Here is a 57671-nt window from a genome sequence, read left to right as displayed (position 1 = left end):
TCCCGGACAAGTCACCACATAGACCGAGAGATCGCGGCACATCGGTCGTTCCTGTCCTCGTCCACCGTTGCGGTACCGCGTCTCGTACACGCCGACGTGGAGGAGAAAATCCTCGTCGCCACCTATCTACCGGGCGAGCTCGTCGCAGGTACTGCGGCGGAATGGGCTCCGACGACTTACCGCAAGGCCGGACAGGTACTCGATACCCTGCTGGTTCCGGGAGAGGTATCACCGGATTACGTCGACAGGCTGCGGGATCGAGGGCTTCGGTCGGTCGCCGATGCCGCCGGACTGGTTCCCGCCGGGCATCTCGACGAGCTCCGGAAACGACTGACGAGCACAGTTTCTCGGCCGGTGCGACTGTCGTTCACCCACGGTGACTACCATCCGCGTAATTGGTTACTCCACAACGACGAGTTCGCGGTGATCGACTTCGGCCGCGCGGAGCAGCGGCATTGGACCAGTGACCTGGTGCGGTTACAGTCCCAGCAGTTCGCCGCAAGACCGGATCTGGCCGCAGCGTTCACCGCCGGACTCGGACGCGAGTTCGGCGAGGAAGATATCGAGGTTCTCGCACTCGAGTGGACGTATCAGGCGATCACAACGGTGGTCTGGGCCCATGAGATAGGCGACAGTCCCTTCGAGGAGCACGGTCGTCGGATGATTGCCAGAATGATGAGCTGGTCCACGGTCGCCGGTTCCGGGCGGTAGCGGCGCCGCGCGAGGCCGTGGGGTCGTCCAGTCGAAGGGAGCGGATATGCCGGATATGCGCCGGGCGCATCTGTCGGACCATCACACGATCGTCGAATGTGTGCAGCGGTGGTGGGGCGACTCACGCACACCCGAACAAGCCCGGGAACTCTCCCTGCTACTACCCAAACTGTTCCTGCAGTTCTTCTCCCACACCAGTCTCGTGCAGGAGGACGACACCGGGATCACGGCGTTTCTCGTCGGCTTCTATGCCGCCGACAACCAGGAAGAGGCATATATCCATTTCGTCGGAGTCGACCCGCGGCTACGCGGGCAGGGTGTCGCGCGCAGTTTGTACGAGGAATTCTTCCGGCGCGCCGCCGGGGCCGGCCGCCGCGAAGTGCGTGCGATCACCGCGCCCACGAATACCGGATCCATCGCATTCCACCGCGCCATGGGTTTCGAGCTGGAGACAGGTGATCTCGAGATCGGAGGGCTACCGGTCCACCGCGACTACGACGGACCCGGGCAAGACCGTGTGTGCTTCCACCGGAAGATCACCTCCGACCCGGCGTGATCCCGTGCGATCAGACCGGCCCCCTGCACCGCCCGTCGCCGGGCACGGTGGCGCCCGGCGACGGAATGCTCACCAAGTGACGAATAGCTTCTCCGGGCCTCGCACCAACAGTCCCGACTTCCATGGGATCTCGTCCACCGGCACCGCCAGACGCAACCCCGGGAACCGTTGCAGCAAAGCCTCCATCGCGACCTGGAGTTCGATCCGCGCCAGCTGTGCGCCGAGGCAATGATGCGCACCGTACCCGAACGCGATATGCGGATTGCGCTGCCGGGTGAGATCGAGCGTTTCGGGATCCTCGAATACGGCCTCGTCCCGGTTGGCGGACTGGGTGTGCACGAATACCGCCTCCCCCGCCCGCACCGTGACCCCGCTGAGCACCACGTCCTCGGTCGCCACCCGCGGCTGCCCGCCTCCGGCGCCGAGCTGGGTGTGCCGCAGCAGTTCCTCGATCGCGCCCGGGATCAGTCCGGGGTCGGCGCGCAGCTGATCCCAGTATTCGCGCTGGGTGAGCAGGACGTAGGTGAAGTTGGCGATCTGGTTGGCGGTGGTTTCGTGGCCCGCGATGAGGATCCCGACCCCTAGGTTGACCAGTTCCTTCTCGCTCAGCCGGTCTTCGTCGTCGCGGGCCGCGACCAGGGCGCCGAGCAGATCGTCGGTGGGGTGTTCGCGGCGCTGGGCGACCTGTTCGGCGAGGTAGCCTTCGAGCGAGCCGCGCGCGGCTTCGATCTGTTCGCGGGTGTAGGCGGTGGTGGACAGGATCGCGTCGGAGAAGTCACGGAAACGGTGCTGTTCGGAGGCCGGTACGCCGAGCATTTCGCAGATCACGGTGACCGGTAGCGGCAGGGCCAGGCCCTGCACCAGGTCGGCGGGGGAACCGGCGCGTTCCATTTCGCCGAGTTTCTCGTCGACGATCTGCCGGGTGCGCGGACGCAGTTCGGCGACCCGGCGGCCGGTGAATGCCTTGGCGACCAGTTTGCGCAGCCGGCTGTGCTCGGGCGGGTCGAGACTCAGCAGCGAATCGGCTTGCGCAGGAGCCGGAGTGGCGCGCGGGACATCTTCGCGGCCGACGGTGGCCGCGCGGCTGAACCGCGGATCGCCGAGCACCGTGCGCACGTCGTCGTAGCGGGTGACCAGCCAGCCCTGGCCGCCGTAGGGCAGCTCGACCCGGCTGACCGGCTCCTCGCGGCGCAGTCTCGCGTAGAGCGGGTCCATATCGAGACGTGTCGGCGCACCGAAGGGGTAGTGGCGCACCTCGGTGTTCACGGTCATGCGATCTCCCTTCCGCGGCGCCCGGGGACCGGACACCCAGCGATGTAAGCGGCTGCTTACTTAGCTAGGGTAAGGGCGTGTGGGATCCCGCGTCAACGATGCGATCCCCTTACTCCGGCGGGAATCCCGGATCGTTGCGTTCCAGCAGCACACCCGCCGCACGCAGCACATATCCCGCAATCTCGGCCGGATCTGCACCGGCCAGCGGCTCCCGGCGCAGCACCGAACGCACCATCCCGATACCGAGCAACCAGGCCAGCAGCAGATCGGCCCGTAACTCCGCGCCTTCCCCCTCGGTCAGCGACGCCAGCGCCCGGATGTACTCCTCCCCCAACTCCCGGCGAATCACCGACGCACTCGCCTCGTGCCCACTCGACCGCAACGCCGCCTGCAACCAATTTCCATGCGCGGCCACAGCACTCGGCTCCAGCGATTTCTCCAGCAATCTGGACAGCAATGTCTCCGCAGACCCGGACTCGAGCAGCGACCGGCCCCGATCGGTCATGGTCGCGCGGAACAGTTCGTCCTTGTTCCCGAAATAACGGAACAGCAACGCCTGATTCACACCCGCCCGGGTCGCGATATCACGCACCGTCGTGCGCTCATATCCCCGTTCGGCGAACAATTCCTGTGCCGCTCCCAGAATCGCGGCCCGGGTAGCCGCGGAATCCCGCCGCCGGCCACCCGTCTCGTTTTCGCCGGCCATCTGTCCTCCGATCCACCGATATCCGGACAAGCAGCGTAAACACATCCCCGATCAGGACAAAGCAGGCGGCCCGCACACTGGACATCGCACAATGCCGGATCTAAGCTCGGCGCACCATGCCGGATCTTTTCGGAATAAATCATCTGACCTTGGCGACAACAGATCTCGACCGCCTCACCGCGTTCTATACCGGGCTCCTCGGCGCCCGGCTCGCTTTCGAACGCCCCGCCACGCCGGATGCCCCGCGCATCGCGATACTCGACGTCGGCGGCGCCGACCACCTGATGCTCGTGGAAACAAGTGATCCCGCACCGCCCGGTCCGGACCCACTCGGCCGAGCCGGCTGGGGTCTACGCCTGGCGACCTATGACCAGCTGTGCACCGTGCGCGAGGTCATGCTCTCCGCCGGAGTGGAGGCCGCCCCGATCGAAACCCTCCCCACCCAGTGGACCATGACGACGCATGATCCCGACGGCCGTCCGGTGGACCTGCGGGTGCACCGCCCGACCACGCCCCGCGACCAGGTCTGACGGTCGCGCCGGGCCACCTGGCCGAGAGCGACCCGGCGGCCGTCAGCCCCGCAACTTCTCCCGGGTCTCCATCAGCGCGAAGCCGAGAAGGTTCAGCCCCTGCCAATCGGCAGGGTTTTCGATCCGAGGATCGTCGGCGGTCATCCCGACACCCCATATCCGGTCCACCGGACTGGCTTCCACCAAAACCCGGCTCCCGGTGTTCAACAGAAACCGGCACAATTGCTCGTGCTGACCGAATTTCGCCAGGTTTCCACTCACCACGATGCCGAACCGGTGTTCCGCCCAGGTCTCGTCGGCAAACCCCCGGATACTCCGGCCGAGCTTCTTGGCCGCACCCGGATGGGCGGCTGCCACGATCTTTTCCGCGATATCGTAATCGTCGAAAAGCAGCGCTTTCCGCCACATCATGTAGTGCTCGGCGGTCGCGAAAACCACACCGTCCACCGTGAACTGCACCGGCCACCATTGACTCAGGTAACTCGCACCGATTTCGCCATCCGGGCGCGGCTGATGACCCCAGAAGGGCAAATACTTCACCGGTCCACTCTCGGATGCGGCGATCAATTCGCCGATACTACGAGCCTGCATGCACAAGAGTTTGCCCCCAGATCCCGCTGGATGCCACCGCATTTTCACCCCCGGCCCCGCGGGCGGGCCACGGCCGGACCGCCCCTGACAACACTCCCGCGATGCCCAATCGAGCGATCAGCGCCAGTGCAGGTCACCGACTGCCGCAGCCTCGCCACCACCATCGGCGAAAACGATCTGCCCCGTGACGAAACGGTTGTCCGCCCCGGCCAACCAGCAGATCAGCTCACCTACCCAAACCGGTCGACCCGGAAATCCGCCGAACGGTTGCGGCGCGGCGGATTCCACCGCCTCCCGGGTGGCCTCGTCGGCGAAAATCCACGCGGCTGCCGGAGTGTCCACGACACCCGGCGCAACAATATTGAGCGCGATCCCCGCTCCGGCCCATTCCGGTGTCGGCGCGGCCCTGCGCACCCATCTGTTCAATGCGCGCTTCGCGACCCCGTAGGCACCGGCCGGCCCGGCGAGCGACGGATCGGCTTCGAGGTAGGAGACCGCGGCGGCCTCGTCACCGTCGAGACATGCCTGCACCGCTCGTTCGTCCATCGGCGACAGCGCGGAGGTCGACGATATGGCCACGGCTCGCGGCGCCGGACTCTGCACCAGCAAGGGCCGGAGCCCTTCCAGGGTCGCGACCGCACCGAAGAAATTGGTTTCGAGCAGGCCGGTCCGACCGCCTCCGGCGATGGCGAGCACAGCGTCGATCGGGCCGCGCGCGGCGACCTCCTCCACCAGCGATCGCCGGCCCGCGGGTGTGGACAGGTCGGCCCGGATATCCGCGTCGTCGAGATCGCAGCCGATCACGTACGCACCACGTTCGCGCAGTAGAGCGGCGGTCGCGGCCCCGATACCCGAAGCCGAACCCGTAACCACATAGGTCCGTCCCGTGGTTCCTGGATACAACGCCTCGGCCCTCACGATTTGCGGGCCAACCCGGCCGATATGAGCTGATCCCATACCGTCGGTTCCCGGTCCGCCGAACCGATACTGCTCATCGGTGTATCGGATTCGTCGGCCGTATCCGGCCGCCACAGCACCGCGGGCACGATTTTCGGCTCCAGTATTTCGAAATCACCGAACAGCTCCCGGATTTCGTCGTCGTTGCGCCAGCGGCCGCGCCCGAACGTCGACTGCAATTTCTGTTCCGCCGCCTCGGTCTCCGCATTGCCGCCGGACCGGAAATGCGAAATGAACACTTGACTTCCGGACGAAATCTGATCGCACCAGTAGGAAACGACACCGCGCGGGTCTTCGTCGTCGTCGAGGTGGTGCAGGATCGCGCTGAACATCATCGCCACCGGCTGGTCGAAATCGATGAGCCGGCGCACCTCCTGGCTGTTGCGGATCTGTTCCGGCTCGCGCACATCTGCCTGGACCGCGGTGGTGCTGTCGTCGGTGGCCAGCAGCGATCGGCCGTGCGCCAGGACAATGGGATCGTTGTCGATATAGACGACCTTCGCCCCGTCGGTGTACCGCGCCGCGACCTGGTGCACGTTATCGGCCGTCGGCAGACCACTGCCCAGGTCGATGAACTGTTTCACCCCACTACGGGCGATATCGCGCACCCCCCGCACCAGCGCCTGCCAGTTCCCGAAGGCGATGGCCACCGAGCCTGGCAGATCGACCTTGAAATGATCGCCGATCTTCTGATCGACCGGGTAGTTGTCCTTCCCCCCGAGCAGATAGTCGTACACCCGCGCGATGCTCGGTGTATTCGGATCCACAACGCCCGCACAGTCGTTCATCACGCTCTCCCGTCGCCGGAGCCTCCCGTGCCCTCATGGTATGCAGTCGGGCGGACCTCTGTACCCACAACCACGGTGGTCCCGTCCCCTCGACGCAGCCGCCGGGCCGGTCAGATCGGATCACCTCGCAGCAACTGGAAAGCTGATACAGGCTCACCGGTCCGCAGGCTTTCGGACAACGCCTGACGCCGGTGGTTCTGCACCGCGTGCGCCGAGCCGGTACCGACTCCGACGGCGGCGGTCTCTGCCAGTTGCCCCGCACCGGCCATCGTCATGCGCAGAGGGCCGATATCACGCCCCGCCGGATTCGGCGGCCATAGCGGCAACCGACGCGTACAGCGCCGTCATATCGCCCCAACGATTGTTGCGCGAACGGCAAGAACCGTGCCGGGCCCAGCCCGATAACGTTCACCGGACCGGCTGCTCACCGAACAAGCCATGCCCTACGTAGTACCCTATATCTTATGAAGACCAAGACCAGCGTTTATTTGGAGGCGGAGCAAGCCACACGCCTCAAGGCCGCTGCGGAAGAATCCGGGCGGTCGGAGGCCGACCTGATCCGGGAGGGGATCGCCCTGGTCTTGCTGCGATCCCGTACCGTCCGGCGAACTCGGCCTTGGCCGAGCTTCGATTCCGGAGACCCCGGTTTTGCCGCCGAGAGCGAGACCGCGCTCGGCGAAGCATACGAACGGTGAGCTTCTTCGTCGCCGACACCTCAGCGATCATCGCGGCCTACGATCGCGCCGCCGAACTACACGAGCGCGCTCGCGACCTTCTGGCCACCTCGGTCGCGGTCATATCGCCGCTGGTACTCGACGAGATCGACCATTTGCTGATCGCCCGCTTCGGCAAGGATCGCAGAATCGCGGACGTCGTCCTGGACGATATTTTGACCTCGGCGGAAGAGGGCTCGGTGCTCATCCCGGCGGTGGACCGTTCCGATATCCGGGTCGCGCAGCAGGTCATCGGACAGTATCGAGGGCTTCGCCTCGACCTAGCCGATGCCGTCAATGTGGTACTTGCCGAGCGCTACCTCACCAATGACGTCTTGACGCTCGACGAGAAGGATTTCCGCGCCGTCCGCCCGCTCACTCCTGGCCACCGCGCGTTCCGACTGCTGCTCCAGGACGGGTAACTGTTCCAAGCAGCGATTCGGCCTACGACTCTGCACTGACGTTTGGTCGGCGAACATATCGCGCCCGGAGGATCAGGTCAGGCGTAAAGCGGTCAGCTTCCAGCCGGTGGCCGTGTGTTCGGCTCGGCCGGCGAGGGCGAGCCGGCGGGGGCCGCGCTGGTACATGGCTATCAGTTCGTAGGCGTGGTCGTCGGCGGGGAACAAGCGGAACTTGGTGAGTACTGCGGCGCCCAGTGTGCGGCTGGGGGCGTGGTCACCGGCAACCAGGGCACCGACCGTGTGTACCAAGGCGGGCGCGCACAGGGTGTTCAGTTGCGCGACCGGGCGACGGCGGTCCAGGACCTCCAGCAGGATGCGTATGGCCCTGCCGGCGAATTCTCGGGCTTCGGCCGGTTCGGCGCAGGCGTCGGCGGTATGCCCGGCGCGGTGTGCCCGGCGGATCCCCGCCGGTGCGCTGCGGTTGGCGCGCAGGGAATTACGGTCGAGACGGGGACGGCAACCAGCGGGTGTTTCCACGGGTACACAAGTAGATGCCGGTGTAGCGGAGACTGCACCGGACGATTCGCTCGGCTCCGGTTTCGTCGCGCGGCCGCTGCCGCTCCTCCGTGCGCCGGCCCGCAGCGACGGCGCGCCCGGCGCCGACAGCTGGGTCCAGGACGATGCCGTTCGGCCCGATGGAGCTCCGGCCGAGAGCGTTCCGGCCGGCTGCTCTCCGGGCCGCAACGCTCCGGCCGACGACTCAGGCGATAGCACTCCGCCCGACGGCACTCCGGGCAGCAGTGTTCCCGACGACAGAGACACAGTAGGCGGCTCGACCCCGCCGGGACGCTCCTGCGGTAACCCCTCACACGGTTCCGTCGACGGTTCGAAATCGGGCACCCGATACAGAATCGGCCGGCCATCACGCATTCGACACCCCCTGGCGAGAACGGATCGCTCCACCGGCGCTCCGGTCGCGCCAGCATTGCATCGATGACTTGCGGGGTACAGAGGTAACCAGGGGTTTTTCGCCGAAACCGCCGTCGCCGCGGCGTGTCTCGTGGTCGCGGGCTTCCGGCGCGTCGTGCGCCGGTCCGAGGTGTCGGCATCGATTGCTAACTTTGATCGCTACGTCCGATCGCACCTTGATACCGGGAGATGTTTTGCTCGGCCATTCCCATGCCACCAGCGGCGCATTGGCATTCGCCACTGCCGCTACCGTCGTACCCGTCCCGGTGATGGAATTCGTGCGCGGCCCTGTCGATGTCAGCGCACTCGAATTGATCCTGGGGGCGCTGATCACGGCCGGCGCGGCGCTGCTGCCCGATATCGATCATCCGGGCGGCACGATCGGGGATTCGCTGGGCCCGTTGAGCAATGCGGTCGCAAAGGGGGTCGCGACCATCTCCGGAGGTCATCGCAAGGGCACGCACGGATTGTTGTTCGTGCTGCTGGCCGGCTGGGCGACCTGGGCGGGTGTGAACTATCTGGGCAGATACTTCACTCTCGGCGTCATCTTCGTCATGCTCGCCTTCGGTATCCGGGCCCTGCATCTGACACCGCGAGGTGATTCCTTCCGCGCCTGGGGCCTGTGCGTATTGCTGGCCGGCGGCGGCACGGTATTGATGGACCGCTGGCTCCCGGACTCCCCGTATTGGCTCCCGTTCGCCATCGGCCTCGGCGCCCTCATCCATATCGTCGGTGACTGCCTCACCGACCGCGGCTGCCCCCTGCTGTGGCCGCTGAAGCCCCGCCTGGCCGTCCCGATCATCTCCCGCACCGGAAACAAGGTGGAGACCTGGGTCCTCACCCCAGCAATGGGCCTGGTGACGATCGCCCTGTTCTACCTCTATGCCGTTCCGCAGTAACCCGGAGCAGTCCGAAGGGGCACAAGGAGCTCGATAGGATTGCCCGGGTGCATGGACGCAGCGCCACCGCCCTGGACCGAGCGATTCGCCGGGCGCTCCTGACCGCGGATATCCGGCGGTACGAGGCGGAGTACGGCGGTTTCACCGAGGAAGAGTTGGGCGCGGCGCAAGCCCAACTCGAGCGCAGTCCGCCCACCGGGAAGGATATCCTCAACCGACGCTTTTGCCATAGCCTTCAGGCATGACCGAGGCAGCGGAGGACCGGTATCTCCCGCAGACGGGGTTCGCGGCCAAGCTCAATTGGCTGCGGGCCGGGGTGCTGGGCGCCAACGACGGGATCGTATCGACCGCGGGTTTGGTAGTGGGTGTCGCGGCGGCCGCGTCCAGTACCAGCACGATTCTCACCGCCGGCATCGCGGGGATCAGCGCGGGCGCTATTTCCATGGCCGTCGGCGAGTACGTATCGGTGAGCACCCAGCGTGACGCGGAAGCGGCGCTGCTCGCTCAGGAGCGCCGGGAGCTGAAGGAGGATCCGGCGGACGAACTGGCCGAGCTCACCGCGATCTATCATTCGAAAGGCCTGTCAGCCGAGACCGCCCGGCAGGTGGCCGAGGAGCTGACCGCCTACGATGCGTTCGCCGCCCACGCCGAGGCCGAACTCGGTTTGAATCCCGACGAACTGACCAATCCGTGGCATGCGGCGTTCTCGTCGGCGGTGGCCTTCACCGTGGGTGCGCTGCTGCCGCTGCTGGCGATCCTCCTGCCGCCGACCGCGGCGCGGATCCCGGTCACCATGGTCGCGGTGCTGCTCGCGCTCGCGGTGACGGGTTCGGTCAGCGCCTGGCTGGGCGGCAGCAACCGGGTGCGGGCGGTGGCCCGCGTCGTGCTCGGCGGGGCGCTGGCCATGGCGGTCACCTACGGTATCGGACAGCTGGCGGATGTGGCCGGTATTTGACACGATTGCGAGATCCGTTGCCCCGGTGTGGGTTTTATTTGAAGTGAACCAGCGACAATTCGCATATTTTGCTGTACTTGGCGGGTGAGTTCTCTATTCGCCGTACTGCCGGCGGCCGCGCTCGATTCGGCCGAGCAGGCATACGAGCGGTATCTGTCCCTGGTAGAAGCACCCGAGCCCAGTCCACCGGTGCGAGCGGTGGGTGTGGTGTGCACCCTGATCCACCGCTCCGGGACCGGTTTGCGGGTCCACCGCCGCCCCGAGGCCCGCGGCGCCCTCCTGGAAGCCACCGTTCGCGACCGGTTCGATTGCCTGCGCGCCCTACTGGCGCTCACCGCCGACCGTGACCTGGCCGTCCTGGATGTCGCGACGCGGCGCCTCTACAACCCGCGCGGCGCCACCCGGATCCAGGTCACCACGGGCAATATCACCCTCCCGTATCTCACCGAGAGCATTCTCGACGAGATCCTGGAAACGCCTCCCGATCCCCGCGCCCCCGCCCTTCAGGTGACCCGCGCCCCGATGTGCTATATCCGGGCCCGCCGCCTGCCCGATGAGATCTTCGAACTCGAACACCGCGATCTCGATGCGTTCTTCCAGCTCTACACCGATAACGTGCCGTTGGTCCGCAAGACGATCTGGGCGTGGGCCATCCGCGATCCGTGGTGGCAGCAGGCCATTGCCTGGCAACCTGTCGATACTCCCGTCGCGCCGCGTAGGCGGCCGGTGCCGGAGGACGATATCGACGCGGTGCTGGCCGAGTTACGCCGGATGGCCGACGAACCACCCCCGGAACTCGGTGCGCTGGAACTACTGTCCACCTTCGGAGATCTGGACAACCGAACGCAGGCCATCCTCGATCGGCCGGAACCGGATGCCCCGGAGCGAGGGTGATTCGCCGTGAAGCCACCGTGCGACCGGGTCGCACGGTGCGCACTCGGGCCACGGCTCGGAAAACGAACCTGCCGTCACGGCACACGGCGTCGAGAGCGGGCGCTGTAGTAACTACGCGGTCGGGTGATGCCGGGGCGTCGAGCCGGCGAAAACTACTTCAGCCCGACCCGGACCTGCACGGAGTCCTCGTCGGTACTCGCCAGCGCCTGCTCGATCAAGCTGCTGATGTTCACCTGCGGCACGGTGTTGCCCAGGCTCTCCGTGAGGGGAGCCAAACCGGGTTGCAGGGCGGCGAGTTCGGGGCCGATTTCGTCGAGGACGGTGCGCAGGCGCTCCAGTAACGGCACGACCCCGCCGTCCGCCAGGTACTTCTCCGGCGACCCCTCGGCTCCGGTGACCCTGCCGACCGATTCCACGAAATCGTCGAGGACTTCGGCAAAGCGGGTGAATTCGGTGGCGGCCGCGGAGGTGGCGGGTCCCGCCCATTCAGCGTCGGCGGCGGCGGTTTCGAAGTTATTGAGCAATTCGGCGATTCTGGGTTCGCGGGACATGATGGCCGCGGCGAGCAGGTCGGCGGCGCGGGTGAGTTCCGGGAGTACCGCGTCGGTGCCGTGCAGGGCCTCGCTCATGGTGCGCACCAGCGAATCCATGGTGGCGGGGTCGAGCTGGTTCATGGTCCGGGTCACCATGCGGGCGGCCTCGGGGATGGACAGCGGGCTGTGAATATCTTCCGATTCCAGCCGCTGCCCGTCGGATATATAAGGCCCGGCACCGGTTTTCGGCGCGAACTGCACATAGGGTTCGCCGAGCGCGGACAGATGCTCGATGGTGACGACACTGTCGGCGGGCAGCCGGTGCGAATCTTGCACCCGGAAACCGACTTCCACACCATCGGCGATACGGTCGACGGAGGTCACGCGGCCGACTTCGATACCGGTGAGCAGAACCGGTGAACCCACACCGAGACCGCCGGAATCCTCGAGCACCAGGGAGGCGTTCAGATATTCGCGGAACGGATCGGCGCGCACCACCCCGAAGGTCAGATAGCCGGCGCCGAGCACCGTGATGGCCGCGATACCGCCCAGCGACGCCAGTGAACCCAGTTTCATCGCACCGCTCCGATCATGCGCAAGGTTTCGATGATCCGGTTCACCTGGTCGTCGGTGGACAGTCCCGGTGTGTGGACGGCACTGATATCCACCTTCGGGCCGTTCTCCACGAACGGGATGATCTTGTCTCGTAGCAGCGCGACCAGCATGTTCAGATTCGAGGGTTGCCGCAGATCCAGCGGCCCCCCGGTGGCCAGTGGGACGAACGCCGCCGCGGCCGCTCCTCCGGACTGTGCCAGCGGAGCGAGCCAGCTCAACGACTCTCCCACCGGGCCCAGGCCGCCGAAGATTTCGGTCACCGCAGCGATGGACGCGGTGGCGTCGTTCATCTGCTGCACCGATTCGGGGCGCAGAATATTGTCCAGCTCGTCCTGTATTCCGTGCATGACCTCCGCGTTCTCGGCCACACCGTGCAACAGCAGGTCCACCTGATCCAGATGTGCGGCCAGGTCCACCGCGTCCGTGGCCAGCACCTGCGCGATCTGCTGGGTTTTCGCCGGGTCCTGTGGCAGTACCGAATTGAGCCGGTTGACGATGTCCTGCAGATCCCCGACCGCTCCGCTGTTGACGAACAGGGCGATCGCCGCCATCGTGTCCTCGAGCTGGACCGGTGGTTTCGTGCGGTCGCGGGTGATGGTGTCGCCTGGGTGCAGCAGGGTGTCGTAGCCGTCGGGCGGGGTGGTCAGCGCGACGTGGATATCGCCGAGCACAGTGTTCTGCCGCAGCTCGGCGATGGTGGTGGCCGGTAGTTCGACCTCGTCGTCGACCTCGATATCCACCACGACGTAGCCGGTGGAGGTCGCGTCGCCGGGCACGACGTCGACATCTTCCACGTTGCCGATCTCCGCACCGTTGGCGATGACCTTCGCCCGCGCGGGCAGGTTCAGGACATTGGCGAATTCGATCCGCAGCGGATAACTCCCGCCGGTGACCGTGGCGCCGGGGACAGGGATATCGGAGGGATCGAACGCGCATCCGGAAACGGCCAGGGCCGCGGCGAGCCCGCAGGCCGCCAACCCGCGCCGCAGCCGGATGCGGTCGACGGTGATCCGCATCGTCGTATCGACGGAAATTCGCCGTGTCATCGCGCACCCGCCGATCCCAGCACCAGCCGCACCAGATCCAGATCCACCATGCCGTTCGCGGCACCGGCGCAGCGCCCGGGTGAGAGCGCGTTCACCGCGGCACAGACCTGCTCCGCGTGCTCCTGCGGTATCGCGACCCGCGGCGGTGCGTAGGTGAGACCGGGCGCACCGGTCGCCGGGTCGGTGACCGTGCGCAACGCCGAGGTCAGCACGGGGGTGGTGGCGACGATTTCGCTCAGGGATCCCACGTTGGCGCGCAGCAGTTTCACCAGCGGCACCAGATTGTCCAGGGTGGACATCAGCGGGTCCGCCAGGATCACCGACAGATCGTTGAGCATCGGCAGGATTTCGCGCAGCCCGTCGAACAGCTCGATTCCCGGTGTGAGCAGTTCGGCATGCGACATCTGCAACGTCGGCCCCAACCGGGTGAGCATCAGCTTCAGATCCCCCCAGTGTTCGGCGACCTTGTTCGATACCGAGGCGTAGGCGTCGAAAATACCGGCCAGATGGGCGATATCGGCGTCCGGTGATTCCATGACCCGGCCCAGCTGGTTGATGAGGTCGTTGATCTGCGGGCCGGTACCGGCCGACGCCGAATCCAGTGCGTTCAGGCCACCCGCCAGCGCGTTCGGCCGGTTCTCGGTACCGCCGATCTCTTCGGACAGCTCGGCCAGCGCGGTCACCGTCTGGGTGAGACTCTTCGGCGTCAGGGTGTTGGTGAGGCACTGCCCCGGATCGTGCTCGTCGGCGGTGTTCACCCCCGGAAGCACCGCCAGCTCCCGGTCGGCGACCACGGTGTCGGACACGGTGGTGGCACCGGCGCCGGTGTATACCGGATGGTCCGCGTCGACCTCGAAATCGACGCGCACCTTCGCACCGGCGGGAGCGATCCGGGTCACCGAACCGACGGTGACACCCCGCATCGATACCTGATTACCCTGGTAGAGGCCGATACTGTCGGGCATGATCGCGCAGTAGGCGCGGGTCTGCTTGAAGGGTTCGAACGCGATCACATAACCGGCGGATACCAGCAGCACCAGTACCACCGCTCCAGCGATCGACATCAGGGCCGGTGAGGCGAGCGCCCGTTTCAGCATCAGCACACCTTCCCGGGAAGCGGGACACAGACAACGGCACCGGGATCCAGGCCGGGCGCGGTCACCGTGGTCCCCGACTGATCGACCTGCACACCACCCTCGGGACCGGCCAGTTCGCGCAGTTTCGCACTCAGGCTCTGCGCCGAGGCGATCATCGGTTCCAGCTGGTCGCCGTACTCCTGCAACCGCGGCAGAGCGTCGGCGAGCTGCTGCACCTTCGGCTTCAGTGTCTGGTCCCAGCTCGGTGCCAGAGCCGTGACCCGCTGCACCACCGAGCTGAGCAGGCCCAGCGCCTGACGCAGTTCGGCGCGTTTGTCCAGCAGCACCGTCTCCATCAGATTGACGTTGTCCATCAACCGGCCCAGATCGGTTTTCGCGCCGTCGTACATGGTCACGTATTCGTCGGCGGTGGCGATGGCGTCGGACACCTGGGTGCGCTGGCGTTCGATGGCGTCGAGATAGCTGCCGACGGTGTCCAGCACGCTGCGCAGTGTTTCCGGTGCGCCCTCGATGGAGGTGTCGAGTGCGGCGAGGTTGTTGCGCAGGGTGTCGCCGTCGGTTTCCCGCAGCGGCGCCGTCGCATCCTGGAAGGTTTCCATCAGGCTGTAGGGCAGGCGGACGCGGTCGGCCGGAATCGGATTGTCGCCCAGTGGTTTGTCCCCCGCCGGGAACAGCGCGACATAATGGCCGCCGACCAGCGTGAGCATGCGGATATCCAGCGAACTCCGGTCGCCGACGAAAACATCGCGGTCCACGGTGAACCGCATCAGCACCCGATCCGGTTCCAGTTCGAGGGATTCGACCTCCCCCACCGGCACGCCGGCCAGCCGGATATCGTCACCGGCCTTTACCGACTGCGCCTCGCTGAGTTCGGCGGTGTAGGTCTGCTTACCCAGCGGGATCACATACAGCGCGCCGACCGCCACTCCGAGCACGGCCACCGCGCAGAGCCCGGCAATGCCCAGCCGCAGTTGTCTACGCAGGTTCGTGGGTTCGTCGGTGATCGGCCGGTCCCGATCGAACCAGCGGCCCGCGGCCGATTTCAGCCGGGAGAGGTTCATCCGTTGCATATCGCCACCTGCTGCCCGCCGATCAAGATCCGCACCGGGGCCGGTACCTCGGCTTCGCCCTTACTGCAGTCCGGCCGGAAACCGGACGGGGTCCGCGGGAACGCGGTATCCACCGCGGCCAGTAACCCGGGCATCCGGCCGAACGTGTCGAGAGCCTGCTGCGGATCCGGGAACAGGTTGCGGATCATCGCATCGATATCGGGGCCCATCTCCGGGCTCAGGCCCACCGCGGCCAGCAGGCGATCCACCGGTTCCAGGACCGACGGCGCGCTCATCGCGAAATCCGCGAGCCCACCGACATTGCGCTGGAGCGCCTCGAAGATATCGGTGAGCCGGGCCAGCAGCGGCACCAGGTGGTATAGCCTGCCGCCCACCCGTTCGGCGAGGTCGGACATATTGCGCACCAGGGTTCCGATGAGATGCTGGCGGTCTTCGACGTATTCGCTGAGTGTGCCGATGGCGTCGAGCGCCGGGCCGATTCCGGCGCCGTCGCCCTCGATCACCGCGAGCATGCTCTCGGTGAACTGGTTGATCGCCTCGGGCGACAGGGTCGCCAGTACCGGTTGCAGACCGTTGAACAGGCTGGTCACATCGAACGACGGAATGGTCTGCTGCGGCCCGATATCCGTACCGTCGGCGAGCCGGACCCCCGGGTTCGGCTGCTGCTGCAGATCGATATAGCGCTGGCCGGTGAGATTCTGGTAGCGGATGGCCAGGATGCTGTTGTCGTAGACCGGGGTGTCGGTGGTGACGGTGAGCCGGACCTTCGCCCGGTCGCCGTCGAGGGTGACGGCCTCGACCTTGCCGACCTGCACACCGAACATCCGCACATCGTCACCGGTTTTCACACCGTTGGCATCGGTGAACAGTGCATGATGGGTGTCGGTTTCGCCGTCCACCGGCCGTTTGATGGCCCCGATCACCAGGGCCAGCACCAGCGCCATCACACCGGCGAACAGGGCCAGCCGCCAGGCGGCGCGCCGCGCGGTCATCGCTGGCCTCCCCCGGCTCCGTTCACTTCGACCTCGAGATCGAGCACCGGCCCGTCGGGCCCCTCCTTGAACGCGACCCCCAGCCGGGTGAGCAGGGTGCGCAGATCGGCGGCCGACTGCTGCGGGTCCGGCACGGCCAAGGCCAGCAGGTTCAGGGTGGGCGCGAGCATATCGGTGTATCCGGACAGTTGGCTCGCGCTGTTCATCGTGCCGGTCAGGGCGGGCAGGAGATCGCCGGTCAGCGCCTTCACTCCGGCGTCGAAATCGGGACGGTTCGTGCGCAGCACATCGATATCCACGATCTGGTCCAGTACCTCGATGGTGGCGCCGGCGAACTGCCCGCCGCCCTGGAACGCCGGCCCCAACTGCCCCACCAGCTCGTTCGCCGGCATCGACTGGTGTTCGGCGATCACCCGCCCGGCCGTGATCAGCGCCTCGGCCAGCGGCGTGAACGCCTTGACGTCCGCGGCGGCCTGGGAGATCACCCGGGCCATATCGGCGGTGAACACGGTGGCGCTGGTCTGCGACATACTGCGCAGCAGCGCGCCCATGGTGGCGTCGTATACATCGGCGGCTCGCGGGCCCGTCAGATCCACCACCGCACCGGAACGCAGCGGCACGCCGCCGGACCCGGGCCTCAGCTCGATCTCGCTGATTCCGAAGAGGTTGGCCGGTGCGTAATCCACCGTCATGCTGTCGTCGATCCCGTGCAACCGGTTCTCGTCGAGGGACAGACTGATCTGCTGGGTGCCGCGACCCGCCGGCGCGATATCGGTAACCTCCCCGACCTGCACGCCGTCCACCCGCACCAGCGTTCCGGCGACCACACCGTCACCGATCTGCTCGGTGCGCAACGCCACCCGCAGCCCGTCGTCCGAGGTGATCGACCGGTAGCCGTACCCCGCGAGGGTGACCACCGTGAGCACTGCGACGACCAGTACGCCGACCCGCCGCGCACTACGCGGACCGGCGGCGACCCCGGGCATTCCGTACTTCGGCATCTGTCCCTATCCCGTGAAGCTGATCGCCGAGTTGAATCCCCACAGCACGATCGTCAGGACCATGTCGAGGGCGATGATGGCGACGAAACTGGCACGTACCGCCCGGCCCGAGGCGATACCGACACCTTCGGGTCCGCCGGTGGCGAAGAATCCGTAATAGCTGTGCACGCAGATCACCACGATGCCGAATACCGCGACCTTCACCGTGGCCGCGATGATGTCGAACCCCGCGATGAACTGGAAGAAGTAGTGGTCGTAGACGCCGGCGGACTGTCCGTGAACCAGCGTGATCAGGCCGCGGCAGGCGAAGTAGGAGCCGATCAGCGCGATCAGGAAGGTGGGCACGATGGCGATGGCGCCGGCGATCACCCGGGTGGTCACCACGAACGGCACCGACCGCAGGCCCAGCGCCTCGATCGCATCGATCTCTTCGGAGATCCGCATCGACCCGATCTCCGCGGTGATCCGGCAGCCGGCCTGCGCGGCGAAACCCACCGCGGCCGCGATCGGCGCCAGTTCACGGGTGGTCGCGAAGGCGGACACGATCCCGGTGACCGGTCCCATCCCGAGCATGTCCAGCGTGGCGAACGATTCGACTCCGATGGACGCGCCGATCACCAGTCCCAGCACGATCATCATGGGTACGGTGCCGCCGCCGACGATGACCGAACCACGCCCCCACGTCATATTCGTGATGATCCGCAGGGTTTCGCCGCGGTAGCGACGCAGTGCCAGCGGAATCGAGGACAGCACCTGCCAGCAGAACACGACGGCGAATCCCAGCGAATCCACCGCGCCCAGGATCCGGCTGCCGCGGCGGAAGTAGCGCGCGAGGAATCCGAGTCCCTTCGGGGCGTACGAGGTCGCCGCCATCACGCCAGCCTGGTGGGCAGGAACATGGTGGTCACCTGGGTCATGACCAGATTGACGATCACGATCGCGACAATGGAGAGCACCACTGCGGCGTTGACCGCGTCGGCGACCCCGCGCGGCCCGCCCTTGGCCTCCAGACCGCGCTGGCAGGCGATAACCACCACGAGGAAACCGAAGATCACCGCCTTGAGCAGTGACACCCATACATCGGCGGCGGTGGTGAACGATCCGAACGCGGCCCAGTACGAGCCGGGCGTCACCCCCTGCCCACCGATCGCCACCAGATAGCCGGCGACGATGCCGACGAAGATCACCAGAATGTTCAGCAGCGGCGCGACCAGCAACATCGCGACCATGCGCGGGATCACCAGCCGGTGCACGGGGCTGATCCCCATGGTGTTCAGTGCGTCGATCTCCTCGCGGATCGTGCGGGCGCCGAGATCGGCCGCGATCGCCGCGGCCCCGGCACCGCCGAGGAGGAAGCCGGTGGCCAGGGGCGCGCCCTGTTTGATCACCCCGAGTCCACCCGTGGCACCGATCAGCGAATCGGCACCGAGATTGTGGATCAGATTGCCGACCTGGACCGAAACGATCACGCCGAACGGCACCGCCATCAGGATGGCCGGGAATGCGGTGACCGTCACCAGTCGCCACGCCTGTACCAGCATTTCCTGCCACTGGAAGCGGCCCCGGGCCAGATCCGAAACAGCGCCGCCGACCGATTCCCGGGCCATTCCGACGCCGCGGCCGAAGGTCCGTACCGAGGAGACGATCGTGCCCGAGAAATTTTTGCCGACGATTTCGCGCGCACTGTCGGTGCGGCGGGTGGTTTGCGGCCCGGTGGAGCCGGAGGGACGGCCCGTATCGGTCGCCGCGGGATGGCTCTCGGGAGTCATCGCCGAGATCCGTCTACCGCCACGGGGGCACGCAATGTTGCGAAGTTCATGCGTTCAATCTCTCCGGTCCGGCATCGATGCCAATGGAGAGCAAGCTAATCGTTACTGGAGGTGACAAACAAATTTGCGGCAGTGTGACAGTGGCCACGGAAAAAGATCGCCCTGCATTGCGGGTAACCGATTGTGCGACACACCACTCGGTGTAGCTAAGTAAATGAGAACAGGTTCTACCAAATTTACACCCTGCAAACTCGGGCGATCACGGACATGAACCGTTTGCTGCGCAAGCACCGCCGGGCCAGCCCGGAGCACAGATTGAGCGGAACATTCGACCGATACGCACACAATGGGCGACAATTCCCCCGTGCGAACTCAGTTCACCAACGAGCTCGTCGCGTTGACCGCGGATCTGACACAGATGTGCCGCATCACCCACGAGGCGGCCGAACGTATGACCGACGCTCTCGCCGGGGCCGATCTCACCGCGACCTACGAGGTCTTCGCCCTCGACGAACGACTACAGGCCATGTACGGCGCCTGCGAAGCCCGCACCGTCGTCCTACTGGCACTCCAGGCACCGGTGGCGCGCGATCTACGCCACGTCGTCACCGCCATCCAGATCGCCGGTGAACTGTCGCGAATCGGCCACCTCTTCAGCGGAGTCGCCGATCAGGTATACCGGAGCCATCCCGAACCTGTCGCCGCCACACCGATTCTCGACCCGCTCGGTGCCATGGCCGAACTCGCCGCCGCGGCCACCGAACGCGCCGAGCGCGCGGTGACCACCGGCCGGCGCAGCGCCACCGACGAGGACGCGCCGGCGACCATGCGGGCACTGAACCAGAAACTGCACACCGCACTGTCGGACAGCGGCGATTCGACCGATACCGCCATCGCACTCGCGCTGGTCGGGCATCGGCTCGCGGGCAGCCTCGAGCACACCGATCGGATAGCGCGATTGATCCATTTCCTCGATACCGGTATCCCGCCGACCGCCCAGATCGTCGCCGACGAGGAAGAGGAGGCGAGCTGAACCGAGCGGTAACCCACCCCGGTGCACTCCCAAACTTGGGAATTCCCTATGCTTTTCACGAACCGTCGGCCGGTACCCGCCAGCCTTCGGTGAATTGTTCACCACACCACCGAACAGCCGGAAACATTCCGGCCCACAGACGTCACGACGAGTGCATCCGGTGCACCGGCGACCACGGGGCTCCCCCTCATCAAGCCCCGCGGCGGCGGCGCGGTACCCGGTCCGGACAATCGGGCCGCGAATCGCACCGGAACGCAAGCCCTCGTTCGTGGCAGGTCCCACCCCCGAGTCGGCGCCGGCACGGCGACTCGGGGGTGGTTCCGTGGGCGCACTATGCCGAATCTCACACCGGAGAGTAGCTTCGGGTTAACTGGGCGAGGCGGTAGCTTGACGCTCGGCACATCCCGGCACCTCGGCAAGGAATTTCGTTGAAGCCCACAAGATATGAGCAATCGGGCGTTTCGCCCATCGGCGACCGATTCGCGGAGGTGGCGCGGTGAATTCGCTGCTGTCCGCACTACCCGCCCCGGTACGCAAATTCGCGGCCGTCGCGGTACCGATCCTGATCGTGATTGTTTTGGCCGGCGGCTACTTCCTCGAAGGACGCAGCAGCACAACCGATCCGTCCGCCGATGCGGCGGACGCCCCGAGCGCCGCGGCCGCCGACGTACAGTCCGCATTGGACCGCCTCCCGGTCGCGACCGAGGCCGCCATGACCGGCTACAGCCGGGAAAAGTTCCCACACTGGGACGACAACGCCGCCGAACACGGTTTCGGCCCCGAATTCGCCCAGTACAGCAAATGCACCACCCGCGAGGTGATGATGCTGCGCGACGCCACCGGCGAGGTAACCCTCGATCCCAAGACCTGCGATCTGAAAATCGGCAAGGGCGGCGGCTGGCAGGACACCTACGGCGTCATGGACGCCAAGACCGGAAAACTGAAGCCGTACAAGTTCATCACCGAATCCTCCGGTGTCGACGCCGAACATATCGTCCCGCTCGCCGAAGCCTGGCGCTCCGGCGCCAAGAGCATGGACACCGATACCCGGCGCCGCATCGCCAACGACGCACAGAATCTCATCGCCTCCGACCCCTCCGCGAACCGCTCCAAGGGCGATCAGGATCCGGCCGACTATCTGCCGCCGGGAAGTTTCCGGTGCGGATATATCTCGCACTACGTGCAGGTCAAGCTAAAGTACGGACTGAGCGTCGATAAGGACGAGCAGACCGCACTGCGTACCGCCGTGGACGACTGCATAAAACGAGGTGAGTTCAAATAGCCGAAGTCATCGAGTTGCCGAGTAAGACATCGGTCATGACCCGGGAAGCCGGGACGATATCCGGTGCCCTGGATATCACCCTCGATCCCGGCGGATACGGCCTGGTCCGCTACCGGGAAACCGAACAGTGGTACACGATCGGCAATCTCGATGACACCACCCCGCGCACCTGGAAGTCCTGCGCCGAACTGGCGGACGCGATCGCGCAGGTGACCGGAACCCGCGACGCCGCGGGCAACACCGTCCCCTTCGAGTCATGAGATCCCGGTGGCGGAGGTCATTCGCCTCCGCCACCGCCGCCACCGCCGCCACCACCTCCGCCTCCGCCACAGCCGCTACCGCCTCCGCCACAGCCGCTGCCCCCGCCGCCACAGTTGCTGCCCCCGTCTGCGTCGGAGCCATCGCCGGCACCGAAATCGCCGAGGAACCAGGCACCTGTACCGGCGCCACCCGCGGCCATCGACCGCTTCCCGGCACGCCGAGACGCACGACCGCGTGGTAACCGGCTTGCAATCGTCACCACCACCAGCATCGCGGAGATCCAGAAAAGCGGCAGGCTCCAGGTCAGCCCGAAGTTGTCCAGGACAACGCACCCCAGCCAGGCAGTGCCGCCGGCGATTATCAGCAACAGCACGATATCTCCCGAATCCGCAGCGTATTGCGGACGATATTACGTGCCGCTGCGATCTGCGGGGCACGGACAATTTCCTGCGGTGTACGTGATCACAACACCTTTTCTGCCCAATCGATGCGGTACCGCTGCTCGGTGCCGGCCAGTTTCTCCGGGTTCATCGTCCGGGCCATGATCGGCATGATCAGCTGCATCAACGTGCGCGCCACAGGTCCTGGAGTCTTGCTGTGGTTGATTTTGGCGGCGCGCGCCGCCACGCCTTCGACCCGGGAGCGACGTAACCGCTCATAGGTGGCGAAGGCGGTTTCTAGATCGGGTAGGTCGCGCAGGCAGCGAGCCAGCTGGATCGCGCTCTCGATCGCCAGCGAAGCACCCTGTCCGGAACTGTTGGACGGAGCGTGCACGGCATCGCCGATCAACACCATGCGGTCCCGGTACCAGTGCGGCACCGACGGCATGATGTGCAGTGCGCCGGTGACCTCCAGTTGTTCCGGAGTGGTTGCCCGGGCGAGCGGGCCGCCCGGATGATCCTCGCCGTAGGTGTCGCGCAGGATCTCCAGCCAGCGCTCCGGCGCGGTAGCGCGGGCCTCGGTCAACGAAAGATATTCCGCGCTCGGCAGATTCGCGCCCCAGCCGATGCGGCCGTCACCGAGGGGCCAGTACAGGTAGTAGGCACGTTTTCCATAGGCGAAAACGATCGTTTCGTCCGGGGTCGCGATATCGCATTCGATCGTGGCCCCGAAACCCAGCATCCCGGTGAAGTCCGGGCCCGGAGCGGCAGGGTCGATCAGGCGGCGCACGGTGGACCGGATTCCGTCGGCACCGACGAGCACATCGGCGGTGGCGGTGCTGCCGTCGGCGAATCGTGCGGTGACGCCGGCAGCGGTGTGGTCGGCCGCTACCAGGCGTTTTCCGTATTCGACCGGAACACCGGCCGCCACTGCCCGTTCGTGCAATACCCGGTGCAGCTCACCACGATCGACCAACTGCAGCGGCGGCTGGTCCGGGAGGCTGGGCGCGGGCAGCAGTTTGCCGCCGACCGACAGGCACATACGGGGGACCGGCACGGCGATATCGCGGACCGCGTCGCCCGCGCCGATCACATCCAGCGCGGCCACACCGTTCGGCGCCAAGGCCAGGCCGCTGCCGATCGTGAATGCCGGCCCGGGATAAGCCTCGTAGACGCGGGCATCGATCCCCGCTTTCCGTAATGCGGTGGCCGCGACCGGCCCCGCGATTCCACCGCCGATAACCAGCGCTGTTTCTGTTCTGGACACAGGACTACTCCTCGAGAGATGCAGAGTCGGTGACGTCGCCACAGCGGCGGCGTCCTACGGGCCGCCCCTCCGCGCCGTTGTGCGTCGGACCGGGCGTGCCCGGGGTACTCGTCCGGCGAACCGCCCTGCGCCTCGCCCGCCCGGTTATCCTGTGTTCTGCCAAACTCGCGGCCGGGTGTGCGCCTGCGCGGGCACGGTCCGAGACGGTGATCCGGTTCCGATGGTGGTGTTGGCGCACCACCATCGGGGCCGGTGTGATTCACCGTTCGTCGTTCACTGATCTACGGCTGTTCGGCTCCCTCCACATATTTCCGGGCACGCGCGGTGTCCACGGCACCGCGGCCGTGCCATGACTTCCATTCCTCCTGGCCGGGGAAGGTGCCGTCGAGAAGTTCGGCGCGCAGGGCGCGAGTCCATTCGGCTTCGGCCTCCAGCACGGCGAGCCCGTACTCGGTTTCGATGAGAAACAGTCGCGGCAGCTTCGCGCCGAGATCGGACAAGTCCTTCTTCACCTGCGTGATCTGCTCTCGCAGAACCGCCAGCCGACGGCCCAGCAACTCCGCCACCTCGTCGGGCGGCAGCACGGCAAGGATCGACAGGCCGGCGATGAAGCGGCCGCGTTCGGGCTCCGGTTCAGCGAGGAGTTCCCGCGTCCAGTCCACCAGTTCGGCGCGTCCGGTTTCGGTGATTCGATAGATCACCCGTTCGGGCCGGGCACCGTCGCGTTCGCTGCCCACCACCTCGAGGAATCCGGCTTTCGCCAGGTTCTGCACGACCGTGTACAGCGACCCCCATTTGATGTCCATGTCCTGGTCTTTGCCGTACTCACGCAGCCGTGCGGCGATCTGGTACCGGTGCATGGATTCGTCCTGCATCACCGCGAGGACGGCCAGCGCCAGCAGATTGCCGACCTTGCGTTTCTTCGCCACACAGCCTCCTTACTCGTCTACGAATATACGTGCACGAGCATAAGGGCGCAAAGGTCCTCCTCGGCAGCCGTCTCTTGCGCTCGATGTATCGATGAGCTGCTCGCCTGACGGGCACGGACCGACACGACACCGGTACGCGGCGCGCCGCGGCGCATTACGGGTGGATCTGCACCACCGAACCGTTCTCCAACGCTGGAATGTACGGTTTGACATCGGGGTAATGAATCTCGCCGAATTGGCCGAACACGGCGTAACCCTCGTCCACTTTTTGTTGAAACAGCTCCGCGTAGTAGGTATCCCGCCGCTGATTGCATTCGAAAGAGACGTTCTGCACCGGGCTGTCCCGTGCCCCCAACACGACGGGATCGTTCGTTTCCTGCATCAGCCAGCGCTCATCCTTCTTATGGAACTCCCCGGTGAAGTCGGTCCGGCCGTACTCTCGGACCATCAAATCGGTGAATGCCTGCCGGGCATCGATCCCCTCGGGCATATGCGGGGCAAACCGGTCGATGGTCTCGTTCAGATACGCCGCCATATCGATTCCGCTCTTCTCCTGCGCCGCGAGCGCCTGCGGCATCTGGCGCAGCACGTAGTATCCGAGGACATGCTCCGGTCGATTGTTGCGCAGTAGCTCGGCGAACTGGCGGGCCTCGTTCTCCTCCCCCGATATGGGATCGATGCCCGCTGCTTTCCCTTTGAGGGCAATCGCCGCACACTCACCCCGGTCGGTCGCGAAGGTCCTCCGGAGAAGGTCGTGGTCGATCGCCATCCCGGCGTCCGCCTGCACGGGGGGCACCCGCCCTTCGACGATGATGATGCGCCTCTTCCCTTCGGTCGCTGCGAGCCAATCGTCCAGGCACCCGATCAATTTCTTCGATTGGTCGAGGTCCCAATTCTTGTTGTGCACCGTCGCCGCAAACACATTGTCACCGGCGGTCACCACCCAATGCGGTCGCTTCTCACCTTCCGTGAGCCGAGCCTGTGGCCGGCGAACATACCCGTCGACCTCGACAGGCCGTTGCCGGTCGGCAGCCTCGACGGTATCGGCTGTCGCACGTAGCCCTTTTCCGACTTCCTCGGGGGTCTGGCCCGGACCCGGCCGATACCGGACCCGATTTTCAACAGGAGTTCCTGAACCCGTGTGACCGCCTTGTTGATGCCCGACATGGACGCCATTCTGCTGCCGGACCCCTACCGATGCCGCCTGAACTCCCCGCAGCCGCACACACAACGACGAGAGGCCGAACCAGAAGCCGGTGTGCGCTACCGTCCGACGGCGCAGTTCATACGCCGCCGGCGAGATGGGGAGGGGCGGCCTGGCACCACGAGTCGCGAATGATCGCCCGCAACTCGTCCTGGTCATCGAGTGCCGCGAGGCGTACCCGGACCCAGGGGTTTCCGGCTTCGTGCCCCGCTATCCAGAACTTGCCGGGTTCGGCGACCACGAGCTCGTCGCGGTCGATGATCGGGCAACGCACAGCCATCGAGGTCTCGTCTTCGGGGAGCGTGAGGAACAACCGGCGCTCGACCCGGAAGATCGGCATACCCCAGGCGAATTCCTCGCTGGTCCCCGGCAGCGAAAGCGCGTAGGCGCGTGCATCATCCCCGGAAGCAGTCATGGACGGATTGTGCACCGGCGGACCGACAGACGTGATCGCACCGCGGATTCAGCCGCCGGCCACCGTGCCGGCGAGCTCGACCCCGGCCCGGTCGAGTTGCTCCAGCGCTGATTCGACGGTGGCCGATGCGACGCCCGCGGTCATTCCGAGCAGGACACGGGTGCCGAAACCGGCCGCGGCCGCGTCCAGGGCGGTTGCCCGGACACAGTGGTCGGTGGCGATACCGACGATATCCACCGACGTGATACCCCGGGCGCGTAACCACACGGCGAGGGGCGTTCCGTCGGAGGCGGCGCCTTCGAATCCCGAGTACGCGGCCGAGTACTCACCCTTCGAAAAGATCTCCTGCACCGCGGCGGTATCGAATTGCGGATGGAACTCCGCGCCGGGAGTACCGACCCGGCAATGGGGCGGCCAGCTGTCGACGTAGTCCGGGGTCTCGGAGAAATGAGCCCCGGGATCGATATGGAAATCCCGGGTCGCCACCACCGCGTCGTACTCGGCGTCGCGCAGATATTCGCTGATCAGCCCGGCCACCCGGGCGCCACCGGTGACGGCCAGCGAACCGCCCTCACAGAAATCGTTCTGCACATCCACCACGATCAGCGCGCGTTCCATACCGCCATTTTCCCCCGCACCGACCGGTCAGGCCACAAAAGTGGTAGGCACCGCCGGGTCACCACCGGACAGTTTGAGCCCCTCCCAGGGCAGACTCACCAGGCCGCGCGCCATGAGCTCACGGGATTGGTCGAGCGGCGGACGGTCGAGCAGCTCACCGCCGCGGACCAGGGGCACCGGCAACTCGCGTACTTCGAGGCCGCCCGGGTCCGGGGACTGACCGGCCGCCGGATACACGATCTCCTCGACAATCGTCCCGGTGGGCCGGGCCAGGCGCACCGCCCGTTTCGCCCCGCCCCGCGACTCCTTGTGACTGGACCGCTTGGCCACCGGTAAACCCTCGACCTCGACCAGCTTGTACACCATGCCCGCGGTCGGGGCGCCCGAACCGATGACCAGCTGCGTCCCCACCCCATAGGCATCGACAGGTTCGGCACGCAGGGCCGCGATCGCGTACTCGTCCAGATCGCCCGAGACCACGATGCGGGTGTTCACCGCACCCAGTCCGTCCAGTTGTTGCCGGACCTGCCGGGCCAGCACGCCCAAATCACCGGAATCGATGCGCACCGCCCCCAGCTCCGGCCCGGCCACCTGTACCGCAAGGTCGACACCGCGGGTGATATCGAAGGTATCGACCAGCAGCGTCGTTCCCGGGCCGAACGCCGCCACCTGACTACGGAACGCCTCCACCTCGTGCTCCCCATCGGGCCCGCTGTGCACGAGGGTGAACGCGTGCGCGCTGGTCCCGGCGCCCGGCACTCCGTAACGGCGTACCGCTTCCAGATTCGAGGTTGCGTGGAAACCGGCCAGGTAAGCCGCCCGCGCGCTGGCCGGTGCGGCCAGTTCGTGCGTGCGGCGCGACCCCATCTCGATCAGGCGCCGGCCGGCCGCGGCGCTCACCATCCGGGCAGCCGCGGACGCGATCGCGCTGTCGTGGTTGAGGACCGACAACACGAGCGTCTCCAGTACCACGCATTCGGCGAAGGTCCCGGTCACCGACAGGATCGGCGAACCCGGAAAATACAGTTCGCCCTCGGGATAGCCGTCGATATCGCCGGTGAAGCGGTAAGCCCGCAACCAGTCGACGGTCGCGGTATCCAGGAACTCGGCGGCGATCTCCAGCTCCGCTTCGCCGAACCGGAACCGGGTCAGGCCGTCGAGGAGACGGCCGGTCCCGGCCACCACGCCGTAGCGGCGGCCGTGCGGCAAACGCCGGGCGAACACCTCGAAGGTGCAGCGCCGCGCCGCGGAACCATCGGCCAGCGCGGCCGCCAGCATCGTGAGCTCGTATTGGTCGGTCAGCAGAGCAGTGCTGCCGGCGGTATCGCGCGGGTCCACAGTCGTTCACTGTAAACAGACCGGGTCACCGATCGGGACAACCACCCGCCACGCCCGGGCCGACGGGCAATCCGGCACACCCTGTCCCGGCCGTACCGCCCCGGCTGCGTACGGACCCTCGCCGGCCCGGAGGCAGCCGTATTGTTCCTGCTCCGGGTGTTGTGAATTACACCGCGAGTCGTACCCTTGGGTTTATGGCCTTGTGCAACACAGCACCCCGCTCCCGGACGATCGAGGTCCGAGTAGGCGCCGCCGGCGCCACGTTGTCGGCGGCACAGGCGACCCCCGAAGCCGTGGAAGCCACCGAGATCCTGGAGGCCGAGGACCGCCCGTGGGTCACCGTGGTGTGGGACGATCCGGTCAACCTGATGCACTACGTCGCCTACATCTTCCAGAAGCTGTTCGGCTACAGCAAAGCCAAGGCGACCGAGCTGATGCTCAAAGTGCACAACGAGGGCAAAGCCGTCGTATCGTCCGGTTCGCGGGACAAAATGGAACAGGATGTCCGCCGGCTGCACGCGGCCGGACTGTGGGCGACCATGCAACGAGACGACTGATCGGACGGTTACCGTAGCGACGTGCGTAAATGGAGCCGGAAGAACTCATTGAGCGGTCTCAAGCTGCGGTCGGAGCTGGACGCGCGCGAGGCGAGCGTGCTGCGCTCGCTGGTCGGCGCGGTCTCCGGCCTGCTGGGTGAGCGCGCGTCGTCCGCCCCCGAAGACGAGCTCGCCGCACTCACCGGTCTGCGCAGCGGTAACACCCTGCCGCCGGAGGATCCCCGGCTGGCCCGGTTGCTCCCCGATTTCCATCGCGCCGAACCCGGCTCCCCGGACGCCGACCGCGCCGATCTCAACAGCGCGCTGCGCGGACTGCACGAACCGGAGATCATCGACGAGAAACTGGCGGCCGCCGGAGTAGTCCTGCGCACCGTGCCCGAGGACGGCGGCAAGATCGCACTGACCCCGGAGGAAGCGGACGCCTGGCTCGCCGCCCTCACCGATATCCGGCTGGCCCTGGGCGTAGTCCTGGAAATCGACGCCGACACCCCCGAACAGTTCCCGCCCGACGACCCCCGCGCCCCACATCTGGACGTCTACCACTGGCTCACCTGGATGCAGGACTCCCTGTTGCAGGCGATGGCACCGTGACCGGCGCACCCGGGCCGCGTAACGCGCTCACCGATATCGCCGGCCTGCTGGTCGGCCACCACCACGTCCTCGACCCCGACGCCACCCGCGGTTCCGGCGCGGCCACCGGCAGCACGGTGGTCCGCGCGCCGGGCGGCGCGGTCGCCGCGGTGGATGTGCGCGGCGGCGGCCCCGGCACCCGGGAAACCGATCTGCTCGACCCCGCCAATACGGTGCGGCAGGCGCACGCGATCCTGCTCACCGGCGGCAGCGCCTACGGTCTGGCGGCAGCGGACGGCGTGATGAGCTGGCTGGAGGAACACGGCGAGGGCATCCCGATGGACCCGGCCGACCCCACCCGTGTGGTGCCGATCGTGCCCGGCGCGGTGATCTTCGATCTGCCGGTCGGCGATTGGTCCACCCGCCCCACCGCGGCGTTCGGTTACCACGCCGCGGACTCGGCCGGACCCGATTTCCTGCGCGGTTGTGTCGGTGCGGGTGTGGGCGCGCAGGCGGGGGCGCTCAAGGGCGGTATCGGCAGCGCGAGTATTCGTTTCAGCGACGGTATCGCCGCCGGCGTCACCGTCGCAGCGCTGGTGGTGGCGAATCCGGTCGGGTCGGTTTTCGACCCGCGCACCGGGCTGCCGTGGGGTGTCGGCACCGACGGGCCCGAGTTCGCCGGGTTGCGACCGGCCACACCGGAACAACTTGCCGTGGCCAATGCGCTCCCGGTCAAGAGCACCGTGCTGAACACCACGATCGGCGTGGTCGCCACCGACGCGCCGCTCGACACCCTCGGCTGCCGCCGTCTCGCCACCACCGCGCACGACGGGTTGGCCCGGGCCGTGCGCCCGGCGCATTCCCCCCTCGACGGCGATACCTTCTTCGCACTGGCCACCGGCACGGCAACACCACCCGACCTCCCCGCACTTCCGGCGACCTTCCCCGGCGACCTCCCCTTGGTCGACGAGTTGTGCACCGCCGCCGCGGTCTGCGTGGAGCGGGCGGTGGTCGACGCGATCCGCTCAGCGGTATCGGTCGCCGGTATCCCGTCCTACAGTGAGCTGTTCGGCGGTTGATTCCGTCGCCTGTGTTCGGCGCGCTCACGGTGCTCACGCGACCCACCGGGCGGCAGCACCGAGGTGCTTACGAGCCCCTGAAAGATTCTCGTTCACCCGAACCACACCGCCGGTAGCTCCGCCGGGCTACCCGACGCCAGCAGCGGCGCTGCCGAGTTCAGCGAGGCCCCGGTGGGCCCACTCCGAACCGGGCGTAACCAGCACGGTGCCGAGTCCAGCGAGGCCCTGCAAGGTTTTGACCCGTCCCCGCTGTCAGTGCCCGATGCGGCGCAGCCGCGAGTGTCGAGTGCCGACAGCAGGGACCGAGGGGGGCCAAAACCCGCGGCGCCGCAGGCGCCGCAAAATAGACAGGGAATACCCGAATATCCTCGACGGTTGTCGGCTGTGATGGGTCGGCGAGAGCCGAGACGACGTGTGGAGAGGTTCGATTGTGCTCGTGATCAGGGCCGACCTGGTGGATTCCATGGTGGCGCACGCCCGCGCCGACCATCCCGACGAGGCCTGCGGCATCATCGCGGGACCCGAGGGGTCCGACCGTCCCGAACGGTTCGTGGCAATGATCAACGCCGAGCGCTCCCCGACGTTCTACCGGTTCGATTCCGGTGAGCAGCTGAAGGTGTGGCGGGCGATGGACGACGCCGACGAGGAGCCGGTGGTGATCTACCACTCCCACACCGCCACCGAGGCCTACCCGAGCCGCACCGATATCTCCTACGCCTCCGAGCCCAACGCGCACTACGTCCTGGTCTCGACCCGCGACCCGGAGAAGCACGAACTGCGCAGCTACCGGATCCTCGACGGCGAGGTCACCGAGGAACCGGTGCGGGTCGTCGCCGCTTACGAATCCGCCTGATCCCCACAACTTCCGACCGATTTCCGAGAAGACAACAAGCGAGGAGCACCCATGCCGGTCACCGTGTCCATCCCGACGATAATGCGCACCCACACCGGCGGTGAGAAGCGCGTGGAGGCCAAGGGGTCCACGCTCGCCGCGGTGATCGAGGATCTGGAGGCCAACCATCCGGGCCTGGCCGAGCGCCTGCTCAACGAGGGCAAGCTGAACCGCTACGTCAACATCTATGTCGACGACGAGGATGTCCGGTTTTCCGGCGGCCTCGACACCGCCGTGGGCGAAGGTGCGACGGTGACGATCCTGCCGGCCGTCGCGGGCGGGGCCTGACGGTCCGGTGGCACGCTACGAATCCCTGATCGCGACGCTCGGCAATACGCCGCTGGTCGGTCTGCGCAATCTCTCCCCGCAGTGGGAGGGTGAGTTGCCGGTGCGGTTGTGGGCCAAACTCGAGGACCGCAACCCCACCGGGTCCATCAAGGACCGGCCGGCTCTGCGCATGATCGAACAGGCCGAAGCCGACGGCCGGCTCTCCCCCGGCTGCACCATTCTCGAACCCACCAGCGGCAACACCGGGATCTCGCTGGCCATGGCGGCGAAACTCAAGGGCTACCGCCTGGTGTGTGTGATGCCGGAGAACACCTCGGTGGAGCGGCGCCAGCTGCTCACCATGTTCGGCGCCGAGATCATCGATTCGCCCGCCGCCGGCGGTTCGAACCTGGCCGTGGCCAAGGCCAAGGAGATCGCCGCGGCGAACCCCGACTGGGTCATGCTCTACCAGTACGGCAACCCCGCGAACGCGCTCGCCCATTACGAGACCACGGGCCCGGAGATCCTCGCCGACCTGCCGGAGATCACCCATTTCGTGGCCGGCCTGGGCACCACCGGCACGCTGATGGGCACCGGGCGGTTCCTGCGGGAGAAGGTCCCGGGTATCGATATCGTCGCCGCCGAACCCCGGTACGGGGAACTCGTCTACGGACTGCGCAATATCGACGAGGGTTTCATCCCGGAGCTGTACGACGAATCGGTACTCACCAGCCGGTTCTCCGTCGGCCCGTACGACGCGGTCCGCCGGACGCGCGAGCTGGTTCTGGAAGAGGGCATTTTCGCCGGGATCTCCACCGGCGCGATCCTGCACGCGGCGCTGGGCGTGGCCCGCAAGGTCGTCGCGGCCGGTAAACGAGCCGATATCGCCTTCGTCGTCGCCGACGGCGGCTGGAAATACCTGTCCACCGGCGCCTACGACGGCACCTTGGAAGAGGCCGAGGAACGCCTCGAGGGCCAGCTCTGGGCTTGATTTTCTGCGGCGCGTCCGGCATGCGGGTGCCGGCCTCCCGGTCGCCGGGGCGCCGGCCGGGACGGTCGGCCTCCACAGTTGGAGACCGAGGGCCCGGACTCACACGTCCGAAGGTGCTGCAACAAACCCAGTACCCTCGGGGTAAGGCGCGCAGAGCGGCTTCGGCGCGCCGAGGAGGAGGATCGTCATGACCGGTGGCGCACCCCTGGGCGCTTCGTTCGACCCCGACCGCACTTCCGCGCTCCGCCCGGCGCCCGGCGCAGGCCCCGGTGCACCGACCGGCCGGCCCCGTTTCACCGCCGGGCGGGCGTGGGGACGGGCCGCGGTGGTGATGGCCGCGTTCGTCGTACTGCTGTATCTGATCGAATCGGTGGATTCGATCATCGACTACTGCATCGACTGCACGGCCGGTATCGCACCGCGTGAAGTCGACGGTCTCGACGGCATTCTTTTCGCTCCGTTGCTGCACGGCAGCTGGGACCATCTGATCGGCAACACCCTGCCGGTACTGGTCCTGGGCTTCCTGACACTGGCCACCGGGATCGGCCGCGGGCTGGCCGCTACCGCGGTCATCTGGATCGTCGCCGGTCTGGGCACCTGGCTCACCGGCGGCACGAACACCATCCACATCGGCGCTTCCTCACTGGTGTTCGGCTGGCTCACCTACCTCATCTGCCGCGGCTGGTTCGCCCGCCGGATCGGCCAGATCGTTCTCGGCGTCGTGGTACTCGTCTTCTACGGCTCCCTCCTCTGGGGCGTTCTCCCAGGTCAAGATGGAATCTCCTGGCAGGGGCACCTTTTCGGCGCAATGGGTGGACTGATCGCCGGCTGGGTACTCTCCAGTGATGAACGTCGACACCGCCGGCAACTGCGCACCGGGACAGCCGCCCCACCCCGGTGACCGTGGATGCGGCCAGTATTTTCGGGGGATGCGGTCTTGAATCGGGAAACATCGTGGCAGCATGGGAGCATGCGCCTCACGGTCCTCGGGTGCTCGGGCAGCGTGTCCGGCCCGGATTCCCCAGCGTCGGGTTATCTGCTCACCGGCCCGGATATGTCGCCGGTGGTCATCGATTTCGGTCCCGGGATCCTCGGCGCGCTGCAGCGATACGCCGATCCGGGCGAGGTCGACATCTTCCTCACCCATCTGCATGCCGACCACTGCCTGGACCTGCCGGGGCTGCTGGTCTGGCGGCGCTACCATCCGACGCCGCCCACCGGGCAGGCCATTGTGCGCGGCCCGTCGGATGCGCCGGTACGGATCGGTAATGCTTCCGCCGAGGTCGGTGGCGAATGCGACGACTGGTCCGATGTGATCGATTTCCGTATGTGGGCCGAGGGGGAAACGGTCGAGTTCGGTCCCGGCCACACCATCACCGCGCGCCGTATGTTCCACCCGCCGGAGTCCTACGGACTGCGTATCGTCACCGCCGCCGGACGCACCTTCGTCTACACCGGGGATACCGCCGTCTGCTCGGCGGTCCAGGAACTGGCCCAGGGCGCGGACGTTCTCATGGCCGAGGCCTCCTGGACCCACGATCCGGCGAATCGTCCCGAAGGCATACATCTTTCGGGCACCGAAGCCGGACGGATAGCGGCCGCGGCGGGAGTCGGGGAACTGCTCCTCACCCATATCCCGCCGTGGACTTCCCGCGAAGATGTCATCGCCGAAGCGAAGGCCGAATTCACCGGCCCCGTACACGCCGTGACCCCGGGCGAGACCTTCGAGCTGTGATTTCGGCGCCGCCTCCGGTGGCGCGAGGTTTCGGCCTTCCTCGGTCAAAAGATTCGGCACCACCGCTGGTTGCGTGGGGTTTCCACGGCCCCACCACTCTCGGATGTATGGGATTCGGCACCACGGATTGCGCCGGCTCTGGGCCGAGAGCGCCGTACACCACATCGCCCCGGTAGCGCCGCCGTGCCCAGCAGGCCCCGGAGCGACGGAAGTGTCCGACGCCTTTCGGTGGGCAGGTTCGGTCTCATCGGGCAGGGGCAGAGGAGATTTTCACCGGGTCCGGCGCGGCGATCGAAGGCTGCGACCCCGGCGGATGCCGGCACAGGGCCCCCACTACGCTGAGCCCGTGTCGAGACGAGCCGATGGCAGGGCGGACGACGAGCTCCGCGAGGTACGGATAACCCGAGGTTTCACCACGCATCCGGCCGGTTCGGTGCTGGTCGAGTTCGGGCAGACGCGGGTGATGTGCACGGCCAGCGTCACCGAGGGTGTACCGCCGTGGCGGCGCGATTCGGGGCTGGGCTGGCTCACCGCCGAGTACGCGATGCTGCCGGCCGCCACCCATACCCGCAGCAGCCGGGAATCGGTCAAGGGGAAGGTCGGCGGACGTACCCAGGAGATCAGCCGGTTGGTCGGCCGGTCCCTGCGCGCCTGTATCGACCTGGCCGCCATCGGCGAGAACACCATCGCCGTCGACTGCGATGTCCTGCAGGCCGACGGCGGCACCCGTACCGCCGCCATCACCGGCGCCTACGTCGCGCTGGCCGACGCTGTCACCTACCTCGGTGCCGCCGGTGGGCTGGCCGATCCGCAGCCGATCTCCTGCGCGATCGCCGCGGTCAGCGTCGGGGTCGTGGACGGCCGGGTCCGGCTGGACCTGCCCTACGAAGAGGATTCGCGGGCCGAGGTCGATATGAACGTCGTCGCCACCGATACCGGCACCCTGGTGGAAATCCAGGGCACCGGCGAGGGCGCGACCTTCCCGCGCTCCACCCTCGACAAGCTCCTGGATTCCGCACTCGCGGGCTGCGAGCAACTGTTCGCGGTACAGAAGGAAGCGCTGGCGCTGCCCTATCCAGGTGTGCTGCCCGAAGCTCCGGAACCGGCGAAGAAGAAGTAATGACCCGCCGCGTTCTGCTGGCCAGCCGCAACGCCAAGAAACTGAATGAGCTGCGCCGGATCCTGGACGAGGCCGGCATCGCCGGACTCGAGATCGTCGGTCTCGACGATGTCCCGGAATATCCGGAGGCGCCGGAAACCGGGGCGACCTTCGAGGAGAACGCGCTGGCCAAAGCGCGCGACGGCGCCCAGGCGACCGGGTTGCCGTGTATTGCCGACGATTCCGGTATCGCGGTGGACGCGTTGAACGGAATGCCGGGTGTCCTGTCGGCCCGTTGGGCGGGGCGGCACGGCGATGATGCCGCGAACAACGCATTGCTGCTCGCCCAGCTGTCCGATGTGCCCGACGATCGCCGCGGCGCGCACTTCGTCTCGGCCTGCGCGTTGGTGCTACCGGACGGCGCGGAAACTGTGGTGCGCGGTGAATGGCCCGGAACCATCGGCCGGGCCCCACAGGGTGATGGCGGCTTCGGTTACGACCCGCTGTTCCATCCCGGCGACGGTGACCACAGCGCGGCTCAGCTCACCCCGGCGCAGAAGGACGCAGCCTCGCACCGCGGGCGCGCGCTGGCCGAACTGCTGCCCGCGCTCAGCCGGCTGGCCGACTGAGCGGAACGAACCCGGCCGACTGCACTCGGCCGACGGAACGTCCGAGTGCAGTCTGTCCCGATCGGCTGCCACGCCTCGGGTCGCGTCGGTCGCGCACCGACGAACGGAGCCGTATACCCGGACGGCGCAGCGACGGTCGATCTCGGGCATGGGCGAGTTTCTCCGCTGCTGTCCGGCCGGTGCCGAGCGGCGGTCGGGGTTCCCCCGTGGCCGGACGGGAATACGGCGCACCGGATATGCCCTCGGTCAACGACCGGGCGCGGGTTTCCCGGAGTTCTCCGATAGTTCGCCTTTGCGCCCGCCGTAGGCACGGTTACCGGCCGGGCAGGCACTGGTGTTCTCGAACGCGGCGCTTCCTCGGCCGCTTATCCCACTCGCCCGGGGCGATCAGACCGCGAAGTCGCGCTTGACCTGCTGGGTGTTGCGGTGCTCGACGAAGAACGACAGCAGCGGGATCGTGCCCGCCAGCAGCGTGCCGATGGTGCGTTTGATCGGCCAGCGCACCTTGACCGCGAGATCGGCGGTGAGAATCAGATAGATGAAGTACGCCCAGCCGTGTACCAGCGCGATCCACGACGGGGTATCCACGCCGAACCCGTACTGCGCGATCATCTCGGCGGTGAGCAGCAACAGCCACAGACCGGTGACCCAGGCGAGCACGCGGTAGCGCAGCAGCGCGCCCGCGATCTTGCGGTCTCCGGCGGGCCGCGCGGGCTCGGCGGCGACGGTGGTTTTCTCGCTGGCGGTCAACCGGCGCTCCTCTCGGGATCGCGGGCTTCGCTGCCCGCTTGGTCGCCGGCGTTCAACCGGGCGAGGTAGCTGTTGTATTCGGCGAGCACCGGATCGGTGTCGCGGGGGGCCTGTGGCCGCTGCGGCAGGAAACCGGCCGGAATCTCGCGTGGTTCCCGGACGGCGGCGCTGCGACGGCGGCCGGGCTGCACCGAGCCGTCGGCACGTGCCGCTTCGGTACCGGCTGCCGTCGACCCCGTTTCGCCGACTGTGCCCGCCGAGCCCGTGGCCCGGTCTGCAGATTCGCCGCCGGCCGCGTCCTCCGCGCCTGCTTCCTGCTCCAACCGCACGAAGCGGAAGTAGGCGAAGAGCGCGAAGGCCCCGAACAGTGGCCACTGCATCGCATAGCCGAGGTTCTGCGCTGTCCCGCTGGCCGAGGAGAACCGCTCCATCTGCCACCAGCCCAATGCCAGCGCGGCCACCGCGAGCACAACCGCCAGGACGATCAGAGCCGGGCGGTGCACGGTACGGCGGGGTGTTTCGGACACGGCTACCACGGTACCCGTCTACTACACCGGCCGTAGTGTGAGGTGCGCGTCGCGTGGTCGGCCGTCGACGCCGGTCAGAGGTCGTAGACCACTCCGGTCATCCGCTCCGACTCTTCCCACAACCGCCGCCACAGGCCCGTGTTCTTCGACAACCGGGTCGACGGGGAGGCCGCCACCGGGCCCTGGGACTGGAACAGCCGGGTCGGACCCCAGTAGGTCTGCGGATCGGCATCCGGCATCGTCGCCGCGAACAAGGTGGAATGCGCCGCCTTCGCCGGGGCGTGCCCGACCAGCCGGATCACCGGTTTGCTGACCAGATCGAGCGGGGTTTCGGTGCGGGTGAACAGTTCGGTGGCCGATACCCCGGGGTGCACGCCGTACGACCGTTTCGGTGAGCCGGCCGCTGTCAGCCGGCGCTGCAGTTCGCGCGCGAACATCAGGTTGGACAGTTTGGCCTGCGCGTAGGCGAGGTTGCGCTGGTAGCGCCGGTTCTCGTAGTTCAGGTCGTCGATCCACAGTTTGGGTGTCTGTTTGTGGGCGATGCTGGCGAGGGTCACCACCCGGTCGCGTATCCGGTCCAGCAGCAGCCCGGTGAGCGCGAAATGCCCGAGGTGGTTCACCCCGAACTGGGTTTCGAATCCGTCCACGGTCCGCGAGAACGGCACATTCATCAGGCCCGCGTTGTTGACCAGTACATCGAATTCGCCGGTGGCCTCGGCGAATTCGCGGATCGAGGACATATCGGCCAGGTCGAGCCGGCGAACCTGGAGATCGCCGCCGATACTGCCGGCGACCTCGCGGGCCTTCTCCGTGTTGCGGCAGGCCATCACCACGGTGGCCCCTTTACCGGCCAGGACCTTGGTGGTCTCGGCACCGAGGCCGCCGTTGGCTCCGGTGACGACATAGGTACGCCCGCGTTGGTCGGGCATCTGATCGGGTTTCCACGCCATGATGTGACCTTACTGCCGAGTAAGATCACTGTGAAGGGCGACACCCACCACTCGGCACCGCGGGGTTCGCGACTGCGCGCACGGGTGTCGGTGGGGCGCAGTAGGCTGCCCGAGTGCCCGAACTCCCGCCCGTATCGACCCTGCTGGCGACCGCCGTAACCGCACTCGGCGGTAAGGAACGCCCCGGTCAGATGACCATGGTGGCCGCGGTGGACGATGCCATCGAGACCAAACGCCATCTCGCGGTCCAGGCCGGTACGGGCACCGGGAAATCCCTGGCCTATCTGGTGCCCAGCCTGCGCCACGCGGTCCGCACCGGGCGCACAGTAGTGGTCTCCACCGCCACCATCGCCCTGCAACGGCAACTGGTGGACCGGGATCTGCCCCGGCTGGGACAGGCCCTGGCGAAACCGCTCGGCCGGGCACCCGAATTCGCGATCCTCAAGGGCCGTAACAACTATCTCTGCCTGAACAAAATCAACAGCGCCATCCCGGAGGAGCCCGCCGAAGCCGAATTGTTCGACGCCTTCGCCGTCTCGCGGCTCGGCCGCGAGGTCAAACGGCTCAACGAATGGGCCTCGGATACCGAAACCGGTGACCGCGACGAACTGGCCCCGGGGGTCAGCGACCGCGCCTGGCGGCAGGTCAGTGTCTCGTCGCGGGAATGCCTGGGCAAATCCCGCTGCCCGTTCGGTCAGGATTGTTTCGCCGAACGCGCCCGCGCCGAATCCGCGCAGGCCGATGTGGTGGTCACCAATCACGCGCTGCTGGCCATCGACGCGATCAGCGGTATCCAGGTACTACCGGAGCACGATGTGGTGGTCGTGGACGAGGCACACGAACTGGTCGACCGGGTCACCGGCGTCGCGACCGCCGAACTGTCGGCAACGGCCATCAGCGCCGCCGCCCGGCGCTGCGCCAAACTCATCGACGAGCAGGAGGTCGATCGGCTCGAGGCGGCCGCGGAAGCCTGGCACGGCGCCCTCGAGGATCTGGGCCCGAACCGCTGGGAGGCACTGCCCGACGGGATCGGCCAGGTGCTCGCCCTCGTCCGGGATGCCGCCTGGAACGCGCGCACCGCGCTCAACCCGCAGGGTTCCGCCGCGCCGGGATCCGATCCCGAGGCCGCCGCCGGCCGGAACATGGCCGTGGCCGCGGTCGAGGAGATCCACGACAGCGCGGTCCGCGCCCTCACCGCTTTCGACGAACCCGATCCGGCGGCGCGCCGCGATGTGGTGTGGTTGTCGGCCGACGAGATCCGCGGCGTCACCCGCCGCTCGTTGCATATGGCACCGCTGGCCGTCGGCGGGCTGCTGCGTAGCCAGTTGTTCGGGACGGCCACGGTCATCCTGACCTCGGCGACCCTGCAGATCGGCGGAACGTTCGACGGCTTGGCACGCACCTGGGGCCTGCCGCCCGAATCCGGCGGCAAGGCCGATCCCGCGCTGGCCAACGGCGCGGAGGCCCCCGCGGACACCGATACCGTCCGCTGGTCCTCGCTGGATGTGGGGTCGCCGTTCGATCACGCGAAATCCGGGATCCTCTATGTCGCGAAGCATCTGCCCGCCCCGGGGCGGGACGGGCTGCCCCCGGCCTATCTCGACGAAATCGAGCGTCTGGTCTCGGCCGCGGGTGGACGCACACTGGGGCTCTTCTCCTCCATGCGCGCCGCGAAATCGGCCACGGAAGCCCTGCGTTCCCGGCTGAAGACACCGATCCTGTGCCAGGGCGAGGATTCCACCGGCGCGTTGGTGCGCAAATTCGCCGACGACCCGGAAACCTCCCTGTTCGGAACTCTTTCCCTGTGGCAGGGGGTCGATGTCCCCGGCCCGTCGCTGAGTCTGGTGATCCTGGACCGGATCCCCTTCCCCCGCCCCGACGATCCACTGCTGGCGGCCCGTCAGCGCGCGGTCGAATCCCGTGGCGGCAACGGTTTTCTCACCGTTGCCGCCAGTCACGCCGCCCTCCTGCTGGCCCAGGGCACCGGGCGCCTGTTGCGCAGCGTCGACGATCGCGGGGTCGTGGCCATCCTCGATCCGCGCCTCGCCACCGCACGCTACGGCGGTTACCTACGTGCCTCACTGCCCCCGTACTGGGAAACCGCCGACCCCGAGGTCGTCCTGAAGGCCCTACACCGTCTGGACTCCGCCGCAGCGGTGTGATTCCCGCTGCGGCGGGTCGTCTTACAGAACGGCCGCGAGAACCAGCGTGATCACCGCAGCGACGACGGCGGCCACCACCGCGGTGACGCCCCAGACCAGCCCGCTGCGAGCCCAGGGCCGGCGGTAGTCCACCGAGAACCTGCCCGGCCCGGTGAAGGCGAGGGCCGCTGCCACAGTGGCGAACAGCAACGCCATTTCGTAGCCCTGTCCGGTGAGCAGGCCACCGCCGAAAGTGGTGTGGATGATGACGATGGACGTACCCAGCACGATGGCCGCACCCAATGGTGAGAGTGCCCCCAGGGCGAGCAGGATTCCGCCGGACACACCGCTACACCGGCTACAACACCGACTTACCGACCAGCGTGACCAGCGCCGCCGCCACCGCGACGGCCACCGAGATCACGCCCCAGGTCAAGCCGGTGCGCGCCCAGGGACGACCATTGTCCACCGAGAACCGTCCCGGTCCGGTAAAGGCAACCGCCAACGCGACCACCGCGAACAACAGGCCCATCTCGTAGCCGCCGAGCAGACCTTTGCCGAATCCGGTGTTGACGATGACAATTCCGGTACCCAGCACGATCGCTGCCGCCAGCGGGGTGAACGCACCCAGCGCAAGCAGCAGCCCACCCACGAATTCACTCAGTCCGGCCACCGTTCCGAACACATTGCCCGGCTCGAAGCCCATCTTCTCGAATCCCGCATTGTTCGCCGCAAGCCCCTCACCGCCGAACCAGCCGAACAGCTTCTGCGCGCCGTGGGCGGCGAACAACAGGCCGAAGACCAGCCGCAGGATCAGCAGGCCGGTATCACCGGATATCGACCCGCCCCGGGTCGCGGCGGCGCGTTCGAGCGTCGTATCGGCAGTCATGGGAACCCCTCGTTGTCGCAGTTGCCCGGCCGGGGAGACGAGCGAACTCCGGTCAACGCGGCCAGGTTAGCCTAACCTTGCCATGTTTCGGGCTATTCCGCGAGCAGGAAGAAGTACGCGAGGAAGATCGCCGTCAGCGCCCACATCACCGGATGCACTTCCCGGAACCGGCCGCGCGCCACCATCACTACGGGATAGAAGATCATCCCCATCGCCAGACCGTTGGCGATCGAATACGTCAGCGGCATCATGATGATCGTGATGAACGCCGGAACCGCGAACTCCAAACGGCTCCAGTCGATATCGCCGAGCGAACGCGCCATGAGCACGCCGACCACGATCAGCGCCGCCGCGGTCACCGCGCCCGAACCCGCCACCACCGCGAATATCGGGAAAAAGAACATGGCCACCGCGAACCAGACGGCGGTAACCACCGCGGTGAGCCCGGTCCGGCCGCCGGCCGAGACACCGGCCGTCGATTCCACATACGCGGTGGTGGTGGAGGTTCCGATCACCGCACCTGCCATCGTGCCCACCGCATCGGCCGACAGCGCACTCGATGCCCGCGGCAACTCCCCCTTCGCGTTCAGCAGACCCGCCTGGTTCGCCACCCCGATCAGTGTTCCGGACGCATCGAAGAAATCCACGAACAACATGGTCAGCACCACCACCGCCATCTGCGCGGTGAACGCGTCGGGCAAGTGGACCAGCGCCTGCCCGAAGGTCTCATCGAGACCCTGCGGCATGGAAACCACCCCGTCGGGGATATCCACCAGACCGCTGATCATACCGATCACCGCCGTCGCGACGATGCCGTACAGCACCGCGCCGTGCCAGCCTCGGACGAGGAAGACGACGGTGAGTACGAGCCCGAACAACGCCAGCACCGTGGTGCCCTGGGTGAAATCACCGAGCCCGACCAGAGTCGACGAATTGTCCACCACGATGCCCGCGTTCTTCAGCCCCAGAAACGCGACGAAGGTTCCCACCCCGGCCGCGACGGCCAGTTTCAACTGCAACGGGATCGCGTTCAGGATCTTCTCGCGGATCTTGGTGACCGCGAGAACGAAGAAGATCACACCGGACAGCAACGTCCCCGATAACGCGACCTGCCACGGGATCCCCATCCCGAGCACCACCGAATAGGCGAAGAACGCGTTCAAGCCCATCCCGGGGGCGAGCGCGACCGGATACCGCGCCCACAACCCCATCACCAGCGTCCCCACCACCGCCGCCACCGCGGTCGCGGTGAACACCGCCTGCGTGGGGATTCCCTGCGCGCCGAGGTCGCCCTGGTCGCCGAGGATGGAAGGGTTGACCGCGAGGACATAACACATCGCCAGGAACGTCACGGTCCCCGCCATCAACTCGCGTCGCACGGTCGAGCCGTGGATTCCGATTCCGAAGAACGAATCCACCCGTCCGCGAGTCCGGGTCAGAAGACCTGTGGCCATGACATCTCCAGTCGGCTAGCGAAACTCCGTCCCGGCGGTTGCCGCCCACCCCGGTGCGGTTAGACGCAGGTCAGCGCCAGTGGAACGGTATCGGAAACCTATGACGAACCGAAGTCGCACCGCGCCCGCGCCCGCCGGGCCGGTAGCTCTGTAGCGCAACGGCGACGACCCCACTCACCGACTTCATACCCCCGATGCCCGGCCACACGCGGTTCCGCACACAATCACGAAAATTCGTGCGCTGCCCGAATCCGACCACGACGACGGGGCCGAATCCGGCTCGGGGGCTACAACGTGCCCGTCCCACTCATCCAGCGGCGTCACCGAGCCCGGCGCGGCACTCCCCGGGCTCACCCGCGCCGAGCCATATGACGCAACTCATGCATTCGCGACCAACCCCAGCTCCTGGTGCGAGGACAACAGTTCGTGGGCGGGGAGCACGCGGACCGTATAGCCGATCGAGCCCGGCAGCGGGATCGGAGTGTCGACCGCGAACACCTCCACGGTGGATTCGGGTGTCTCCCGGCCGGTCGAAGACATCGGGACGACGGTGGTGTCGTACAGCTCGTCGTCGGGCGAGACTCGGCCCAGCACCGCCTGCACCACCACATCCTGTGGCGCGAGCCCACCCAGGTCCACGCGCGCGGTCAGTGACAGGGGCGCGCCGGGCACCGGGGCATCGGGCAGGCCGGTGGCGTCGGCCCGGAGCACCCGTACCCGCGGCCAGGCGTGCGTCACCCGGTTCCGGTACACCGCGATCTCGCGCGCTCCGCGCAGATCCGATTCGGTGACCCGCCGGTACGCAGCCGCTGCCGGGGCGTAGTACTGCTGTGCGTAGTCGCGCACCATCCGGTCGGCGGGCACCTTCGGGCCGAGGCTACGCAGGGTGTGGCGCACCATCTCGAGCCAGCGCAGCGGCAGCCCGTGCGTATCGCGCTCGTAGAACCGGGGAGCAACGGTACGTTCCATCAGGTCGTAGAGCGCGGTGGCCTCCAGATCATCGCGCCGATCATCGGCGACACCGTCGGCGGACGGGATGGCCCAGCCGTTCTCGCCGTCGAACATCTCGTCCCACCAGCCGTCCCGGATGGACAGGTTCAGACCGCCGTTGAGCGCCGATTTCATACCCGAGGTTCCGCAGGCCTCGAGCGGCCGCAGGGGATTGTTCAGCCACACATCGCAACCCCAGTACAGGTACCGGGCCATGGACATGTCGTAATCGGGCAGGAAAACGATCCGGTGCCGGACGGCCGGGTCGTCGGCGAAACGCACCACCTGCTGGATGAGCGCCTTACCTCCTTCGTCGGCGGGGTGACTCTTACCCGCCACCACCAGCTGCACCGGACGGTCCGGGTCCAGGAGCAGGGCGCGCAGCCGTTGCGGGTCGCGCAGCATCAGCGTCAGCCGCTTATAGGTGGGCACCCGCCGCGCGAAGCCGACGGTGAGTACTTGCGTGTCGAAAACATCGTCCACCCATGACAACTCGGCGTCCGCGGCGCCGCGCTGCAACCACGATTCACGCAGCCGCCGGCGCACCTCCGCGACCAGCGTGGCGCGCAGAGTGTTGCGGACCCCCCACAGCCGCTCCGGCGCCGGTTCACCGAGTTCGGCCCACCCGCCGGCACCGCCGGGCAACTCGTCCCATTCCCGTGCCGCCCAGGTGGGTGCGTGCACACCGTTGGTCACCGAACCGATCGGCACCTCGGCGGTATCGAAACCGGGCCACAGCGCGGCGAACATCTCCCGGCTCACCTCCCCGTGCAGCCGCGATACACCGTTGGCGCGCTGTGCGAGACGCAACCCCATATGGGCCATATTGAACACCGACGGATCGGCTTCCCGGCCCAGCCCGATGATGCGGTCCACACCGATACCGGGAAGCAACGGCGAATCCGCTTCCCCCGCCGATCCCCCGAAATACCGGTGCACCAGCGATACCGGGAACCGGTCGATACCGGCGGGAACCGGGGTATGGGTGGTGAACACGGTCCCGGCCCGCACCGCGGCCAGCGCGGTATCGAAATCGTGCCCGGCGGCGAGATATTCGCGAATCCGTTCGAGCCCGAGGAACCCCGCGTGCCCCTCGTTCATATGGAAGACCTCCGGATCCGGGAGACCGGCCGCCGCGGTGTAGGCCCGCACCGCCCGCACACCCCCGATACCGGCCAGGATCTCCTGTTCGATCCGGTGATCCTGGTCGCCGCTGTAGAGCCGATCGGTAACAGCACGCAGATCCGGGTCGTTGGCAGCAATATCGGAATCCAGCAGCAGCAGCGGTACCCGGCCCACCTGCGCGATCCACACCCGCGCTGCCAGCACCCGGCGATCCGGCATCGCCACATGCACCAGGACCGGCGACCCGTCGGCGGTCAACGGCCGCAGCGGCAACCCCTGCGGGTCGAGCGCCGGATACCGTTCGACCTGCCGGCCGTCGGCGCTCAGCGATTGCCGGAAATACCCCGACCGGTAGAGCAGCCCGACCGCGATCAGCGGCAGACCCACATCCGACGCCGCCTTCAGATGATCCCCGGCCAGGATCCCGAGACCACCGGAATAGTTCGGCAGCACCTCGCTGACCCCGAACTCCATCGAGAAGTACGCGATCCCCCGCACCCCGAAATCCGCCCCGGGCCCACCCAGGTAATCGCGCAGATCCGCAGCCGCCGCATCCAGTGACGCGCAATACTCGGCATCGTCGGCGGCCTCGGCCAGACGCCCGGCCGGTACTTCCTGCAGCATCCGTACCGGGTCGTGCCCGCACTGCGCCCACCGCACAGGATCCAGTGCGGCGAATACATCCTGCGTCGGGCCATGCCACGACCAGCGCAGATTGGTCGACAACTCGCCCAGCGCGGCCAAACGCTCCGGCAGATGGGCGCGGACGGTGAACCGACGCAGTGCCTTCATGCTGTAATTCTGGCGCGCCTTCGGCGCGCGGGGTTTCGGCCCCCCTCGGTCCCTGCTTTCCGCACTCGACACTCGCGGCTACGCCGCATCGCATCGAACCCGGAAAGCAGGGACGGGCCAAAACTTTTCAGGGCCTCGCTGAACTCGGCACCGCCGCTGGTCATGTTCGGACCGGTGGTCGTGAACCTGCCGGGGCCGCCTGGCACCGAATGGATCCGCACACCGGATGCGCCCCCGGGCCCGGTCGCTCGGCGCGGTCCTGTGCTCCGGAGTCTGGGCCCTGCTGCGGCACTGTGCCCGTACCATTTCCCGGGGCCGCCACGGCCCTGTTCTTCGTGATCTTCATGATCCCAGCAGCGGCCGTATATTCGTCGCCGGTGGTGTCACCCCGGCCTCCGAGCCGACCGGCATCGTGGCCGTTACCAGTGCGCTCGGTCTGGTCCGCAGGTGTGGCCACGATGTCGGCTACGGCTTCCGATCACGGGCCGGAGGCAGGCGAGACCGGTGGCAGCGCGGCGGAAAACACATTGCCAACCGATCAGCGTCTTCATTATGGTTTTCCTGTGCTGTGCCGATGAGGCCCTGGTCGCGCCGCTGACGGCGGCGACCGGAATTCCGACGTTCTTCTGAAGCCGCCGTCCGAGCTGTCGTGCCGGGCGGTGTCCTTGCGCTGTCCCGGCTCCCTACTCGAGCCGCGGAGCTTCAGTGTCTCTTTCTCATACCTCTGTTTCCCACTCCCGCCACAGCGGGCCCGCTACGCCCGGCTCCCTGCCGGAGGACCTCTCGCCGGACGCGCTACCGGCCGGGACGCACGCCCATATCCGGGCGACGTCCGTGCACGTGACGCTCGGGTCGCGCGCGGTCCTCACCGACGTCTCCGTCACCGTATCCGCGCGCTCGAGGCTCGCCGTCGTCGGTGAGAACGGGCGGGGAAAAACGACCCTGCTGCACGTTCTGGCCGGTTTGCGGCGGCCCGACAGCGGCACGGTGGCCCGGGTCGGCACCATCGGTGTGGCCCGTCAGGCCGTCCCGTTCCGCACCGGCGAAACCGTGGGCACCCTGGTCGCCGAAACCATCGCACCGGCGCTGGGTGCGCTACGCGATCTCGACACCGCGACCGTCGCCCTCACCGACGGCGCACCCGGCGCCGACGACGCGTACGCGGCGGCGCTGGAGGCCGCCACCCGGCTCGACGCATGGGATGCCGAGCGGCGCGTCGATATCGCACTGTCGGCCCTGAACGCGTGCACCGACCGGGAACCCCCGCTGTCGACCCTGTCGGTGGGACAGCGCTACCGGGTCCGGCTCGCGTGCCTGCTCGGCGCCGCCCACGACCTACTGCTGCTGGACGAACCGACCAATCATCTCGACAGCGACGGGCTCGTATTCCTGACCGAACGTCTGCGGGCCCGAACGGGTGGACTGGCGGTGGTCAGTCACGACCGCGCACTGCTACGCGATATCGCCACGGAGTTCCTCGACGTGGACCCGAGCCGTGACGGACGCCCGCAACTGTTCACCGGCGGCTACACCGGCCGGCAGGAGGGCCGGCGCCGCGCTCGCGAGAGCTGGGAGAACGAGTACGCCGAACAGCTCGCCGAACGTGCTCGCCTGCGCGAGGCCGTCACGACCGCCCGCGACCGGCTCGGCACCGGCTGGCGGCCGGACAAGGGGCACGGCAAACATCAGCGGCAGTCCCGTACTCCGGGGCTGGTGCAGGCCTTGAACCGGCGCCAGGCCGGTCTCGACGCCCACACGGTGACCGTGCCGGAGCCCCCGCTGCGGCTCCGTTTCCCGGAACTCGGGCTCCGGCCCGGCGCACCGCTACTCCGGTGCGCCGAGGTCACCGTGGCAGGGCGGCTGCATTCCCCTGTCGGTCTGGTTCTGGAGGCGGGCGATCGGCTACTGGTCACCGGTCACAACGGCGCCGGTAAGTCCACCCTGCTGGCTGTACTGGCCGGTGAACTCGAACCGTCCACCGGCAGCATCCACCATCACGGCGCGGCCCGGATCGTCCGGATCGATCAGGAGGTGCCGGCCTGGGAGCCCGAACTCACCGCGCAGCAGCTCTACGACCGCCATATCCGGGGCCTCGAATTGCACCACGACATCGACCCGATCCCGTTGACCGCGACCGGGCTGCTGGAAAAACAGTCGCGGCACACCCCCGTCGGCAAGCTCTCCCAAGGTCAGCAGCGCCGACTCCACCTCGCCATTCAGCTGGCCTTCCGCCCCATGGTCCTGATCTGCGACGAACCGACGAACCACCTGTCGATATCCCTGGTCGACGAACTCACCGCCGCCCTCTCGGACACCGCCGCCGCCGTAGTGGCCACCCACGACAGGCAAATGCTCACCGACCTCGCGCACTGGCCCCACCTCCCCTGCACCAGCCGGCAAACGACCACAATTCATGATCCCCACCGACCATGACCGCGATCCCGGTGCACACGACCCCGGCCCACCCCCGTGGTTCGGGGCCCGTCTCGGATCTGGACTGACGGAGCGGGGGGAGCGAAGCGGAGGAGGGAAGATTCGAGACCCATCAGGGCCCCGAACCGGGGGCGCCGAAGGCGCCGCAAATATCATCGCGTGGATGACCGGCCGCATCGCCATCGATGACACCGCCCCGCATATCCCCGGAGGGTATCCGGCGAAGGCGGTGGTCGGGGAAGTGTTCCCGGTGCGGGCCGTCGTATGGCGCGACGGCCACGGATGCGTCGGGGCGAGCCTGGCGGTCCGCGCACCGGGGTCGACGCGCTCTCTACGGGTTCCGATGGCGCCCGACTACGAACCCGACGTGTTCAACGGCATCTTCACCCCCGACCGGCCCGGGTTGTGGCATTACCGGGTGGAGGGCTGGGCGGATTCGATCGCGACCTGGCGGTCGGCGGTCGAAGCGAAACTGGCGGTCGGACAGAGCGCACCCGATCTGGCCAACGATCTGGAGATCGGGGCGCGCCTGTTCGACCGGGCGGCGCAGGCGGTCGGTAAGAAACAGTTCGAGCGGTTGCGGGCGGTGGCGGCGGCACTACGCGGGACCGAACCACTGCCCGCCCGGGTCGCTCCTGCGTTCACCGACGAGGTGGCCGAGATCCTGCGCGCGAATCCGCTGCGGGAGCTGGTGACGCGCGGCCCACAGTTCTCGGTGCTGGTGGAACGCCCGCGTGCGCTCACCGGCGCCTGGTACGAATTCTTTCCCCGCTCGACCGGCGGCCTCGATACCGACGGCAACCCCGTCCACGGCACTTTCGTCACCGCGGCCGCCGAGTTGCCCCGTATCGCCGCAATGGGTTTCGATGTGGTCTACCTGCCGCCGATCCATCCGATCGGCCGAGTGAACCGCAAGGGCCGCAACAACGCTCTCATCGCCGGTCCCGGCGATGTGGGGTCCCCGTGGGCGATCGGCGCGGCCGAGGGCGGGCACGATGCCTTCCACCCGCAGCTCGGTACCGAAGCCGATTTCGCCGCGTTCGTCCGCGCCGCCGCCGACCTGAAACTCGAGGTGGCGCTGGATCTGGCGTTGCAGTGCGCACCCGATCACCCGTGGGTCGCCGCGCACCCCGAATGGTTCACGACCCTGCCGGACGGCACGATCGCCTACGCCGAGAACCCGCCGAAGAAATACCAGGACATCTATCCCCTCGATTTCGACAACGACCCCGACGGCCTGTACGCCGAGGTCCTGCGGGTGCTGCGGTATTGGATCGGTCTGGGGGTGAAGATCTTCCGGGTCGACAACCCGCACACCAAACCGGCGGATTTCTGGGAATGGCTGATCGCCGCGGTCCGCCGGACCGACCCGGATGTTGTGCTGCTGTCGGAGGCGTTCACCTATCCGGCCCGCCTGTACGGTTTGGCCCGCCGCGGTTTCAGCCAGTCCTACACCTATTTCACCTGGCGCACCCATAAACACGAGCTGACCGAGTTCGGCCACGAACTCGCCGCGAAAGCCGACGAGGCGCGCCCCAACCTGTTCGTCAACACCCCGGATATCCTGCACGAAAGCCTCCAGCACGGCGGTCCGGGCATGTTCGCGATCCGCGCCGTGCTCGCCGCCACCCTCGCCCCGAGCTGGGGTGTGTACTCCGGCTACGAGCTCTACGAACACCAACCCGTGCGCCCCGGCAGCGAGGAATACCTGGATTCGGAGAAGTACGAACTACGGCCCCGCCCGTTCGCCGCCGCCCGGGCCCGCGGCGAATCCCTGGAACCGTGGCTGACCAGGCTCAACGAGATACGCCACCGCCATCCGGCGCTGCAACAACTGCGCTGCCTGCATTTCCACCATATCGACAACGACAACCTGCTGGCGTATTCGAAAATCGACCCGGCGACCGGCGACGCCGTCCTGGTGGTGGTGAACCTGAACCCGTTCACCACCGAACAGGGCATGCTCTCCCTGGACCTGCCCGCCATAGGCCGCGAATGGCACGACCATCCGGTGGTCCACGACGAGATCAGTGGCGAGGAGTACCACTGGGCGCAGACCAACTACATCCGGTTGGATCCGGCCCGCGCGGTCGCCCACGTCATCGCCCTGCCGCCGGTCCCGCAGCACGCCCGCGCCGGCCTGGCCTACCGGCGGACGCTGCGGTGAACCGGCGCGATCTGCTGCTGCTGGCCGCGGGCAGCCATCCCGATCCGCATACCGTACTGGGCGCCCACCCGGCCCCGGACGGCACGATCGTGCGGGTGTTGCGGCCGGAAGCGGAATCGGTGTCGATCCGGGTCGGCGGCGCCGACCATCGGCTGGCTTCGCTCGGCCACGGGGTCTTCGGCGGCACCCTCCCGTACCCGGAACTGCTGGACTACCGGGTCGTCACCGTATACCCGCACCACCCGACCACGGTCCTCGCCGACGGCTACCGCTATTTGCCGGCCCTCGGCGATCTGGACCTGCACCTGATCGGCGAAGGCCGACATCAGCGTTTGTGGGAGGTCCTCGGTGCACATCCACGCCGGTATCCGGGCCTGGACGGCGAGGTCACCGGGGTGTCGTTCGCGGTGTGGGCCCCCAATGCCCGCGGCGTCACCGTTTTCGGCGATTTCGACCACTGGCAGGGCGGTACCTGGCCGATGCGCGCCCTCGGCAATTCGGGAGTCTGGGAGGTTTTCGTCCCCGGCGCCGCACCCGGTGATCGCTACAAGTACCGCGTGTACGGTGCCGACGGCCGCGCCGCCGACCATGCCGACCCCCTCGCGTTCGCCACCGAACTCCCCCCGGCCACCGCGTCCGTCGTCACGGCGACCCGGCACAACTGGACCGATCAGCGCTGGCTCACCGACCGAGCCCACACCGATCCGGCGCGTGCGCCGCTGAGTGTGTTCGAACTACATCTCGCGTCGTGGCGGCCGGGGCTGGGGTACCGCGAACTCGCCGAACAGCTCAGCGAATATGTGCGCCGACTCGGCTTCACCCATGTGGAACTGCTGCCGATGGCCGAGCATCCGTTCGGCGGCTCCTGGGGTTATCAGGTCACCTCCTACTACGCCCCCACCGCACGGTTCGGCTGCCCGGACGATTTCCGTGCCTTCGTCGACCGCATGCACGCCGACGGGATCGGGGTCATCCTCGACTGGGTGCCAGGGCATTTCCCCCGCGACGCCTGGGCTTTGGCCCGCTTCGACGGCACCCCCCTCTACGAACACCCCGACCCCCGCCGCGGTGAACAACCCGCGTGGGGCACCTATGTTTTCGACTACGGCCGGCCCGAAGTCCGCAACTTTCTGGTCGCCAACGCCCGCTATTGGGTCGAGGAGTTCCATATCGACGGGCTGCGGGTCGATGCGGTCGCCGCCATGCTCTACCTGGACTACGGGCGCCCCGACGGCGGGTGGGAGCCGAATATCCACGGCGGCCGGGAGAATCTGGAGGCGGTCGATTTCCTCGCCGAACTGAACGAGAGCCTGCACGGCTCGTATCCGGGTGTGCTGACGATCGCCGAGGAATCCACGACCTGGCCCGGTGTCACCCGGGCGACCGAGGTCGGCGGCCTGGGTTTCACCATGAAATGGAATATGGGCTGGATGCACGACACGCTCGGCTATCTGAGCCGCGACCCCGTGCACCGCGCCTGGCACCACAACGAGATCACCTTCTCGCTGATGTACGCGTGGAGCGAGAACTATGTGCTGCCCATCAGTCACGACGAGGTCGTGCACGGCAAAGGCACCCTGTGGACCCGGATGCCCGGCGACGAGTTCGCCAAGGCGGGCGGCGTCCGCGCGTTACTCGCCTATATGTGGGCCCATCCCGGTAAACAGCTGCTGTTCATGGGACAGGAGTTCGGCCATTACCGCGAGTGGTGGCACGATCACAGCCTCGACTGGCACGAGCTCGACAACCCGTTGCACCGGGGAATCCAGCTTCTGGTCGCCGACCTCAACCGCGGCTACCGCGAACACCCGGCCCTGTGGAGTCAGGACACCACCCCCGGCGGCCATTCCTGGATCAGCAGCGACGACCGCGACGCCAATATGCTGGCCTTCCTGCGCCACGCCGCCGACGGCAGCGTCGTCGCCTGCGTCTGCAACTTCTCCGGAAACACCTACACCGATTACCGGATCGGACTACCGCTCCCCGGCGACTGGCTGGAAATCCTCAACACCGATGCGCTCGAGTACGGCGGAACCGGCGCCGGAAACCTCGGCGTCGTCCACGCCGCCCCCACCCCCCTGCACGACCGCCCCGCATCCGCCGGCCTCACCCTGGGCCCGCTCAGCGTCATCTGGCTCGTCCCCCGGCGCTGACCGGATCACCCTGTGCCCGGAAACCGCCGCCTCGATCCAGGACAGGCCGGGCCACTATCCGCCGTCGGCCCGTCGGCACACGCCCTCGAGCAGGCCGGCGCAGGCACCGACCGGCTTCGTCACCATCCAGGGGCGGGCCGGTGTCACATGTCGTCGGCTGCGCAGGCGTCGATCCGTCACCGTTTCCTGCCGGATCCGCAGTAGCGCTGTCGCGGCCGCCCCGTGCCCCAGAGCAGCCGCCGGGGACCGGCACGGCCGCCGGTGCCGCCGGGATGCCGCCCGCATTGCCGAACAGCAGGCTCGACGACCTGCGGCCGGATCTCTACTACGGGCGGGCGAGTCGCCGGCAGCGACACAGCCGATACCTCGCCCGGTAGCGCGTTATCCCGGATCCGCAGGACGGTACGAACCCGCCGTCACGTTCGAGGGCAGCGGCGGCCCGGATGCCTCATACGCCGACGCGGGCGCAGAACCTTCGCCGCCGGACGAGCGCCCACACGATCCCGTCACGACGATGCACACCGAGCTGGTGTGCCTGCCGACCGTCAGTAGAGGGCAGTCGCCAGCTTGCGCCGCGCCGCGACCACGAAGGGCTCCGACTGGTCGAAGAGCTCGAAAAGCTCCACCAACCGGGTGCGCACGGTGGCCCGCTCATCACCCGACGTCCGTTTGATCAGGCCGATCAACCGGTCGAACGCCGCCTCCGGCTGCTGCTGGAACATCTCCACGTCGGCAGCGTCCAGCGCGGCCGCCACGTTGTCCGGATCCGCGTCCGCGGTCGCGATCGCCGTTTCCGGCAGCTGCTGGGCCCGCCCGAGGAATTTCACCTGGCGCAGCGCAGCCTTGGCCTCGGCGTTGGCCGGTTCCTGGGAAAGGATCGATTCGTAGGCCGATTCCGCCCCCGCGAAATCGCCCTGCTCCAGTAGCGCTTCGGCAGCGGCGAATCGGGGATCGGCGGTCGGCTCGGGCGCTTCGCCATCCGGATCACCTTCGAGCTTGCCCTCCACCGCCTGCACGACAGCGGCAAGCCACTGCCGGACCTGCTCCTCGGGCTGCCCGCCCTGGAAATCCGCGAGCGGCTGGCCACCCGCGACGGCGACCACTGTGGGAATGCCCTGGACGCCGAAGGCCTGCGCGATTCGCATATTGTTCTCGGCTTCGACGGCGGCCAGGTCCCAGGTACCGTTCGCCTCGCGCAGGAGCCGTTCGAGCAACTGCACCAATTCGATGCTGCCGGGGCTGCGCTGCGAATACAGCGCGACCACGACCGGCACCTGCATGGAGCGGCGCAGGACCTTGGTCTCGAAATCCGCCTCGGTGACCGTATGGTCACCGGCCGCAGCCGCCGCACCCGCGGGCGGCTGTTTCAGGGCGGACAGATCCACCGCCCCGGACATGGCGGCGGCTACGGCTGGTGAAGGACGGCGTGGTGCTGGTCGAGTCACAGGTTCCAGTCTGTCACGACGAGGCGGCGAGGGTCTTCGGGGACTCGGTGCCGGACGCGCTCTGCTGGTCGAACTTGCCGGTACGCACGGCCCATACCTCGAACAGCACGGTGAAGAACGGCGGGATGCTGGACAGCAACGCCAGCACGGTGGTCTTCCAGTTCCATTCGAACTCGCGCGCGGTCACCAGTGCGATCAGTACGAACAGGACGAAAACGCCGCCGTGGACCGGGCCGAAGATCTTCACGCCGATCTCGTTGCCCTCTTCCGGAAGGTATTTGAAGGCCATTCCGGTCAGCAGGCCCAGCCAGGACAGCGCCTCGAGCACGGCGAAGAAACGGAACCTGCCGGCAGTGGTGCGCAGACCAAGAAAGTTCATGCGCACCATTGTGCCCTAGCCACTACATCGTGTCGTAGTCGAACCGGTCACACCGGTCATACCGGACGCTCAGGCCCGGATGATCAGCGCATCACCCTGACCGCCGCCACCGCACAGCGCCGCCGCACCGACCCCGCCGCCGCGCCGCTTCAACTCCAGCGCCAGATGCAGCACGATCCGCGCACCCGACATCCCGAGCGGATGCCCGATGGCGATGGCACCGCCGTTCACATTGACCTTCGCCGGATCGATCCCCAGCTTGCGGGTGGAGGCGATACCCACCGCCGCGAACGCTTCGTTGATCTCCACCAGATCGAGCTCGGCCGGGGTGATCCCCTCCTTGGCACACGCCTTGGCGATGGCGCCGGCCGGCTGATCCTGCAGCGTCGAATCCGGGCCGGCCACCATACCGGCGGCACCGATCTCGGCGATCCAGCTCAGCCCGAGCTCCTGCGCCTTGGTCTTGCTCATCACCACGACCGCCGCCGCGCCGTCGGAGATCTGCGACGCCGAACCCGCGGTGATGGTGCCGTTCTTGCTGAAGGAGGGCCGCAGCTTCGACAACGACTCCGCGGTCGTATCGGCGCGGATACCTTCGTCCTGACGGAAAAGCACCGGATCACCTTTACGCTGCGGTACCTCGACCGGCACCACCTCGTCGTCGAACACTCCGTTCTTCCACGCGGCGGCCGCCCGCTGATGCGAGGCAGCGGCGAAGGCATCCTGATCGGCGCGGGTGACCGGATCGGTCTCGTTGCGCTGCTCGGTGAGCGCACCCATTGCCTGATCGGTGAAGATATCGTGCAGACCGTCGTAGGCCATATGGTCGCGCAGCGTCACATCGCCGTACTTGAACCCCTCGCGGCTCTTCTCGAGCATATGCGGAGCGCGGCTCATCGATTCCTGGCCACCGGCGACCACGATCTCGTGCTCCCCTGCCCGGATGAGCTGATCCGCCAGGGCGATGGCATTGATACCGGACAGGCACACCTTGTTCAGGGTGAGCGCCGGAACATCCATCGGAATACCGCCGGCGACCGCGGCCTGCCGCGCCGGAATCTGCCCCGCACCCGCGGTGAGCACCTGCCCCATGATCACGTAGTCGACCTGGTCGCCACGGACACCGGCCTTCTCCAGGGCACCGGCGATCGCGACACCGCCGAGCGCGGAGCCGCTGAAATCCTTCAGGCCACCCAGCAGCCGGCCGACCGGGGTACGCGCACCGGCAACGATCACGGAGTTGGTCACGACGAGCCTCCTGTATCTATGGCGCCGCCTCCGGCGGCGCGGGTCGGGGCCCTATTGACCCCTGGAGACGTCCAGGCCGACCGGACGCGCTACCCGGGAGTAACGCATCGTGCGGACGACTCCACGGTAACCCGCCGACCCCGGCATCCGGCCCACAGGGCTGCGCAGATCACCCGCGACGACGTGTAGGCAGTCGCCATCAGTTTCCGGTGTCCGGGTGGGTACACACCGGCGACGCACCCGAACGCGCTACGTTCGAAGAGTGAGCACCGCTACCCCGTCATCAGAGTTCATTCCCGCCGACTACGTCGTCGCAGTCGATCACGTCGGCATCGCCGTACCCGATCTGGACACGGCCGTGGCCTGGTACGCCGAGAACCTCGGCCTGGTCGAAACCCACCGCGAGGTCAACGACGAACAGGGCGTCCAGGAAGCGATGCTGTCCGCTCCCGCCGCCGAGGACGATTCGACTGCTCTGCAGTTGCTGGCACCGCTCGACGCGACCTCCACCATCGCGAAATTCATCGACCGCAGCGGACCGGGCCTGCAGCAGTTGGCTTTCCGGGTCACCGATATCGACGCCGTTTCCGCATATCTACGCGATCGCGGTGTGCGTTTGCTGTACGAGGCGCCGCGCCGCGGCACCGCCGATTCCCGCATCAATTTCGTCCACCCGAAGGATGCTGGCGGTGTGCTGGTCGAGTTGGTCGAGCCGGACCCGAATGTTACGCACTAGTATCGTAATCGGACCGTTAGGCGTACCTCCGATAACATTCACGGTCGGCTCACCATGGGCCGGTCTCAGGCTGTAGTTTGTTGGCCATGTCGTCACCCGAGTCCGATCGCAATCGCTTCGTTGCGCTGCCCTTCACCGTCGTGCGCAAGGGTTATGCGCAAGACGAGGTACGTAACTATTTCGACCGTTTCGATGCCGAGTTGCGGGTCACCGCCACCGACCGCGATGCCGCTGCCGCCCAGGCCCGCAACCTCGCCAGTCAGCTGGAGGATGCCCGCGACGAAATCGACGAGCTCCGTAAGGAAGTCGACCGGCTGTCCGTCCCGCCGACCACCGCGGAAGGGATGAGCGATCGCATCTCCCGGATGCTGCGATTGGCTTCCGACGAGGCCTCCGAGGTTCGCGCGCTGGCGCAGGCCGAGGCCGCGGAGATGGTTTCCATCGCCGAGCAGCAGGCCGCGGAGATGCGCGGTAAGTACGAATCGCTGCTCGCCGAGACCAAAGAGAAGCGCGAAGCCCTCGAAATCGAGTACGAGCAGACCCTCGCGAACGCGCGTACCGAATCCTCGAAGATCATCGAAGCCGCCCAGGCCGAGGCCGAGCGCCTCGCCAAGGAGTCCGAGGCCAAGCGTAAGGCCACACAGCAGGACTTCGAGGTCACCATGGCCGAGCGTCGCACCAAGCTGACCCGCGCCATGGAGGAGCTGGAGGCCACCAGCCGCGCCGAGGCCGCACAGCGGATCAAGGACGCCACCGACGAGGCCAACCGCCTCATCACCTCCGCCACCCAGACCTCCGAGCGCAAAATCGCGCACGCCAAGGAACTGGCCGAGGAGATGCGCGTCCTGCGTGGCCGCGTCCTGGCCCAGCTGCTCGGTATCCGCGGTCAGCTCGATTCGGTACCCGCCATGCTGGCCGCCGTCAACCGAGAGAGCGAACTGCTCGACGGGGTGCCCGAACAGCCCCGTAAATCGCTCGGCAGTGGGCAGAACAAGTCGGTATCCGGCCGTAACAATCAGAAGGCAATCCCCGAGGTGAACGCCGAAGACGAGTCGGAAGATATCGTCGACGAAGAACGCGAAAACGCCGACATCAGCAACTAGAGCTCCCTCAGAGCTGCTGTCGGAACGTGTACGGCGACACGACAAGTCACTCCGAAGGCCGCCCCTACGGGGGCGGCCTTCCTCATGTCGAGGACGCCACGCGCCCGGCCTCGCCCAGACCGGACGCACACCGAACACTCCGCCCGCAGCCGGGCGCTGGTGGTCTCCACCGCGTGGGTATCATCGCCTCCGCTGGGCAGGGCAGCAAGCCCAGCGCGTCGCCATGACCGATCTTCGGTCGTCCTTCTCAGCTGCACCGGGACATGTCCGATCCCCTGCGCTCCGGCACCGGGCAGTTCGCTGTGCCGCCGCATCTCGCCGGTCCATATCGGGCCTCCGTCGGTCCCCGAGTCCGGCTGGTGCGCCCGCCCACGCAGCCGGCCGCCGCTCGACTGCCCCGTGTTCCCCAGGCGCTCTCGACCGCTCAGCCCACTCTGCTCCGGGTCACGATCCATCCCCTGGGGCGGCCGGTGAGATCGCCGATGGGGTCGACGTCGTGGTCGTAGCGCAAAGCGGTGAGTTCTGCGAGTCCGGCGACGACGAGATCCGGTCGCGGCGGCGGTGTTGCCCGCTCCGGGCCGGTCGGCGTTGGACATCGAACGCGCTTGCATCGCCGCGCCGTCGGTGGCTGCCCAGGGCATCGCTTTTTCCAGGCGCGGATAGTCGCTGCTGTCGCGGGCGAAGTCGTCGACAGCTGCCCCGATCTCTATCTCTCGGCGCCGAACGACGGATCGGCGGTCACCGGGTAGCCGAGGACCATCCGCGGGGCGTATGGCCG

Annotated in this window: 59 protein-coding genes (1 of these 59 running past the window's edge); 28 read left to right on the top strand and 31 right to left on the bottom strand. The window is 67.3% G+C overall.

What is annotated here, in order from left to right:
- Together NFL01S_RS28370 and NFL01S_RS28365 are read left to right on the top strand one after the other, a co-directional pair.
- Nucleotides 1-711 carry the 3' portion of a phosphotransferase family protein gene (locus NFL01S_RS28370; protein ID WP_245670927.1) on the top strand. Its footprint begins 153 nt before the window's first position, so only the last 711 of its 864 coding nucleotides appear in the window; the start codon falls outside the window, past its left edge; its stop codon occupies nt 709-711.
- Nucleotides 712-757: 46 nt separating this feature from the next.
- Nucleotides 758-1267 (top strand): GNAT family N-acetyltransferase, encoded by a 510-nt coding sequence (locus NFL01S_RS28365; protein ID WP_062979381.1) that lies wholly within the window; start codon nt 758-760, stop codon nt 1265-1267.
- Between the two features lie 69 nt (nt 1268-1336).
- Here NFL01S_RS28365 and NFL01S_RS28360 read toward each other — a convergent pair whose 3' ends face one another.
- Together NFL01S_RS28360 and NFL01S_RS28355 are read right to left on the bottom strand one after the other, a co-directional pair.
- On the bottom strand, nt 1337-2539 hold the full coding sequence (locus tag NFL01S_RS28360) for a cytochrome P450 (protein ID WP_062979380.1): 1203 nt from the start codon (nt 2537-2539) through the stop codon (nt 1337-1339).
- A 109-nt stretch (nt 2540-2648) separates the two neighbouring features.
- A complete protein-coding gene (locus NFL01S_RS28355) occupies nt 2649-3245 on the bottom strand; it encodes a TetR/AcrR family transcriptional regulator (protein ID WP_062979379.1) in 597 nt (198 codons plus the stop codon).
- 116 nt (nt 3246-3361) lie between these two features.
- Between NFL01S_RS28355 and NFL01S_RS28350 the strand changes: the two genes are divergently transcribed.
- Nucleotides 3362-3775, top strand: a complete 414-nt coding sequence (locus NFL01S_RS28350) for a VOC family protein (RefSeq protein ID WP_062979378.1) — start codon at nt 3362-3364, stop codon at nt 3773-3775.
- 42 nt (nt 3776-3817) lie between these two features.
- Here the strand turns inward: NFL01S_RS28350 and ybiA are convergent, their stop codons facing one another.
- From ybiA to NFL01S_RS28335, 3 genes are all read right to left on the bottom strand, one after another.
- Entirely contained in the window at nt 3818-4366 is a 549-nt protein-coding gene (gene ybiA, locus NFL01S_RS28345) for a riboflavin biosynthesis intermediates N-glycosidase (RefSeq protein WP_084493325.1), read from the bottom strand.
- A gap of 117 nt (nt 4367-4483) precedes the next feature.
- Nucleotides 4484-5239 carry an SDR family oxidoreductase gene (locus tag NFL01S_RS28340; RefSeq protein WP_062979536.1) on the bottom strand — a complete coding sequence of 252 codons (756 nt, stop codon included), beginning with the start codon at nt 5237-5239 and terminating at the stop codon, nt 4484-4486.
- Between the two features lie 41 nt (nt 5240-5280).
- Complete coding sequence (locus tag NFL01S_RS28335) at nt 5281-6111, bottom strand: SAM-dependent methyltransferase (RefSeq protein ID WP_062979377.1); 831 nt, start codon at nt 6109-6111, stop codon at nt 5281-5283.
- A gap of 464 nt (nt 6112-6575) precedes the next feature.
- Between NFL01S_RS28335 and NFL01S_RS28330 the strand changes: the two genes are divergently transcribed.
- Entirely contained in the window at nt 6576-6806 is a 231-nt protein-coding gene (locus NFL01S_RS28330; RefSeq protein ID WP_062979376.1) for a ribbon-helix-helix domain-containing protein, read from the top strand.
- Nucleotides 6803-7246: a PIN domain-containing protein gene (locus NFL01S_RS28325; RefSeq protein ID WP_062979375.1), complete on the top strand. Its 444-nt coding sequence runs from the start codon at nt 6803-6805 to the stop codon at nt 7244-7246. The genes NFL01S_RS28330 and NFL01S_RS28325 overlap by 4 nt, the downstream gene beginning before the upstream one ends.
- Nucleotides 7247-7318: 72 nt before the next feature.
- Here the strand turns inward: NFL01S_RS28325 and NFL01S_RS28320 are convergent, their stop codons facing one another.
- Entirely contained in the window at nt 7319-7762 is a 444-nt protein-coding gene (locus tag NFL01S_RS28320) for an Rv3235 family protein (RefSeq protein WP_062979374.1), read from the bottom strand.
- A 584-nt stretch (nt 7763-8346) separates the two neighbouring features.
- Between NFL01S_RS28320 and NFL01S_RS28315 the strand changes: the two genes are divergently transcribed.
- The 4 genes from NFL01S_RS28315 to NFL01S_RS28300 all read left to right on the top strand — a co-directional run bounded on the left by NFL01S_RS28315 (nt 8347) and on the right by NFL01S_RS28300 (nt 10942).
- The gene (locus NFL01S_RS28315) at nt 8347-9093 is read left to right on the top strand and encodes a metal-dependent hydrolase (protein ID WP_245670926.1); all 747 of its coding nucleotides are present in this window, start codon (nt 8347-8349) and stop codon (nt 9091-9093) included.
- A gap of 47 nt (nt 9094-9140) precedes the next feature.
- On the top strand, nt 9141-9338 hold the full coding sequence (locus NFL01S_RS28310; protein ID WP_062979373.1) for a hypothetical protein: 198 nt from the start codon (nt 9141-9143) through the stop codon (nt 9336-9338).
- On the top strand, nt 9335-10048 hold the full coding sequence (locus tag NFL01S_RS28305) for a VIT1/CCC1 transporter family protein (protein ID WP_062979372.1): 714 nt from the start codon (nt 9335-9337) through the stop codon (nt 10046-10048). Before NFL01S_RS28310 ends, NFL01S_RS28305 begins: the two co-directional genes overlap by 4 nt.
- Nucleotides 10049-10132: 84 nt before the next feature.
- A complete protein-coding gene (locus NFL01S_RS28300) occupies nt 10133-10942 on the top strand; it encodes a hypothetical protein (RefSeq protein WP_062979371.1) in 810 nt (269 codons plus the stop codon).
- Nucleotides 10943-11094: 152 nt separating this feature from the next.
- Here NFL01S_RS28300 and NFL01S_RS28295 read toward each other — a convergent pair whose 3' ends face one another.
- Genes NFL01S_RS28295 through NFL01S_RS28260 form a run of 8 tightly spaced genes read right to left on the bottom strand, consistent with a single transcriptional unit; the run spans nt 11095 to nt 19065 of the window.
- Nucleotides 11095-12051, bottom strand: coding sequence for an MlaD family protein (locus NFL01S_RS28295; protein WP_062979370.1), 957 nt, complete (start codon nt 12049-12051; stop codon nt 11095-11097).
- Nucleotides 12048-13136, bottom strand: a complete 1089-nt coding sequence (locus NFL01S_RS28290; RefSeq protein ID WP_245670925.1) for an MlaD family protein — start codon at nt 13134-13136, stop codon at nt 12048-12050. Before NFL01S_RS28290 ends, NFL01S_RS28295 begins: the two co-directional genes overlap by 4 nt.
- Entirely contained in the window at nt 13133-14233 is a 1101-nt protein-coding gene (locus NFL01S_RS28285; protein WP_062979534.1) for an MlaD family protein, read from the bottom strand. The genes NFL01S_RS28290 and NFL01S_RS28285 overlap by 4 nt, the downstream gene beginning before the upstream one ends.
- The gene (locus tag NFL01S_RS28280) at nt 14233-15303 is read right to left on the bottom strand and encodes an MCE family protein (RefSeq protein ID WP_062979369.1); all 1071 of its coding nucleotides are present in this window, start codon (nt 15301-15303) and stop codon (nt 14233-14235) included. The genes NFL01S_RS28285 and NFL01S_RS28280 overlap by 1 nt, the downstream gene beginning before the upstream one ends.
- The gene (locus NFL01S_RS28275; protein WP_062979368.1) at nt 15291-16295 is read right to left on the bottom strand and encodes an MlaD family protein; all 1005 of its coding nucleotides are present in this window, start codon (nt 16293-16295) and stop codon (nt 15291-15293) included. The genes NFL01S_RS28280 and NFL01S_RS28275 overlap by 13 nt, the downstream gene beginning before the upstream one ends.
- A complete protein-coding gene (locus NFL01S_RS28270; protein WP_062979367.1) occupies nt 16292-17296 on the bottom strand; it encodes an MlaD family protein in 1005 nt (334 codons plus the stop codon). The genes NFL01S_RS28275 and NFL01S_RS28270 overlap by 4 nt, the downstream gene beginning before the upstream one ends.
- Before the next feature lie 6 nt (nt 17297-17302).
- Nucleotides 17303-18169: an MlaE family ABC transporter permease gene (locus NFL01S_RS28265; protein WP_033245900.1), complete on the bottom strand. Its 867-nt coding sequence runs from the start codon at nt 18167-18169 to the stop codon at nt 17303-17305.
- On the bottom strand, nt 18169-19065 hold the full coding sequence (locus NFL01S_RS28260) for an MlaE family ABC transporter permease (protein ID WP_084493324.1): 897 nt from the start codon (nt 19063-19065) through the stop codon (nt 18169-18171). The genes NFL01S_RS28265 and NFL01S_RS28260 overlap by 1 nt, the downstream gene beginning before the upstream one ends.
- 364 nt (nt 19066-19429) lie before the next feature.
- On the opposite strand from NFL01S_RS28260, the gene NFL01S_RS28255 reads away from it, so the two are divergent.
- From NFL01S_RS28255 to NFL01S_RS28245, 3 genes are all read left to right on the top strand, one after another.
- Nucleotides 19430-20098: a phosphate signaling complex PhoU family protein gene (locus NFL01S_RS28255; protein WP_245670924.1), complete on the top strand. Its 669-nt coding sequence runs from the start codon at nt 19430-19432 to the stop codon at nt 20096-20098.
- A gap of 496 nt (nt 20099-20594) precedes the next feature.
- Entirely contained in the window at nt 20595-21380 is a 786-nt protein-coding gene (locus NFL01S_RS28250; protein ID WP_062979365.1) for an HNH endonuclease family protein, read from the top strand.
- Nucleotides 21381-21415: 35 nt separating this feature from the next.
- On the top strand, nt 21416-21640 hold the full coding sequence (locus NFL01S_RS28245; RefSeq protein WP_084493323.1) for a hypothetical protein: 225 nt from the start codon (nt 21416-21418) through the stop codon (nt 21638-21640).
- Between the two features lie 17 nt (nt 21641-21657).
- Here the strand turns inward: NFL01S_RS28245 and NFL01S_RS36200 are convergent, their stop codons facing one another.
- The 7 genes from NFL01S_RS36200 to NFL01S_RS28205 form a co-directional block, all read right to left on the bottom strand.
- Nucleotides 21658-22014 (bottom strand): hypothetical protein, encoded by a 357-nt coding sequence (locus NFL01S_RS36200; protein WP_169812147.1) that lies wholly within the window; start codon nt 22012-22014, stop codon nt 21658-21660.
- Between the two features lie 89 nt (nt 22015-22103).
- Nucleotides 22104-23288 carry an FAD-dependent monooxygenase gene (locus NFL01S_RS28235; protein ID WP_062979362.1) on the bottom strand — a complete coding sequence of 395 codons (1185 nt, stop codon included), beginning with the start codon at nt 23286-23288 and terminating at the stop codon, nt 22104-22106.
- A 281-nt stretch (nt 23289-23569) separates the two neighbouring features.
- Nucleotides 23570-24217, bottom strand: a complete 648-nt coding sequence (locus NFL01S_RS28230; protein WP_062979361.1) for a PadR family transcriptional regulator — start codon at nt 24215-24217, stop codon at nt 23570-23572.
- Nucleotides 24218-24371: 154 nt separating this feature from the next.
- Nucleotides 24372-25157 carry a hypothetical protein gene (locus tag NFL01S_RS28225; RefSeq protein WP_157117038.1) on the bottom strand — a complete coding sequence of 262 codons (786 nt, stop codon included), beginning with the start codon at nt 25155-25157 and terminating at the stop codon, nt 24372-24374.
- Between the two features lie 343 nt (nt 25158-25500).
- Nucleotides 25501-25836: an MmcQ/YjbR family DNA-binding protein gene (locus NFL01S_RS28215; RefSeq protein ID WP_062979358.1), complete on the bottom strand. Its 336-nt coding sequence runs from the start codon at nt 25834-25836 to the stop codon at nt 25501-25503.
- A 48-nt stretch (nt 25837-25884) separates the two neighbouring features.
- Nucleotides 25885-26454 (bottom strand): isochorismatase family protein, encoded by a 570-nt coding sequence (locus NFL01S_RS28210; RefSeq protein ID WP_062979357.1) that lies wholly within the window; start codon nt 26452-26454, stop codon nt 25885-25887.
- A 27-nt stretch (nt 26455-26481) separates the two neighbouring features.
- A complete protein-coding gene (locus tag NFL01S_RS28205) occupies nt 26482-27792 on the bottom strand; it encodes a nicotinate phosphoribosyltransferase (protein WP_062979356.1) in 1311 nt (436 codons plus the stop codon).
- Between the two features lie 194 nt (nt 27793-27986).
- Here NFL01S_RS28205 and clpS point away from each other — a divergent pair, with 194 nt between their 5' ends.
- The 10 genes from clpS (at nt 27987) to rdgB (ending at nt 35611) form a co-directional block, all read left to right on the top strand.
- A complete protein-coding gene (gene clpS, locus NFL01S_RS28200) occupies nt 27987-28349 on the top strand; it encodes an ATP-dependent Clp protease adapter ClpS (protein ID WP_062979355.1) in 363 nt (120 codons plus the stop codon).
- 21 nt (nt 28350-28370) lie between these two features.
- Nucleotides 28371-28940: an oxidative stress transcriptional regulator AosR gene (gene aosR, locus NFL01S_RS28195; protein ID WP_062979354.1), complete on the top strand. Its 570-nt coding sequence runs from the start codon at nt 28371-28373 to the stop codon at nt 28938-28940.
- Nucleotides 28937-29998 (top strand): P1 family peptidase, encoded by a 1062-nt coding sequence (locus NFL01S_RS28190; RefSeq protein WP_062979353.1) that lies wholly within the window; start codon nt 28937-28939, stop codon nt 29996-29998. Before aosR ends, NFL01S_RS28190 begins: the two co-directional genes overlap by 4 nt.
- Nucleotides 29999-30428: 430 nt before the next feature.
- Nucleotides 30429-30851: a M67 family metallopeptidase gene (locus NFL01S_RS28185; protein WP_062979352.1), complete on the top strand. Its 423-nt coding sequence runs from the start codon at nt 30429-30431 to the stop codon at nt 30849-30851.
- A gap of 51 nt (nt 30852-30902) precedes the next feature.
- On the top strand, nt 30903-31178 hold the full coding sequence (locus NFL01S_RS28180) for a MoaD/ThiS family protein (RefSeq protein ID WP_062979351.1): 276 nt from the start codon (nt 30903-30905) through the stop codon (nt 31176-31178).
- A gap of 7 nt (nt 31179-31185) precedes the next feature.
- Entirely contained in the window at nt 31186-32148 is a 963-nt protein-coding gene (locus NFL01S_RS28175) for a PLP-dependent cysteine synthase family protein (RefSeq protein ID WP_062979350.1), read from the top strand.
- A gap of 187 nt (nt 32149-32335) precedes the next feature.
- Entirely contained in the window at nt 32336-33049 is a 714-nt protein-coding gene (locus NFL01S_RS28170; protein WP_062979349.1) for a rhomboid family intramembrane serine protease, read from the top strand.
- A gap of 69 nt (nt 33050-33118) precedes the next feature.
- On the top strand, nt 33119-33883 hold the full coding sequence (locus NFL01S_RS28165) for a cyclic nucleotide-degrading phosphodiesterase (RefSeq protein WP_062979348.1): 765 nt from the start codon (nt 33119-33121) through the stop codon (nt 33881-33883).
- A gap of 346 nt (nt 33884-34229) precedes the next feature.
- Nucleotides 34230-35003 (top strand): ribonuclease PH, encoded by a 774-nt coding sequence (rph, locus tag NFL01S_RS28160; RefSeq protein WP_062979532.1) that lies wholly within the window; start codon nt 34230-34232, stop codon nt 35001-35003.
- The gene (rdgB, locus tag NFL01S_RS28155; RefSeq protein ID WP_062979347.1) at nt 35003-35611 is read left to right on the top strand and encodes an RdgB/HAM1 family non-canonical purine NTP pyrophosphatase; all 609 of its coding nucleotides are present in this window, start codon (nt 35003-35005) and stop codon (nt 35609-35611) included. The genes rph and rdgB overlap by 1 nt, the downstream gene beginning before the upstream one ends.
- 387 nt (nt 35612-35998) lie before the next feature.
- On the opposite strand, the gene NFL01S_RS28150 is transcribed toward rdgB, so the two are convergent.
- The 3 genes from NFL01S_RS28150 to NFL01S_RS28140 form a co-directional block, all read right to left on the bottom strand.
- Nucleotides 35999-36361 carry a DUF3817 domain-containing protein gene (locus NFL01S_RS28150; RefSeq protein ID WP_062979346.1) on the bottom strand — a complete coding sequence of 121 codons (363 nt, stop codon included), beginning with the start codon at nt 36359-36361 and terminating at the stop codon, nt 35999-36001.
- Entirely contained in the window at nt 36358-36888 is a 531-nt protein-coding gene (locus NFL01S_RS28145; protein ID WP_063916073.1) for a hypothetical protein, read from the bottom strand. The genes NFL01S_RS28150 and NFL01S_RS28145 overlap by 4 nt, the downstream gene beginning before the upstream one ends.
- Nucleotides 36889-36962: 74 nt before the next feature.
- Nucleotides 36963-37838, bottom strand: coding sequence for an oxidoreductase (locus NFL01S_RS28140; RefSeq protein ID WP_062979345.1), 876 nt, complete (start codon nt 37836-37838; stop codon nt 36963-36965).
- Nucleotides 37839-37951: 113 nt separating this feature from the next.
- Between NFL01S_RS28140 and NFL01S_RS28135 the strand changes: the two genes are divergently transcribed.
- Nucleotides 37952-40000 carry an ATP-dependent DNA helicase gene (locus NFL01S_RS28135; protein WP_062979344.1) on the top strand — a complete coding sequence of 683 codons (2049 nt, stop codon included), beginning with the start codon at nt 37952-37954 and terminating at the stop codon, nt 39998-40000.
- Nucleotides 40001-40021: 21 nt separating this feature from the next.
- On the opposite strand, the gene NFL01S_RS28130 is transcribed toward NFL01S_RS28135, so the two are convergent.
- The 4 genes from NFL01S_RS28130 to glgP all read right to left on the bottom strand — a co-directional run bounded on the left by NFL01S_RS28130 (nt 40022) and on the right by glgP (nt 45229).
- A complete protein-coding gene (locus NFL01S_RS28130; RefSeq protein ID WP_062979343.1) occupies nt 40022-40324 on the bottom strand; it encodes a DoxX family protein in 303 nt (100 codons plus the stop codon).
- A 13-nt stretch (nt 40325-40337) separates the two neighbouring features.
- Nucleotides 40338-40868 (bottom strand): DoxX family protein, encoded by a 531-nt coding sequence (locus tag NFL01S_RS28125; RefSeq protein ID WP_062979342.1) that lies wholly within the window; start codon nt 40866-40868, stop codon nt 40338-40340.
- 92 nt (nt 40869-40960) lie between these two features.
- Nucleotides 40961-42322, bottom strand: coding sequence for an NCS2 family permease (locus tag NFL01S_RS28120; protein WP_062979341.1), 1362 nt, complete (start codon nt 42320-42322; stop codon nt 40961-40963).
- 378 nt (nt 42323-42700) lie between these two features.
- Nucleotides 42701-45229: an alpha-glucan family phosphorylase gene (glgP, locus tag NFL01S_RS28115; RefSeq protein WP_174555730.1), complete on the bottom strand. Its 2529-nt coding sequence runs from the start codon at nt 45227-45229 to the stop codon at nt 42701-42703.
- Nucleotides 45230-45997: 768 nt separating this feature from the next.
- On the opposite strand from glgP, the gene NFL01S_RS28110 reads away from it, so the two are divergent.
- The 3 genes from NFL01S_RS28110 to glgB all read left to right on the top strand — a co-directional run bounded on the left by NFL01S_RS28110 (nt 45998) and on the right by glgB (nt 51982).
- The gene (locus tag NFL01S_RS28110) at nt 45998-47662 is read left to right on the top strand and encodes an ATP-binding cassette domain-containing protein (RefSeq protein ID WP_084493358.1); all 1665 of its coding nucleotides are present in this window, start codon (nt 45998-46000) and stop codon (nt 47660-47662) included.
- Nucleotides 47663-47825: 163 nt separating this feature from the next.
- The gene (locus NFL01S_RS37205; protein ID WP_062979340.1) at nt 47826-49829 is read left to right on the top strand and encodes an alpha-1,4-glucan--maltose-1-phosphate maltosyltransferase; all 2004 of its coding nucleotides are present in this window, start codon (nt 47826-47828) and stop codon (nt 49827-49829) included.
- Entirely contained in the window at nt 49826-51982 is a 2157-nt protein-coding gene (glgB, locus tag NFL01S_RS28100) for a 1,4-alpha-glucan branching protein GlgB (protein WP_062979339.1), read from the top strand. Before NFL01S_RS37205 ends, glgB begins: the two co-directional genes overlap by 4 nt.
- 545 nt (nt 51983-52527) lie before the next feature.
- Here the strand turns inward: glgB and NFL01S_RS28095 are convergent.
- From NFL01S_RS28095 to NFL01S_RS28085, 3 genes are all read right to left on the bottom strand, one after another.
- Nucleotides 52528-53379: a tetratricopeptide repeat protein gene (locus NFL01S_RS28095; protein ID WP_062979338.1), complete on the bottom strand. Its 852-nt coding sequence runs from the start codon at nt 53377-53379 to the stop codon at nt 52528-52530.
- Between the two features lie 61 nt (nt 53380-53440).
- On the bottom strand, nt 53441-53806 hold the full coding sequence (locus NFL01S_RS28090; RefSeq protein WP_245670923.1) for a DUF3817 domain-containing protein: 366 nt from the start codon (nt 53804-53806) through the stop codon (nt 53441-53443).
- Between the two features lie 69 nt (nt 53807-53875).
- The gene (locus NFL01S_RS28085) at nt 53876-55054 is read right to left on the bottom strand and encodes an acetyl-CoA C-acetyltransferase (RefSeq protein ID WP_062979336.1); all 1179 of its coding nucleotides are present in this window, start codon (nt 55052-55054) and stop codon (nt 53876-53878) included.
- 262 nt (nt 55055-55316) lie between these two features.
- Here NFL01S_RS28085 and mce point away from each other — a divergent pair, with 262 nt between their 5' ends.
- Together mce and NFL01S_RS28075 are read left to right on the top strand one after the other, a co-directional pair.
- Nucleotides 55317-55790, top strand: a complete 474-nt coding sequence (mce, locus tag NFL01S_RS28080) for a methylmalonyl-CoA epimerase (protein ID WP_062979335.1) — start codon at nt 55317-55319, stop codon at nt 55788-55790.
- 86 nt (nt 55791-55876) lie between these two features.
- Complete coding sequence (locus NFL01S_RS28075) at nt 55877-56893, top strand: coiled-coil domain-containing protein (protein WP_062979334.1); 1017 nt, start codon at nt 55877-55879, stop codon at nt 56891-56893.
- The last annotated feature ends 778 nt before the right edge of the window (nt 56894-57671 follow it).

Origin of the sequence: Nocardia flavorosea NBRC 108225, assembly GCF_001613385.1 — a bacterium.
Lineage (GTDB): Bacteria > Actinomycetota > Actinomycetes > Mycobacteriales > Mycobacteriaceae > Nocardia > Nocardia flavorosea.
Note: the sequence above shows the minus strand (reverse complement) of the source record. Positions and strands in the feature narration are given on the sequence as shown.

Bases quoted from the DNA above. Each gene is read 5' to 3' on its own strand.
- NFL01S_RS28350 (WP_062979378.1), top strand. From the start codon at position 3,362: ATGCCGGATCTTTTCGGAATAAATCATCTGACCTTGGCGACAACAGAT.
- ybiA (WP_084493325.1), bottom strand. From the start codon at position 4,366: ATGCAGGCTCGTAGTATCGGCGAATTGATCGCCGCATCCGAGAGTGGA.
- NFL01S_RS28290 (WP_245670925.1), bottom strand. From the start codon at position 13,136: ATGACACGGCGAATTTCCGTCGATACGACGATGCGGATCACCGTCGAC.
- NFL01S_RS28125 (WP_062979342.1), bottom strand. From the start codon at position 40,868: ATGACTGCCGATACGACGCTCGAACGCGCCGCCGCGACCCGGGGCGGG.
- NFL01S_RS28170 (WP_062979349.1), top strand. From the start codon at position 32,336: ATGACCGGTGGCGCACCCCTGGGCGCTTCGTTCGACCCCGACCGCACT.
- NFL01S_RS28275 (WP_062979368.1), bottom strand. From the start codon at position 16,295: ATGACCGCGCGGCGCGCCGCCTGGCGGCTGGCCCTGTTCGCCGGTGTG.
- rdgB (WP_062979347.1), top strand. From the start codon at position 35,003: ATGACCCGCCGCGTTCTGCTGGCCAGCCGCAACGCCAAGAAACTGAAT.
- NFL01S_RS28335 (WP_062979377.1), bottom strand. From the start codon at position 6,111: ATGAACGACTGTGCGGGCGTTGTGGATCCGAATACACCGAGCATCGCG.
- NFL01S_RS28180 (WP_062979351.1), top strand. From the start codon at position 30,903: ATGCCGGTCACCGTGTCCATCCCGACGATAATGCGCACCCACACCGGC.
- NFL01S_RS28280 (WP_062979369.1), bottom strand. From the start codon at position 15,303: ATGCAACGGATGAACCTCTCCCGGCTGAAATCGGCCGCGGGCCGCTGG.
- glgP (WP_174555730.1), bottom strand. From the start codon at position 45,229: ATGAAGGCACTGCGTCGGTTCACCGTCCGCGCCCATCTGCCGGAGCGT.
- NFL01S_RS28245 (WP_084493323.1), top strand. From the start codon at position 21,416: ATGACCCGGGAAGCCGGGACGATATCCGGTGCCCTGGATATCACCCTC.
- NFL01S_RS28305 (WP_062979372.1), top strand. From the start codon at position 9,335: ATGACCGAGGCAGCGGAGGACCGGTATCTCCCGCAGACGGGGTTCGCG.
- NFL01S_RS28260 (WP_084493324.1), bottom strand. From the start codon at position 19,065: ATGACTCCCGAGAGCCATCCCGCGGCGACCGATACGGGCCGTCCCTCC.
- NFL01S_RS28365 (WP_062979381.1), top strand. From the start codon at position 758: ATGCCGGATATGCGCCGGGCGCATCTGTCGGACCATCACACGATCGTC.
- NFL01S_RS28360 (WP_062979380.1), bottom strand. From the start codon at position 2,539: ATGACCGTGAACACCGAGGTGCGCCACTACCCCTTCGGTGCGCCGACA.
- NFL01S_RS28330 (WP_062979376.1), top strand. From the start codon at position 6,576: ATGAAGACCAAGACCAGCGTTTATTTGGAGGCGGAGCAAGCCACACGC.
- NFL01S_RS28215 (WP_062979358.1), bottom strand. From the start codon at position 25,836: ATGACTGCTTCCGGGGATGATGCACGCGCCTACGCGCTTTCGCTGCCG.
- NFL01S_RS28210 (WP_062979357.1), bottom strand. From the start codon at position 26,454: ATGGAACGCGCGCTGATCGTGGTGGATGTGCAGAACGATTTCTGTGAG.
- NFL01S_RS28140 (WP_062979345.1), bottom strand. From the start codon at position 37,838: ATGGCGTGGAAACCCGATCAGATGCCCGACCAACGCGGGCGTACCTAT.
- NFL01S_RS28120 (WP_062979341.1), bottom strand. From the start codon at position 42,322: ATGGCCACAGGTCTTCTGACCCGGACTCGCGGACGGGTGGATTCGTTC.
- NFL01S_RS28285 (WP_062979534.1), bottom strand. From the start codon at position 14,233: ATGCTGAAACGGGCGCTCGCCTCACCGGCCCTGATGTCGATCGCTGGA.
- NFL01S_RS28075 (WP_062979334.1), top strand. From the start codon at position 55,877: ATGTCGTCACCCGAGTCCGATCGCAATCGCTTCGTTGCGCTGCCCTTC.
- NFL01S_RS28355 (WP_062979379.1), bottom strand. From the start codon at position 3,245: ATGGCCGGCGAAAACGAGACGGGTGGCCGGCGGCGGGATTCCGCGGCT.
- NFL01S_RS28265 (WP_033245900.1), bottom strand. From the start codon at position 18,169: ATGGCGGCGACCTCGTACGCCCCGAAGGGACTCGGATTCCTCGCGCGC.
- NFL01S_RS28095 (WP_062979338.1), bottom strand. From the start codon at position 53,379: ATGTCCGGGGCGGTGGATCTGTCCGCCCTGAAACAGCCGCCCGCGGGT.
- NFL01S_RS28165 (WP_062979348.1), top strand. From the start codon at position 33,119: ATGCGCCTCACGGTCCTCGGGTGCTCGGGCAGCGTGTCCGGCCCGGAT.
- clpS (WP_062979355.1), top strand. From the start codon at position 27,987: ATGGCCTTGTGCAACACAGCACCCCGCTCCCGGACGATCGAGGTCCGA.
- NFL01S_RS28270 (WP_062979367.1), bottom strand. From the start codon at position 17,296: ATGCCGAAGTACGGAATGCCCGGGGTCGCCGCCGGTCCGCGTAGTGCG.
- NFL01S_RS37205 (WP_062979340.1), top strand. From the start codon at position 47,826: ATGACCGGCCGCATCGCCATCGATGACACCGCCCCGCATATCCCCGGA.
- NFL01S_RS28090 (WP_245670923.1), bottom strand. From the start codon at position 53,806: ATGAACTTTCTTGGTCTGCGCACCACTGCCGGCAGGTTCCGTTTCTTC.
- NFL01S_RS28295 (WP_062979370.1), bottom strand. From the start codon at position 12,051: ATGAAACTGGGTTCACTGGCGTCGCTGGGCGGTATCGCGGCCATCACG.